This is a genomic window from Duganella kummerowiae (assembly GCF_053572355.1).
Window position 1 is genome coordinate 1 of the sequence record NZ_JBKFEH010000015.1, and the last position, 57,457, is coordinate 57,457.

47 protein-coding genes (1 of these 47 cut by a window edge) are annotated in these 57,457 nt (G+C 63.9%); 18 read left to right on the forward strand and 29 right to left on the reverse strand.

Going from position 1 to position 57,457, the window contains the following annotated elements; all coding sequences use genetic code 11:
* The first annotated feature begins 184 nt into the window (after nt 1–184).
* Nucleotides 185–1,117 (forward strand): DHH family phosphoesterase, encoded by a 933-nt coding sequence (locus ACLB1G_RS19630; RefSeq protein ID WP_491628926.1) that lies wholly within the window; start codon nt 185–187, stop codon nt 1,115–1,117.
* Nucleotides 1,118–1,203: 86 nt separating this feature from the next.
* Here ACLB1G_RS19630 and ACLB1G_RS19635 read toward each other — a convergent pair whose 3' ends face one another.
* Entirely contained in the window at nt 1,204–2,460 is a 1,257-nt protein-coding gene (locus tag ACLB1G_RS19635) for a nitronate monooxygenase (RefSeq protein WP_491628927.1), read from the reverse strand.
* Nucleotides 2,461–2,595: 135 nt separating this feature from the next.
* Nucleotides 2,596–3,081, reverse strand: coding sequence for a YajQ family cyclic di-GMP-binding protein (locus tag ACLB1G_RS19640; protein WP_491628928.1), 486 nt, complete (start codon nt 3,079–3,081; stop codon nt 2,596–2,598).
* Nucleotides 3,082–3,236: 155 nt separating this feature from the next.
* Here ACLB1G_RS19640 and murB point away from each other — a divergent pair, with 155 nt between their 5' ends.
* Nucleotides 3,237–4,253 carry a UDP-N-acetylmuramate dehydrogenase gene (gene murB / locus ACLB1G_RS19645; protein WP_491628929.1) on the forward strand — a complete coding sequence of 339 codons (1,017 nt, stop codon included), beginning with the start codon at nt 3,237–3,239 and terminating at the stop codon, nt 4,251–4,253.
* Nucleotides 4,254–4,301: 48 nt separating this feature from the next.
* Here murB and ppnP read toward each other — a convergent pair whose 3' ends face one another.
* The 14 genes from ppnP to ACLB1G_RS19715 form a co-directional block, all read right to left on the reverse strand.
* Nucleotides 4,302–4,616: a pyrimidine/purine nucleoside phosphorylase gene (ppnP, locus tag ACLB1G_RS19650; RefSeq protein WP_491628930.1), complete on the reverse strand. Its 315-nt coding sequence runs from the start codon at nt 4,614–4,616 to the stop codon at nt 4,302–4,304.
* Nucleotides 4,617–4,626: 10 nt separating this feature from the next.
* Entirely contained in the window at nt 4,627–5,670 is a 1,044-nt protein-coding gene (locus ACLB1G_RS19655; protein WP_491628931.1) for a diguanylate cyclase domain-containing protein, read from the reverse strand.
* Nucleotides 5,671–5,711: 41 nt separating this feature from the next.
* Entirely contained in the window at nt 5,712–6,752 is a 1,041-nt protein-coding gene (gene cheB, locus ACLB1G_RS19660; RefSeq protein WP_491628932.1) for a chemotaxis-specific protein-glutamate methyltransferase CheB, read from the reverse strand.
* Nucleotides 6,749–9,067, reverse strand: a complete 2,319-nt coding sequence (locus tag ACLB1G_RS19665) for a hybrid sensor histidine kinase/response regulator (RefSeq protein WP_491628933.1) — start codon at nt 9,065–9,067, stop codon at nt 6,749–6,751. The genes cheB and ACLB1G_RS19665 overlap by 4 nt, the downstream gene beginning before the upstream one ends.
* On the reverse strand, nt 9,064–9,735 hold the full coding sequence (locus ACLB1G_RS19670; protein ID WP_491628934.1) for a chemotaxis protein CheW: 672 nt from the start codon (nt 9,733–9,735) through the stop codon (nt 9,064–9,066). Before ACLB1G_RS19670 ends, ACLB1G_RS19665 begins: the two co-directional genes overlap by 4 nt.
* A complete protein-coding gene (locus ACLB1G_RS19675; protein WP_491628935.1) occupies nt 9,732–11,186 on the reverse strand; it encodes a CheR family methyltransferase in 1,455 nt (484 codons plus the stop codon). The genes ACLB1G_RS19670 and ACLB1G_RS19675 overlap by 4 nt, the downstream gene beginning before the upstream one ends.
* Entirely contained in the window at nt 11,183–11,653 is a 471-nt protein-coding gene (locus ACLB1G_RS19680) for a chemotaxis protein CheW (RefSeq protein WP_491628936.1), read from the reverse strand. Before ACLB1G_RS19680 ends, ACLB1G_RS19675 begins: the two co-directional genes overlap by 4 nt.
* A gap of 3 nt (nt 11,654–11,656) precedes the next feature.
* On the reverse strand, nt 11,657–13,471 hold the full coding sequence (locus ACLB1G_RS19685; protein WP_491628937.1) for a methyl-accepting chemotaxis protein: 1,815 nt from the start codon (nt 13,469–13,471) through the stop codon (nt 11,657–11,659).
* Nucleotides 13,472–13,553: 82 nt separating this feature from the next.
* Nucleotides 13,554–15,371, reverse strand: coding sequence for a methyl-accepting chemotaxis protein (locus ACLB1G_RS19690; RefSeq protein WP_491628938.1), 1,818 nt, complete (start codon nt 15,369–15,371; stop codon nt 13,554–13,556).
* A 142-nt stretch (nt 15,372–15,513) separates the two neighbouring features.
* Complete coding sequence (locus ACLB1G_RS19695; protein WP_491628939.1) at nt 15,514–16,746, reverse strand: argininosuccinate synthase; 1,233 nt, start codon at nt 16,744–16,746, stop codon at nt 15,514–15,516.
* Between the two features lie 26 nt (nt 16,747–16,772).
* Nucleotides 16,773–17,699, reverse strand: coding sequence for an ornithine carbamoyltransferase (gene argF, locus ACLB1G_RS19700; protein WP_491628940.1), 927 nt, complete (start codon nt 17,697–17,699; stop codon nt 16,773–16,775).
* Between the two features lie 96 nt (nt 17,700–17,795).
* Nucleotides 17,796–20,624: an ATP-binding protein gene (locus ACLB1G_RS19705; protein ID WP_491628941.1), complete on the reverse strand. Its 2,829-nt coding sequence runs from the start codon at nt 20,622–20,624 to the stop codon at nt 17,796–17,798.
* A 49-nt stretch (nt 20,625–20,673) separates the two neighbouring features.
* Entirely contained in the window at nt 20,674–21,612 is a 939-nt protein-coding gene (gene rsgA / locus ACLB1G_RS19710) for a ribosome small subunit-dependent GTPase A (protein WP_491628942.1), read from the reverse strand.
* Nucleotides 21,609–22,874 (reverse strand): M48 family metallopeptidase, encoded by a 1,266-nt coding sequence (locus ACLB1G_RS19715; protein ID WP_491628943.1) that lies wholly within the window; start codon nt 22,872–22,874, stop codon nt 21,609–21,611. The genes rsgA and ACLB1G_RS19715 overlap by 4 nt, the downstream gene beginning before the upstream one ends.
* A 47-nt stretch (nt 22,875–22,921) precedes the next feature.
* Between ACLB1G_RS19715 and orn the strand changes: the two genes are divergently transcribed.
* Together orn and ACLB1G_RS19725 are read left to right on the forward strand one after the other, a co-directional pair.
* Nucleotides 22,922–23,518: an oligoribonuclease gene (gene orn / locus ACLB1G_RS19720; RefSeq protein ID WP_491628944.1), complete on the forward strand. Its 597-nt coding sequence runs from the start codon at nt 22,922–22,924 to the stop codon at nt 23,516–23,518.
* Between the two features lie 243 nt (nt 23,519–23,761).
* Nucleotides 23,762–24,649, forward strand: a complete 888-nt coding sequence (locus ACLB1G_RS19725) for an alpha/beta hydrolase (RefSeq protein ID WP_491628945.1) — start codon at nt 23,762–23,764, stop codon at nt 24,647–24,649.
* Here the strand turns inward: ACLB1G_RS19725 and ACLB1G_RS19730 are convergent.
* Together ACLB1G_RS19730 and ACLB1G_RS19735 are read right to left on the reverse strand one after the other, a co-directional pair.
* On the reverse strand, nt 24,639–25,970 hold the full coding sequence (locus tag ACLB1G_RS19730) for an Nramp family divalent metal transporter (RefSeq protein ID WP_491629212.1): 1,332 nt from the start codon (nt 25,968–25,970) through the stop codon (nt 24,639–24,641). The two genes, ACLB1G_RS19725 and ACLB1G_RS19730, sit on opposite strands and share 11 nt — an antisense overlap.
* 113 nt (nt 25,971–26,083) lie before the next feature.
* Complete coding sequence (locus ACLB1G_RS19735; RefSeq protein ID WP_491628946.1) at nt 26,084–26,782, reverse strand: UPF0149 family protein; 699 nt, start codon at nt 26,780–26,782, stop codon at nt 26,084–26,086.
* Nucleotides 26,783–26,836: 54 nt separating this feature from the next.
* Here ACLB1G_RS19735 and ACLB1G_RS19740 point away from each other — a divergent pair, with 54 nt between their 5' ends.
* Together ACLB1G_RS19740 and ACLB1G_RS19745 are read left to right on the forward strand one after the other, a co-directional pair.
* Nucleotides 26,837–27,829 carry a serine/threonine protein kinase gene (locus tag ACLB1G_RS19740; protein ID WP_491628947.1) on the forward strand — a complete coding sequence of 331 codons (993 nt, stop codon included), beginning with the start codon at nt 26,837–26,839 and terminating at the stop codon, nt 27,827–27,829.
* A 114-nt stretch (nt 27,830–27,943) separates the two neighbouring features.
* On the forward strand, nt 27,944–28,480 hold the full coding sequence (locus ACLB1G_RS19745) for a hypothetical protein (protein WP_491628948.1): 537 nt from the start codon (nt 27,944–27,946) through the stop codon (nt 28,478–28,480).
* Nucleotides 28,481–28,486: 6 nt separating this feature from the next.
* Here the strand turns inward: ACLB1G_RS19745 and ACLB1G_RS19750 are convergent, their stop codons facing one another.
* Genes ACLB1G_RS19750 through ACLB1G_RS19760 form a run of 3 tightly spaced genes read right to left on the reverse strand, consistent with a single transcriptional unit; the run spans nt 28,487 to nt 30,712 of the window.
* Entirely contained in the window at nt 28,487–29,497 is a 1,011-nt protein-coding gene (locus ACLB1G_RS19750) for a Fic family protein (protein ID WP_491628949.1), read from the reverse strand.
* A gap of 2 nt (nt 29,498–29,499) precedes the next feature.
* On the reverse strand, nt 29,500–30,141 hold the full coding sequence (locus tag ACLB1G_RS19755; protein WP_491628950.1) for a hypothetical protein: 642 nt from the start codon (nt 30,139–30,141) through the stop codon (nt 29,500–29,502).
* Between the two features lie 10 nt (nt 30,142–30,151).
* Entirely contained in the window at nt 30,152–30,712 is a 561-nt protein-coding gene (locus ACLB1G_RS19760) for a hypothetical protein (RefSeq protein WP_491628951.1), read from the reverse strand.
* Between the two features lie 413 nt (nt 30,713–31,125).
* Here ACLB1G_RS19760 and ACLB1G_RS19765 point away from each other — a divergent pair, with 413 nt between their 5' ends.
* Nucleotides 31,126–33,513, forward strand: a complete 2,388-nt coding sequence (locus ACLB1G_RS19765; RefSeq protein ID WP_491628952.1) for a hypothetical protein — start codon at nt 31,126–31,128, stop codon at nt 33,511–33,513.
* Between the two features lie 240 nt (nt 33,514–33,753).
* Here ACLB1G_RS19765 and ACLB1G_RS19770 read toward each other — a convergent pair whose 3' ends face one another.
* The 3 genes from ACLB1G_RS19770 to ACLB1G_RS19780 form a co-directional block, all read right to left on the reverse strand.
* The gene (locus ACLB1G_RS19770) at nt 33,754–34,578 is read right to left on the reverse strand and encodes a hypothetical protein (RefSeq protein WP_491628953.1); all 825 of its coding nucleotides are present in this window, start codon (nt 34,576–34,578) and stop codon (nt 33,754–33,756) included.
* Nucleotides 34,579–34,815: 237 nt separating this feature from the next.
* Nucleotides 34,816–35,184 (reverse strand): DUF8785 domain-containing protein, encoded by a 369-nt coding sequence (locus tag ACLB1G_RS19775; RefSeq protein ID WP_491628954.1) that lies wholly within the window; start codon nt 35,182–35,184, stop codon nt 34,816–34,818.
* A 33-nt stretch (nt 35,185–35,217) separates the two neighbouring features.
* Nucleotides 35,218–36,273 carry a DUF475 domain-containing protein gene (locus ACLB1G_RS19780; protein WP_491628955.1) on the reverse strand — a complete coding sequence of 352 codons (1,056 nt, stop codon included), beginning with the start codon at nt 36,271–36,273 and terminating at the stop codon, nt 35,218–35,220.
* A 104-nt stretch (nt 36,274–36,377) separates the two neighbouring features.
* Here ACLB1G_RS19780 and ACLB1G_RS19785 point away from each other — a divergent pair, with 104 nt between their 5' ends.
* From ACLB1G_RS19785 to ACLB1G_RS19820, 8 genes are all read left to right on the forward strand, one after another.
* A complete protein-coding gene (locus ACLB1G_RS19785; RefSeq protein WP_491628956.1) occupies nt 36,378–36,800 on the forward strand; it encodes a divergent PAP2 family protein in 423 nt (140 codons plus the stop codon).
* Nucleotides 36,801–37,040: 240 nt separating this feature from the next.
* Nucleotides 37,041–38,237 carry an efflux RND transporter periplasmic adaptor subunit gene (locus ACLB1G_RS19790; protein WP_491628957.1) on the forward strand — a complete coding sequence of 399 codons (1,197 nt, stop codon included), beginning with the start codon at nt 37,041–37,043 and terminating at the stop codon, nt 38,235–38,237.
* Between the two features lie 3 nt (nt 38,238–38,240).
* A complete protein-coding gene (locus tag ACLB1G_RS19795; RefSeq protein ID WP_491628958.1) occupies nt 38,241–41,483 on the forward strand; it encodes an efflux RND transporter permease subunit in 3,243 nt (1,080 codons plus the stop codon).
* 244 nt (nt 41,484–41,727) lie between these two features.
* A complete protein-coding gene (locus ACLB1G_RS19800) occupies nt 41,728–43,149 on the forward strand; it encodes an OmpP1/FadL family transporter (protein WP_491628959.1) in 1,422 nt (473 codons plus the stop codon).
* Between the two features lie 174 nt (nt 43,150–43,323).
* Nucleotides 43,324–46,101 carry a type I restriction endonuclease subunit R gene (locus ACLB1G_RS19805; protein WP_491628960.1) on the forward strand — a complete coding sequence of 926 codons (2,778 nt, stop codon included), beginning with the start codon at nt 43,324–43,326 and terminating at the stop codon, nt 46,099–46,101.
* Nucleotides 46,101–47,663, forward strand: a complete 1,563-nt coding sequence (locus ACLB1G_RS19810) for a restriction endonuclease subunit S (RefSeq protein ID WP_491628961.1) — start codon at nt 46,101–46,103, stop codon at nt 47,661–47,663. Before ACLB1G_RS19805 ends, ACLB1G_RS19810 begins: the two co-directional genes overlap by 1 nt.
* A complete protein-coding gene (locus ACLB1G_RS19815; protein WP_491628962.1) occupies nt 47,660–49,648 on the forward strand; it encodes an RNA/DNA-binding domain-containing protein in 1,989 nt (662 codons plus the stop codon). Before ACLB1G_RS19810 ends, ACLB1G_RS19815 begins: the two co-directional genes overlap by 4 nt.
* Nucleotides 49,645–51,105, forward strand: coding sequence for a class I SAM-dependent DNA methyltransferase (locus ACLB1G_RS19820; protein ID WP_491628963.1), 1,461 nt, complete (start codon nt 49,645–49,647; stop codon nt 51,103–51,105). Before ACLB1G_RS19815 ends, ACLB1G_RS19820 begins: the two co-directional genes overlap by 4 nt.
* A 28-nt stretch (nt 51,106–51,133) precedes the next feature.
* Here ACLB1G_RS19820 and ACLB1G_RS19825 read toward each other — a convergent pair whose 3' ends face one another.
* Nucleotides 51,134–51,847 carry a DUF6624 domain-containing protein gene (locus ACLB1G_RS19825; protein WP_491629213.1) on the reverse strand — a complete coding sequence of 238 codons (714 nt, stop codon included), beginning with the start codon at nt 51,845–51,847 and terminating at the stop codon, nt 51,134–51,136.
* A 161-nt stretch (nt 51,848–52,008) separates the two neighbouring features.
* Between ACLB1G_RS19825 and ACLB1G_RS19830 the strand changes: the two genes are divergently transcribed.
* The 3 genes from ACLB1G_RS19830 to ACLB1G_RS19840 all read left to right on the forward strand — a co-directional run bounded on the left by ACLB1G_RS19830 (nt 52,009) and on the right by ACLB1G_RS19840 (nt 55,218).
* Entirely contained in the window at nt 52,009–53,337 is a 1,329-nt protein-coding gene (locus ACLB1G_RS19830; RefSeq protein WP_491628964.1) for a sensor histidine kinase, read from the forward strand.
* The gene (locus ACLB1G_RS19835; RefSeq protein WP_491629214.1) at nt 53,337–54,071 is read left to right on the forward strand and encodes a LytR/AlgR family response regulator transcription factor; all 735 of its coding nucleotides are present in this window, start codon (nt 53,337–53,339) and stop codon (nt 54,069–54,071) included. The genes ACLB1G_RS19830 and ACLB1G_RS19835 overlap by 1 nt, the downstream gene beginning before the upstream one ends.
* Before the next feature lie 151 nt (nt 54,072–54,222).
* The gene (locus ACLB1G_RS19840) at nt 54,223–55,218 is read left to right on the forward strand and encodes a S41 family peptidase (RefSeq protein ID WP_491628965.1); all 996 of its coding nucleotides are present in this window, start codon (nt 54,223–54,225) and stop codon (nt 55,216–55,218) included.
* A gap of 62 nt (nt 55,219–55,280) precedes the next feature.
* On the opposite strand, the gene ACLB1G_RS19845 is transcribed toward ACLB1G_RS19840, so the two are convergent.
* The 4 genes from ACLB1G_RS19845 to ACLB1G_RS19860 all read right to left on the reverse strand — a co-directional run.
* Nucleotides 55,281–55,544 carry a hypothetical protein gene (locus tag ACLB1G_RS19845; RefSeq protein ID WP_491628966.1) on the reverse strand — a complete coding sequence of 88 codons (264 nt, stop codon included), beginning with the start codon at nt 55,542–55,544 and terminating at the stop codon, nt 55,281–55,283.
* 56 nt (nt 55,545–55,600) lie between these two features.
* The gene (locus ACLB1G_RS19850; protein WP_491628967.1) at nt 55,601–56,557 is read right to left on the reverse strand and encodes an NAD(P)H-hydrate dehydratase; all 957 of its coding nucleotides are present in this window, start codon (nt 56,555–56,557) and stop codon (nt 55,601–55,603) included.
* Nucleotides 56,558–56,563: 6 nt separating this feature from the next.
* Nucleotides 56,564–57,328: a histidine phosphatase family protein gene (locus ACLB1G_RS19855; protein ID WP_491628968.1), complete on the reverse strand. Its 765-nt coding sequence runs from the start codon at nt 57,326–57,328 to the stop codon at nt 56,564–56,566.
* A 98-nt stretch (nt 57,329–57,426) separates the two neighbouring features.
* Nucleotides 57,427–57,457: the 3' portion of an L-cystine transporter gene (locus tag ACLB1G_RS19860; RefSeq protein ID WP_491628969.1), read on the reverse strand. Its footprint extends 1,370 nt past the window's final position; 31 of the gene's 1,401 nt are visible here — the last part of the coding sequence; the start codon falls outside the window, past its right edge; its stop codon occupies nt 57,427–57,429.

Sequence of the window (57,457 nt, forward strand, 5' to 3'; positions counted from 1 at the left end):
GAACAGGACCGTGAAACGACTCTGCGCCGATGATAGTGCTGCAACCAGTGTGAAAGTAGGTTATCGTCAGGCTAGTTATTAGAGAAAACCCCAATCAGCCTGAACGCGCTCAAGATCGCGCTCAGTGCATATTGGGGTTTTTTTGCGTTATCATGGACCGCTCCACAACCCCAAGGGCGTATTCATGGCTGAGCAAAAATTCCGTCTGGTAACGCGTAGCGATTTCGACGGTCTGGTGTGCGCGGTGCTGCTCAAGCACCTGGACCTGATCGAGGACATCCTGTTCGTCCATCCCAAGGACATGCAGGACGGTAAAATCGCTATCAGCGACCGCGACATCACCACCAATCTTCCCTATGTGCCCGGCGTGCATCTGGCTTTCGACCACCACCTGTCCGAAACCATACGCAACACCGGCGAACGTCCCAACCATGTGATCGATCCCGATGCCCCATCGGCCGCGCGCGTGGTGTACGACTACTATGGCGGCCTGGACGCCTTCCCGGCATCCTGGAACGACATGATGGCGGCCGTCGACAAGGGCGACGCGGCGCGCTTCAACGAACAGGAAGTACTCAACCCCGAAGGCTGGGACTTGCTGAACTTCCTGATGGACGCCCGCACCGGCCTGGGGCGCTTCCGCGACTTCCGCATCTCCAACTACAACCTGATGATGGACTTGATCGACTATTGCAAGACCAATACCATAGCTCAAATCATGGAACTGCCCGATGTGAAGGAACGCAAGGACCTGTACTTCGAGCACGCGGAAAAATGCAAGGAGCAGATCCGCCGCTGCGCCACCGTGCACAAGAACCTGGTGGTGCTGGACCTGCGTAAGGAAGACGTGATCTACGCCGGCAACCGCTTCATCATCTACGCCCTGTTCCCAGAGACGAATATCTCCATCCACGTGCTGTGGGGAGTGAAAAACCAGAACACGGTGTTCGCCACCGGAAAATCCATCCTCAATCGCACATCGAAAACCAATATCGGCGCCCTGATGCTGGAATACGGCGGCGGCGGACACGAGAACGCCGGCACCTGCCAGGTCGACAACGAGTTGGCAGAGGAAGTACTGGCAGCCTTGATAGGCCGCATCACCTCGGAGGGCTGATAAAAAAGGCCCGGTGCGTACCGGGCCTTGGTGGGCTTTTCAACATGACCATGGCGTCGTTGCAGCGCCCGCTTGGTCCATCCTGATTAGAATTCTTTTTCAGGCAGGGCTATCTGATTGTCCACGCTGAACTGGTAGTCCTTGAACACATGTTCGGCCGTCAGCAGCTGGTACTCTCCATCGGGCTTGCGGTGGGAAGTGTCCTTGAGCTTGTAGGTATAGTGGCCGCAGGTCCAGCAATTGAAGTTGCGCATGTGGGTGCACAAGCAGGTCTTGTCCATCACCGACACGGTTTTCAGCTCGGGATGGGCCGCCACTTCGCGGTTGTACGAGTTGATGTAGGCGCAGTTGCCGGTCGCATCCAGCAGGTAGCCGTAGGACTCGCAGCCGGGGCGGGTGCCTGCGCCGATGGCGGGCGTGTTCTTCAGCATGCGCATCGGATAGCCGGTGGGCGACACGCCGTTGACGATGATGTCCTTTTCCGAGGCCTTGAAGTATTCCTGCTTGACCTTGTCCGGCAGGCCACACTCCTTGGTGACGGTGAAGCGGGTCGCCACTTGCACGCCAGCAGCGCCCGCCTCCAGGAAGTTGACCGCGTCGCTGCCCGTGAAGATGCCGCCGGCCGCAATCAGCGGAATGTCCAGCTGCTCTTCCTTCAGGTAGGCCAGCAGTTCCTTGGTGATAGTCATCAGGTCATACTCGGCCCAGTCCTCCAGGCCGAAGCCCAGGTGGCCGCCGGCCAGCGGGCCTTCGACGATGATGTAGTCGGGCAAGCGGTTCAGCTTGGCGTTCTTGCGCAGGAAGATCTGCAGCGCGCGCACGGAGGATACGATGATGCCCAGCTTGGCCTCGCGGAAGCGCGGATGGTCAGCCATCAAGGCGAACGAGCCGAAGTGCAGGCCGGCCGACAGGGTGATGCCGTCGATGCCGGCGTCCAGCGCCGCGTTCAAGCGGGTGCGCAGGGTCTCGCGCGGGCCGTTCATGGTCAGCTTTTCCATGCAGTTCACGAAGATCAGGCCCGGCCCCTTCTTCTGCTCCATGGTGCGGCCTATGTGCAGGCGCTGGGCTTCGGCCAGGCGCTCCAGGTCGAACTGCACCACGGACTTGTCCGAGTTGTTGATGTTGTACTTGTAGAGCCGGGTCTTATCCTTGACGAAGGTGGTGTCGAAGCGGCGGTCCGACACGTCTTCCACCATGGCGTCCGAGATATGGCCGATGCCCCCCAGGCGGGCCGCTTCCAGCGCCAGTTCCGAGGTCGAGATATCGACCCCCATTCCGCCTATCATGATGGGCACGTATTCGTTGTTGCCAAATCGCAGACGGAAATCATCAACACGTTTCATTGCTATCCTTAGACTACCGGGGTTGATCGCTGGGCGGAGCGCCCAGGCAAGGGTTGCGGTCGCGTGGCAGTGCCTGGAGCGGGCTGGCCAGCCGATTGTACTCCAGGTCTGCTACAGCATCGTGACGGGCGGACCTCAGTCGCGGAAGTTGTTGAATTCCAGCGGCATGTCGGGCACGTCCTTGCGCAGCAGGGCCATGGCGGCCTGCAGGTCGTCGCGCTTGGCGCCGCTCACGCGCACGGCCTCGCCCTGTATGCTGGCCTGCACCTTCATCTTGCTATCCTTGATGACGCGAACGATCTTCTTGGCGGCGTCGGACTCGATGCCGTTCTTGATCTTGACCGGCTGCTTGAGCTTGTCGCCACCGATCTTCTTGATGTCGCCATCTTCCAGGAAGCGCACGTCGACCTTGCGCTTGGCCAGCTTGTTGGTGAGCACATCGCGTACCTGCTGCAACTGGAATTCGGAATCGGCGTAGATGGTCAGTTCATTGTCCTTCTGCTCGACGCGCGCATCGCTGCCCTTGAAGTCGAAACGGGTGGAGATTTCCTTGTTGGATTGCTCGACAGCGTTTTTCACTTCGATCATATCGGCTTCGGAGACTACATCAAACGACGGCATGGCTATTCCTTTTTCGTGTGGCCTGCAGCGCAAGTTGCTATGGCTGCATCATAAAGACTGACATTTTAACGGACAACGGCCCGTTCGCCCCCATTAAGCGTCTGGTTTTTTACTCGATACCCTCTATAATCGACCAAATTTATCAGTTATTTCCCATGTCCGACGCCATCCTGCACCAGTTCCCGCTCCAGACCCTGAACACCTTCGGCATCGCGGCCCGGGCCCGGGCCTACCTGCGGGTGGAGACGCTGGCACAGCTGCGTGCGGCGCTGGCCGATCCGGCCTTGGCGGCCCTGCCGCGTCTGGTGCTGGGCGGCGGCAGCAACGTGCTGCTGACCGGCGACTATGAGGGCCTGGTGCTGCACATCGCGCTGGCCGGCCGCGAACTGCTGGCCAGCGACGCGACCCACCACTACGTGCGCGCCGCCGCCGGCGAACACTGGGACGGTTTCGTGCAATGGACCCTGGCGCAAGACCGGCCCGGACTGGAAAACCTGTCCCTGATCCCGGGCACGGTGGGCGCCGCGCCCATCCAGAATATCGGCGCCTACGGACTGGAAATCAAGGACGTGTTCCACAGCCTGACGGCGCTGGACCCGTCCACCGGCGAGCTGCTCGCCATGGACCGCGCCGCCTGCCGCTTCGGCTACCGCGACAGCGTGTTCAAGCAGCAAGCCGAGCGCGGCCTGATCATCGTCGACGTCACCTTCGCGCTGCCGCGCGCCTGGCAGCCCAACCTGCGCTACGCCGAGCTGGCCGACGCGCTGGCCGGGCAGCCGGCCCCCAGCCCGCGTGCCATCGCCGACGCCGTGACCGCCATCCGCCGCCGCAAGTTGCCGGACCCGGCCGTGATTGGCAACGCCGGCAGCTTCTTCAAGAATCCGGTGGTCACGCAGGCGCAATGCGCGGCCCTGCTGGAACGCTATCCCGATCTGGTGCACCACCGCCAGCCTGACGGCACGGAAAAGCTGGCGGCCGGATGGTTGATCGACCAGTGTGGCTGGAAGGGGCGCAGCCTGGGGCCGGCCGGCGTGTATGAAAAGCAGGCGCTGGTCCTGGTGAACCGCGGCGGGGCAAGTGGGGCAGATGTGGTGAAGCTGGCGCGGGCGATACAGGCCGATGTGCAGGCCCGCTATGGGGTGGAACTGGAAGCGGAGCCGGTGTTTGTCTGACCCGGCCCCGGGGCGTCAATGCGGGATTAACGCGATATCAGGCGGGGATCAGCCGAAGTGGCAGACGTAGTCCAGCGTTTCCACGGTCTCGATGTCGAAGTGGGTGTTGGCGCCGACCTTGAATTCCTGGCCCGCGCCGTAAGTGTTCCATTCGGTGGCGCCGGCCAGGCGCACCTTGCACACGCCGCCCACGATTTCCATGGTTTCCGGGGCGCCGGTGTTGAAGGTCAGGCTGGACGGGAAGATCACGCCCACGGTTTTCTTGCTGCCGTCGGCCAGGATCACGCTGTGCGAGACGCACTTGCCGTCAAAATAGATATTCGATTTCTTCACCACGCTGACGTGGTCGATCTGTGCACTCATGTTGTCTTTCTCAAGGGGATGCGGAATCGCCCGGCAGGTCGGCCGCGCTGAGGATGCGGTTGCGGCCGGCGCGCTTGGCGGCGTACAAAGCCTGGTCTGCTTGTTCCAGCAGGCGTTCGACGCTGGAAGCGGGCGAGGGCACCACGGTCGCCACGCCTATCGACATGGTAACCACGTTGCCGCTCGGCGCCTGCGGATTGTCTATGCCCAGCTGTTCCAGGTGGCGGCGGCATGACTCGGCCACGATCAGTGCGCCGGCCAGGTCGGTTTCAGGCAGGATGATGGCAAATTCCTCGCCGCCGTAGCGCGCGGCCAGGTCGGCCGGGCGCTTCAAGTGTTCGGTCAGTACGGCGGCCACCTTTTTCAGGCACAAATCGCCCGCCAGGTGGCCGTAGCTGTCGTTATAGGATTTGAAATAGTCCACGTCGCACAGCATCAGCGACAGCGGGGCGCGCTCGCGCTGCGCGCGCTGCCACTCCAGCTGCAGGGTTTCGTCATAGCGGCGGCGGTTGGCAATACCGGTGAGGGCGTCCAGCGCGGCCAGCTTTTGCAGCTCGATATTGGCCACGGCCAGGTTCTTCTGGCTCTCGCGCAGGAAGCGGAAGGCCTGGTCGCGCTGCAGCCGGCTGATGTGGGCGCCCGAGTGGTAGCGCACGCGCGCCAGCAGTTCCAGCTTGTCCGGCAGCTTGACCATGTAGTCGTTGGCGCCGGTGGCGAAGCTGTGCGCCTTGAGCTTGGGGTCTTCCTTGGCCGACAGCACGATCACCGGCACGCTGCGCAGGCTTTCCTCGTCGCGGTATAGCTTGATCAGGCCAAAGCCGTCTATGCTGGGCATGACCAGATCCTGCAGGATCACGGTGGGTTGCAGCTGCTGGGCCGTGGTGACGGCCATGGCGGCGTCTGTCACGTAGTGGAATTCGATGTCGGCCTGGTCGCTCAGCATGCGGCGCACCGCCTCCACGATGATCAGCTGGTCGTCCACCAGCAGCACCCGCACCTTGAAGGCGGTCAGCGTGGTTTCCTGGTCTGGCGGCAGTGCATTTACATCGGACATCGGTATTCTCTTGGTTGTAAGGCCAGGTGCGGCCGGCTAGGCTAGGTGCGCCCGCCCAGCGTGGTGCGTAGCACGGGGCCGATTTTGCTCAATGGTAACACCATCTGGGCGGCATCGAGCTCAGCCGCAGCACGCGGCATGCCGTACACGGCGCTGCTGGCCTGGTCCTGGGCGATGGTGGTGTGGCCGGCGCGGCGCATGGCCAGCAGGCCTTCCGCACCATCACGCCCCATGCCGGTCAGCAGTACGCCGATGGCTTCGCCCCGCCAGTGCTGGGCCACGCAGTGGAAAAACACATCCACCGAGGGCCGGTAGGCATAATCCTTGGGTGAAACATCGTAACCCAAGCGATAATTTTGATCCAGCGTTAAGTGGTCGTTACTCTTGGCAATCAGCACCGCGCCGCCCTGCAATTCGTCGCCGTCGTCGATGGCGCGCACCGGCATGGCCAGCTGTTCTCCCAGCCAGCGCGCGAAATTGTCGGCGAAGTGCTGATCGATGTGCTGCACCACCACGATGGCGCAGCTGGGCGGCGGGGTCCATCCGGCCAGCAGCTTGGAAATGGCTACCGGGCCGCCGGTGGAGGCGCCTATGGCCAGCAGCGAGCGTACCGCCACCTCGGCGGCCGGCTGGGCGGCGCCGTTGCCTTGGGCGCCGGCATTTTTCGGCGCCATGGCCTGGTTGCCGCCGCTGTGGCGTATCAGCTTGTCCATGGTGCGTATCTTGGCCAGCAGCTCGGCATCGCCGCCCGGCTGGCCCTGCAGCACCGGGGTCGCGGTCACGTCCAGCGCGCCGGCGCCCAGGGCGCGGAATACCTGGTTGACATTGTCCTGCGGCCGGCCGGTCACCACCAGGATGGCGCACGGGCTTTGCTCCATGATCTGGCGGGTGGCCTCGACCCCATCGAGTTCGGGCATGTTGAGGTCCATCAGGATCAGGTCGGGCCGGTGCTCGGCGCACATGCGCACGGCTTCCAGCCCGGTGCGGGCTATCCACAGCACCTGGTGCTCGGCGGTGCTGGCCACCACGCGCCGCAGCGCCTCGGCTGCCATGGCGACATCGTTGGCGATGGCGATTTTCATCTGCGGGCGTCTCCTATCAGGTCGGCCACGGCGTCCAGCAGGGTCTCGTCGTGGAAACTGCCTTTGGTCAAATAATAGTCCGCACCGGCCGACAGGCCGCGGGCGCGGTCCTCGGGGCGGTCTTTATAGGAGACTATCATGACCGGCAGTTTGTGCAGGTGAATATCTTTCTTGATGAGGCTGACCAGCTCGATGCCGTCCAGGCGCGGCATGTCGACGTCGGTGATGACCAGGTCGTAATCGCCGCTGCGCACCACGTTCCAGCCATCCATGCCGTCGATGGCGATGTCGACCTGGAAGCCTCGTCCCTGCAGCAGCTTGCGCTCCATCTCGCGCACGGTGAGCGAATCGTCCACCACCAGGATGCGCTTCATCTTGCGGCGCTCGGCCAGGTCGGCCTGGGCCAGCTGCTGCAGGCCGCCCTCGTGCAGCAGCTTGTCGATCGACAGCAGCAGGTCGGGCACGTCCAGGATCAGCACCGGCTCACCATCGTCCAGCAGGGCGGCGGCCAGGATGTCGCGCATCTTGCCGAACACCGGGTCGATGGCCTGCACCGCCAGGCTTTGTTCGCCGCGGATGGCGTCCACCACCAGCGCGTAGCGGCGCGCGCCATTGCCGATCACCAGCACCGGCAGCTCGGCGGCGCGCGATTCGCGCTGGCCCAGCTCCAGCACCTGGGCCGCGGAAACCAACCCCAGGTGCTCGCCGCCATGCTCGAAGAACTGCTTGTTTTCCAGCGTGTGGATGGCCTCGCGCGCCACCTCCAGCACCCGCTCGACCTTGACGATGGGCAGGGCGTAGGCCTCGCCCTGGATCTCGCACACCAGGCAGCGCATGATGGACTGGGTCAGCGGCAGGGTGATCGACGTATGGAAGCCGCGCCCGAACTCCGACTCCAGCCTGACGCTGCCGTTCAGGGCGCGGATGGTGTCCTGCACGATGTCCAGGCCGACCCCGCGCCCGGAGATGTCGGTGATGCCATCCTTCAGGCTGAAGGAGGGCAGGAACAGGAATTCCAGCAGCTCGGCCTGCGACATGGCGGCCGCCATGGCCTCGCTGGTCATCTTGCGCTCGACCACGCGGCGGCGGATCTTGTCCAGGTCCACGCCACGACCGTCGTCGTGGATCTCGATGCTCAGCATGCCGGCCCGGTGGCGCGCCTCCAGCACCACGGTGCCGCCGGCCGGTTTGCCGGCCGCCAGCCGCTCGGCGGCCGTTTCCATGCCGTGGTCGACGGCGTTGCGCAGCATGTGGTTGAGCGGGCTTTCCATGCGCGCCAGGATGTCGCGGTCGACCAGGGTGTCCTCGCCCAGGATCTGCAGCTGCACATCCTTGCCCAGGCTGCGGGCCAGGTCGCGCACCATGCGCGGGAAGGCTTGCACGCCGTCGCGGAACGGCCGCATGCGCAGCGCCAGCACCTCGTCCACCATGTTCTGCGACCCGCTCAGCACGCGCCGTTCATAGCCTTCCATGCCGGCGATGTGCTCCAGCACGAACTGCTTGAGCGGATGGGTCTTTTGCAGCGCCAGCAGGGATTTTTCCTTGAGCGCGTTGTCGCTGCCGTTGGAGATCGCTTCATGCAGCTCCTCCACCAGGGCGAACAGGGCGCCCTGGCTGCGCTTGAAGCGCTGCAGGTCCTGGATCACGGCATGCAGCTGGTGGGCATGGATGCGCGCTTCGCTGGCCAGCGCCAGCAGGCGGTCGAAGTTCTGTGCACCCTTGGCCGGCGCGGCGCGCACCGCCGGTGGCGCCGGCGGCGGTGGCGGCGGCTCGGGCGCGGCCAGCGGCAGTTCGCCGGGCGGGAATACGGACGGTAATACGGGCGCAGCCGGCTGCGGCGCCGGAGCGGGGGGCGGTGGCGGGGCCAGCCCGGCCTCGGCCTGCAGGTCGACCGGTTCGGGCAGGAAGGCGATGGTGGCGATGGATTCCATGGCGGCGCGCACCTGGCCGGCGTGGGCGGCCTGCCAGGCAGCCGCGCCGGCGTCGTCCAGGCGCGACATCTGCAGGATCAGGTCGACCCCGGCCAGCAGCACGTCGACCCGGTTGGGCGTGAGCTTCAGCTTGCCGTGCTGGGCCGCGATGAAGGCGTCCTCCATGCCGTGCGCCAGCTGCACCACGGTGTCCAGGCCGACGATGGCGGCCGCGCCCTTGATCGAGTGGGCGGCCCGCATCATGGCTTCCACCGCCCTGGCGTCGCCCTGGTGGCGCTCCATGGCCAGCAGGCCCTCGGTCAGGACCTGGGTCTGGCTGTCGGCCTCCATGCGGAACAGGTCGCGCATGGAGAATTGGCTCAAGTCGCCGTTCTGCTGGCTCATCGTAGGATTCTCTCCAGTTGGTAGCCGACCAGCGCTGCGTCCAGCAGGCCGATGCGCATGTCGCCGTCGCTGATCACGCCGGTCAGGAAGCGTGACAAGCCCTTGTTCATGGTGGCGGCCGGCGCCTTCACCTCGCTGGCGGCGTAGCGCACGATGCCGTGCAGGTCCTGCACCGGCAGGGCGTAGGCCTGCCCTTCCCACTGCATCAGCAGCAGGCGCGGGAAAATGTGGCGGCCGTTGGCCGCCACCGCATCGCCGGCCTCGATGTCCAGTAGCGCCGCCAGCGACATGCAGGGGTACAGGGTGCCGCCCACGTTGACGATGCCGGCCAGGCCGCGCGCATTGCGGTGCGGCAGGCGATGTGGCCTGGCCTCGGGCGCCACCGAGACGAAGATGCTAGTCGGTAGCGACAGCCATTCGCGCCCCACCCGGAACACCAGCCCCGAATGGGGGCGCAGCTCGCCGGCGCCGGCCGGTGCGCGGAAGTGGGCCGCCCAGTCCTTGCGGTAGCTCTCGTCGACGGGCCGCTGCATGAAGGTTTGCGCGGCCGCCGCGTACACTTCGCAGTTGCGGCAGTGGATGACGCGCTGCAGTTGTTCGCAGCTCTGGTCGCCCATCACGCCGATACGGTTCCAGCAGTCGATGGCGGTGTGGTCGGGGTGGCTCATGATGTGCGGATTCCGTTAGCCTGGCGGCGTTGATAGATGCGGGCCGCGCGCGCCTTGAGGGTGGCGGCGCTGGCGCTGTCGCCGCCGGCTTCGGCCAGCAGCGCCAGGTGGCACAAGGCGTCATAGTGGTCCGGCTGCAGGTAGATGCAGCGCCGCAGGTGCTCGCCGGACTCGGCGCTCTTGCCGCCCAGTTCGCTTACCAGGCCGAGGATGAAATAGGCCTCGGCCGTATCCGGCGCCTGCTCCAGCTGGGCGCGGCACAGGGCCTCGGCCTCGCTGAGCCGTCCGCTGTCGGCCAGGCGGCGCGCCTCGGCGATGCGGTCCTGGCCGGCGGCGCCGCCGGGTGGCGGGATAACGGCGCTGGACGGGGCTGCGGCGGATGGCGCCGGACCGCGCGCCAGCTGCACGCGGGCGGCGCCCGGCGCCGGCGGCGCCACGGACGAGGCGTAGGTGGGGGCGGCCGGGCCACGAACGGCCGACGTTGCGCCCGGCCCGGCCATACGCGCCCCGGTCATACGCGGCCCGGATTGGCGCGGGGTGAACGATCCTGGCTCAGCCAGGCCCGGCCCGCCTACGTGCGGCGCGGCGGCTGCAGGGCTGATGGACGGCGAGGCCAAGCCCTGGCGGCGCACGCGCGGCGCCGCCAGGGAAGGCAGCGCGCGCACCTCCGTCGCCTGGCCGGCCGCGTCGTCCTTCCGCAGCCCGAAGGCCTGGGCATACGGCAGCGGCGAGAAGCCGTTCTGGCAGAACGCGTGCACTTCCGCGTACCCGGAGAACAGCACGCCGTCGTCGGCCAGCAGGATGCGCAGCCTGGCGATGGCGGCGGCGGTGGTCGGCTTGTCGAAGTAGATCAGCAGGTTGCGGCAAAAGATCACGTCGTAGCTACCTTCGCGCCCCGCTGTGTCCAGCTCCAGCAGGTTGGCCCGCTGGAAGCGCACCTGCTGGCGGATGGCGTCCTTGATGCGGTAATCGCCGCCGCCGGCAGGCTCGAAGTAGTGCTCGCGGAAGCGCAGGTCGCGGCTGCGGAAGGCGTTGCGGCCGTAGACCCCGGCCTGCGCCCGCGCCAGGCAGCCGGGGCTGATGTCATAGGCATCCACCACGAAGGATGCGGGTGCGAAGCCGGCGTCGTCCAGGGCCATGGCGATGGTGTACGGTTCCTCGCCGCCGGCGCAGGGCACGGACAGGATGCGTGCCGGACGCAGGCCGCCGCCGCGGGCGCGCAGGATGTCGGCCATGGCGGTGAAAGCCAGCGGATCGCGGAAGAACCAGGATTCCGGCACCACCACCAGTTCCACCAGGGCCGTCATCTCATCCGGCGTCATGCGCGCCAGGTAGGCGTCCTGGCTGGGGGCCCCGGTACGCTCCATGCGGCTCCGGACGGCCCGCTCGGCGGCCTGGCGCGACAGGTTCAAGCCGGTGGCCGCACGCAGCAGCTGCTGGGCGGCGCTCATCCCGCGTCTCCCTCCAGAGGTGGCGGCGCCTGGAACAGCAGGGCGCGCAGCCCGGCTGGCAGCAACTGCTCCAGCCCGACCAGCTGCACCATGCCAGCGTCGTCGCTGGCCACCGGGCCCAGGAAGGGCGCGGCCAGAACGCCGGCATCGGCCAGCTTGTCGTCGCGTACTTCGCGTACCCCGGCCACCCGCTCGGCCAGCAGGCCGAGGGGATGGGAACGGCCGTCCGGCGCGCGGTAGGCTACCAACACGATGCGGGTGTCGAAGTGCGGCGCGCTGGGCGGCAGGCCGGACAGGCGCGCCAGGTCGATCACCGGCACCGGGGCGCCGTGCAGGTCCATCAGCCCGGCCACCTCGGGGGGCGCCAGCGGCAGCTGCTTCAATTCCACCAGCGGCAGCACGCGCAGCACGTCATGCAGTCGCAAGCCGTAGCGGTCCTGGCCGATGTGGAAAATCAACTGCTTCATGCCCTACACCGCCACCGCGAAGCTGGCCACGCTGGCTTGCAGGTCGCCGGCCGCGTACTGCAACTGGTGCACCGCCTCGCTGGTGGCCTTGAGCGAGTCCACGGTCTGCTGGGTGGCGTCGTTCAGCTGCATCATGGTGGCCGTGATCTGCTCGGCGCCCACGGCCTGCGACTGCATGCCCTGCAGCACGGCGTCGAACTGCGGCGCCAGCTTCTGCACCTGGTCCATGACGCCGCTCAGCTGGTCGGTGACCTGGCGCACCTCGGTCACGCTGCGCCGTATCTCCTCGGAGAACTTGTCCATGCCCATCACGCTGGCCGACACCGCCGACTGCATTTCCTTGAGCATCTGCTCGATGTCCCAGGTCGAGACCGAGGTCTGGTCGGCCAGGCGGCGGATCTCGGTGGCCACCACCGAGAAGCCGCGCCCGGCCTCGCCTGCCTTCTCGGCCTCGATGGCGGCATTCAGCGACAGGATGTTGGTCTGGTCGGCCACCTTGGTGATGGTGGTCAGCACGCTGTTGATATTGCTGGCTTTTTCCGACAGCGCGGCCAGCTTGGCGTTGATGGCGTCGGTGGCCGACACCATGCGCTGCATGGTGTCGTCCATGCGGTGCAGGTTGGCCTGGGCGTCGGCCGTGGCGCTGGTGGTGTAGTCGGCCACCGACGTGGCATCTTCCATGGTTTTCAGCAGTTGCTGGGTGTTGGCCGAGATTTCCTTGGTGGTGCTGAGGATTTCCACGCTGGTCTGGGCCGTCTCCACCCCGGTGGCCTCCTGCTGCTTGGCGGAGGCGGCGATCTCGGTGGCCGAGGTGGTGACCTGGATGCCGGCCTTCTGCACGTTGTTGATCAGGGTGCGCAGGTTGCCGAACATGGTGCCCAGGCCGGCCGCCAGGCGGCCGATGGCGTCCTCGCCGGACACGGTGATCTTGCCGGTCAGGTCGCCTGAGGCGGCCTGGCTGACCACGCCCAGCAGCGAGTCGACCTTGGACTTGAGCAGGTTGCTGGCGGCCAGCTCGCGCTCCTGGCTGTCCTGGATCGCTTGCGCCATGCGGTTGAATTCCCGGGTGACCTGGCCCAGCTCGTCGCCGGACAGTACCGCCACCCGCGTACCTTGTTCGCCGGCCGCCAGGCGGCTCACGCCCTCGGTCAGGCTGGTCAACGGCGCCATCAGCGCGCGCCCCAGCAGGTAGGACACGCCCAGCGACAGCGCCACGCACAGGCCGCCGCCCACGGTCAGCACCAGGGTCATGTTGCGGTGCAGGTCGGAGGACAGGCTGGCGCGCTGCAGCTGCAGCCGGTTTTCCTCGTCGCTGGCCTCCTGCAGGGTCTTGTACACGGCCTTGATGGCCGGACTGCCGGCGGTGAACTGCGGGGTGCGGCCGATGGTGTCGGCGGCGCCGGGCTGGTTGCCCAGCTGCTCGCGGTAGGCCATCTGCTTTTCGATGACTTCGCTGGTCCAGCTGGCGATCAGGGCGCCCAGCTTTTGCAGGCGCTCCACCTGGGCCGGATTGTCGCGGGTCAGGTCCTGCAGCTGCTTGACCGAGGTCGGAAGGTCCTTGAGCTCGTCCAGGGCGCGCGCCTTGCGGTCCTCGGTGCCGGTCAGGTAATAGCCGCGCGCCTCGGTCTGCACCTGCAGCAGGTCGTTGCGCAGCGCATCGATGGCCAGCTGCACTTCCATGGTGTGCTTGTCCAGCGCATTGGCCTCCGACAGGCGCGAAAAATTATTCGACGCCACCGCCAGCAGGATCAGGATCAGGATGGCGATCGCGCCCGAGCCCAGGTACAGCTTCTTCTTGATGCTCAAATCTTTCAACATGATTTCTCCAGGTTGCCGTCAAGCATGACGGCGCAGGCTGCATTGTGGCACGCGGCGCGCCACAAGCGAAGTCCCGCAAGCGTCAGGCGGCGTTGACGGCGAAGGTGGCCACGCTCGATTGCAGGCCGCCGGCCGCATACTGCAGCTGCATCACCGCCTCGCTGGTGGACTTGAGCGATTCCACGGTCTGCTGGTTGGTGTCGTTCAGCTGCATCATGGTGGAGGTGATCTGCTCGGCGCCCACGGCCTGCGACTGCATGCCCTGCAGGACGGCCTCGAACTGCGGCGCCAGTTTCTGTACCTGCTCCATCACGGCGGACAGCTGCGCCGTCACTTCGCGCACCTCGCTCACGCTGCGCCGTATCTCCTCGGAGAACTTGTCCATGCCCATCACGCTGGCCGATACCGCCGACTGCATTTCCTTGAGCATCTGCTCGATGTCCCAGGTCGAGACCGAGGTCTGGTCGGCCAGGCGCCGGATCTCTGTGGCCACCACCGAGAAGCCGCGTCCGGCCTCGCCTGCCTTCTCGGCCTCGATGGCGGCGTTCAGCGACAGGATGTTGGTCTGGTCGGCCACCTTGGTGATGGTGGTCAGCACGCTGTTGATGTTGCTGGCCTTGTCCGACAGGGCGGCCAGCTTGGCGTTGATGGTGTCGGTGGCCGCCACCATGGCTTGCATGGTGTCGTCCATGCGGTGCAGGTTGGCCTGGGCGTCGGCGGTGGCGCGGGTGGTGTAGTCGGCCACGCTGGTGGCTTCTTCCATGGATTTGAGCAGCTGCTGGGTGTTGGCCGAGATTTCCTTGGTGGTGCTGAGGATTTCCACGCTGGTCTGGGCCGTTTCCACCCCGGTGGCCTCCTGCTGCTTGGCCGAGGCGGCGATTTCGGTGGCCGAGGTGGTGACCTGGATGCCGGCCTTCTGCACGTTGTTGATCAGGGTGCGCAGGTTGTCCAGCATGGCGCGCAGGCCCAGCGCCAGCTGGCCGATGGCGTCCTCGCCGCTGACGGTGACCTTGCCGGTCAGGTCGCCGGAGGCGGCCTTGCTGACCACGCCCAGCAGCGCGTCGACCTTGGCGCGCAGCTGTTCGGTCAGGGCTCTTTCCTTTTGCGCGCTGTCCTGGATGGTCTGGGCCATGGTGTTGAAGGCGCCCGCCATGCGCCCCAGTTCATCGTCGGAACGGACGGTGGCGCGCGCCCCCGCATCGCCGCCGGTAATGCGGGCGGCAACGGCGGCCAGGTTGCGGATGGGCGTCAGCAGCGCGGCCGACATGGTGTAGCCGATCACGCTGGCGGCCAGCACCGCCAGGCAGCCGCCCACGATCAGCATCAAATTCATTGCCTGCTGCAGCTCGGTGCTGGTCTTGCTGCGCACTGCCAGCAGGCGCTGTTCCTCGGCCGAGATCTGATCCAGCAGGACGCGGATCTGGCCCATGGTGCGCGAGCTGTTGAGGATGTCGGCCGGGGTGGCGGCCTGCTGGGGCGAGCCGGGCTGCCGGTTGAGCGCGCGCCGCTTGGCCAGCTCCGGATGGATCACATTGGCCAGCCATTGCCGTATCAGGGGATCGAGACGCTGCAGGCGTTCCTGCTGGCCGGGATTGTCCCGGGTCAGGCTGCGCAGGTGCTCCAGGTAGGCGAAGGCGGCCTGCTCCTCCTCGGCGATGGGCTTGGTCAGGGTTTCGTCGCCGGTGAACACGAACCCGCGCGTCGAGCTTTGCACCTGCAGCAGCGAGGTTTCTATCTTGTTCGTTTCGAGTAGCACTTCCAGCGTGTGGCGGTCCCACCCGTTGGCGTCCGAGAGCTTGCTGAAGTTGGTGTAGGCCAGCACCAGGAGGATGAGCAGGATGGCCACGATGGCGCCGAGGCCACCCGCCAGTTTCGTCTTGATACCCAGGTCTTTGAGCATGTTCTCCCCGCGGATGACGTGTACTGAACGCAATGTATCATTTTGCGCCAGCGGAGGGGAGGACGACACGGAACGGGCCGCTCTGGAGCGGCCCGTGATGCGCCCGGCGCGGGCCGGACGTTGTATTTACGACGCGCCGGCCTTATTGGCCGCGCTTGAGGCGGGCGTTGGCGGCGATGCGCATGCGCAGCGCGTTCAGCTTGATGAAGCCGCCGGCGTCGGCCTGGTTGTAGGCGCCGCCGTCTTCGTCGAAGGTGGCGATGTTCATGTCGAACAGCGAATCGGTCTTGGAGTCGCGCGACACCACGATCACATTGCCCTTGTACAGCTTGACGCGCACCCAGCCGTTCACGGTCTGCTGGGTATGGTCGATCAGGGTTTGCAGCGCAACGCGTTCCGGCGCCCACCAGTAGCCGTTGTAGATCAGCGAGGCGTAGCGCGGCATCAGGTCATCCTTCAGGTGCGCCACTTCGCGGTCCAGGGTGATCGATTCGATGGCGCGGTGGCCCTTGAGCATGATGGTGCCGCCCGGGGTTTCGTAGCAGCCGCGCGACTTCATGCCGACGTAGCGGTTCTCCACCAGGTCCAGGCGGCCGATGCCGTGCTTGCCGCCCAGGCGGTTCAGTTCCGTCAGCACGGCGGCCGGCGACAGGCGCACGCCGTTGATGGCCACGATGTCGCCCTTTTCGTATTCCAGGTCCACGTACTCGGCCTGGTCGGGCGCTTTCTCGGGGCTGACGGTCCAGCGCCACATCGATTCCTCGGCTTCGGCGCTGGGGTTTTCCAGGTGGCGGCCTTCGAAGGAGATGTGCAGCAGGTTGGCGTCCATCGAGTACGGCGCGCCGCCGTTCTTGTGTTTCATGTCGATGGCGATGCCGGCGTCTTCCGCGTACTTCAGCAGTTTTTCGCGCGACAGCAGGTCCCACTCGCGCCACGGGGCGATCACTTTCACACCCGGTTTCAGCGCGTAGGCGCCCAGTTCGAAGCGCACCTGGTCGTTGCCCTTGCCGGTGGCGCCGTGCGAGATGGCGTCGGCGCCGGTCTCGTTGGCGATCTCGATCAGGCGCTTGGCGATCAGCGGACGGGCGATCGAGGTGCCCAGCAGGTATTCACCCTCGTACACGGTATTGGCGCGGAACATGGGGAACACGAAGTCGCGCACGAATTCTTCGCGCACGTCGTCGATGTAGATGTTTTCCGGCTTGATGCCGAACTTGAGCGCCTTGGCACGTGCCGGTTCCAGTTCCTCGCCCTGGCCCAGGTCGGCCGTGAAAGTGACGATTTCGCACTGGTAGTTATCCTGCAGCCATTTCAGGATCACGGAGGTGTCCAGGCCGCCAGAGTAGGCGAGGACTACTTTTTTGATGTCGCTCATGCTAGTTCCAATGTGTGTTGAGGTGTTTATTCTTTATCGAGGCGGCCGAGCAGCAGGTACTCGATCAGCGCCTTCTGCACGTGCAGGCGGTTCTCGGCCTCGTCCCAGACCACCGACTGCGGGCCATCGATGACCTCGGCCGAGACTTCCTCGCCGCGGTGGGCCGGCAGGCAGTGCATGAACAGGGCGTCGGGTGCGGCGCGCGCCATCTTGGCGCTGTCCACGATCCAGCCGTCGAAGGCTTTCAGGCGCGCCGCGTTTTCTTCTTCGTAGCCCATGCTGGTCCAGACGTCGGTGTTGACCAGGTGCGCGCCGGCGCAGGCGTCGGACGGGTTGGCGAAGAAGGTGTAGCGGTCGGTCGAGACCAGCGACATGTCCATGTCGTAGCCCTTGGGGGTGGACACGTTCAGATGGAAGCCGAACACCTCGGCCGCCTGCAGCCAGGAGTACAGCATGTTGTTGGCGTCGCCCACCCAGGCCACGGTCTTGCCGGTGATGGGACCGCGGTGCTCGTAGTAGGTGAAGATGTCGGCCAGCACCTGGCAGGGATGGTGCTCGTTGGTCAGGCCGTTGATCACCGGCACCCGCGAATAGGCGGCGAAGCGCTCGATGATCTCCTGGCCGAAGGTGCGCACCATGATGATGTCGCACATGCGGCTCATGACCTGACCGGCGTCCTCGATCGGTTCGCCGCGTCCCAGCTGCGAGTCGCGCGTGTTCAGGTAGATGGCGGCGCCGCCCAGCTGGTGCATGCCGGCCTCGAAGGAGAGGCGGGTACGGGTGGAGTTTTTCTCGAACACCATGACCAGGGTGCGGTCCACCAGCGGGTGGTAGATCTCGTAATTCTTGAATTTTCGCTTGATCAGGTGCGCGCGCTCAATTACGTACTCGTATTCGTCCAGCGTGAAGTCGGAAAACTGCAAATAGTGTTTGATCGGTTTTTGGGTAGACATAATTGCAACTGATGAAAGCGCAGGGCTGAGCCGATCAATTATAAATGGAATTCGGCTTGACAGGCCAATAACGGCAGATTCTGCCGCCTGGGCGCTTCAGTGATAGATCTGGCTGGCCGGGACCTCGTGGCGCGGCGCCGACAGCGGCAGCTCCAGGGTGAAGCGGGTGCCCTGCGGGCCGCTGTCGACGCTGATCTGCCCGCCCAGCAGGGCAGTCACGATGTTGTAGCTGATCGACAGTCCCAGTCCGCTGCCGCCCTGGCCCAGCTTGGTGGTGAAGAAGGGATCGAAGATGCGCGACAGGTGTTCGGGCGCGATGCCGCGGCCGTTGTCGGTGAACACTACGCGGATGCGCTCCGGTCCGGCCGGCTCCGCCGTCAGCCGCATGCGGCCGGCGCTATCGCGGTCGAAGGCGTGCAGCAGGGCGTTGTTGATGAAGTTGGCCAGCACCTGGCCGAAGGGGCCGGGGTAGCCGTCCAGCAGCAGGCTGTCGGGCAGTTCGGCATCGATCTGGTGGCCGCCGGCGCGCACCCGGTTCATCATGGTGGCGATCACTTCGTGCGCCACCTGGCGCAGGTTGTACACGCGGCGCTGCTCGGTGGTGCGGTCCATGGCAACCTGCTTGAAGCTGTTGACCAGTTCGGCTGCGCTGTGCAGGCCGCGCATCACCAGCCCCGAGGCGGTGGCGGCGTCCTCCACATAGGCTGCCAGCTCCGAGCGGCGCAGGCCGGGGCCGTTCAGGCGCGCCTGCAGGGCCTCGGTCTTTTCCAGCAGGGTGCTGGCGATCAGCAGGCTGTTGCCGATCGGGGTGTTCAGTTCGTGCGCCACGCCCGCCATCAGCGCGCCCAGTGCGGCCAGCTTTTCCTGCGCCACCAGCTGGGTTTGGGCATCCTTGAGCTGGCGGTAGGCGTCGGCGTTGTCGAGCGCAATGGCGCCGTAGGCGCACAGGGTGCGGAAGATCAGCCGTTCGCGCTCGCCATAGGCCTGCAGGCGCATGGATTGCACCGTCATCACGCCCAGCGCGCGCTCGCCGGCCAGCAGCGGCACGAACAGGGCGCTCATGCTGGGCAGCGATTGCGGCGTGATGGGGCGCACCGTGTCGCCGGGCGCATGTTCGACCACGATCTCGCGCCGCTGGCTCAGGCAGCGCGCCGCATGCGCGTGCGGATGGTCGAGTGCGATGGTGTTGGCCGCCAGCGGCTTGCCGTCCTCCACGCCGAAGGCGCGCACCAGCGGGCCGCCCCGGTTGTCGCACAGGTAGATGGCAAAGGTGTCGGCCGGCAGCAGCGCATGCACATGGCGGTCCAGCGTGCCGAACACGGCGGCGGCGTCCAGGTGCGCGGTGATTTCCTGGCCGATGGCCGACAGGTGCTGCAAGGTGTCGCTGGTCTGCTGCAGCACGGCGGCGCGGCGCGCCTCGGCGGCCGCCAGTTCGCGGTGGTGCTGGCCCTCGGCGCGCGCCCGTTCGCTGCGATGGTGCACTTGCATGGCGACGGCGCGGCTGGTGGCTTCCTGGCTGTGGGTGGCGGCCCGGGCGGCGGCCGCGCGGCGGGCGGTGGCGTAGGCCAGCGCATGGTCGCCCAGGCGCGCATATTCCTGGGCCAGGGCGTCGAACAGCTCGGGCGGCGCCGTGTAGTCCTTGATGGTGGCGGCCACCGCCAGCGCCTGCTGCAGGTAGTGCAGGGTGGCGCTGTGGGCCGTCATGGCGGGCGGCGGCGGCAGCGGGTGGCGGTCGTGCACCAGGGCCAGCACCCGCAGGGCGGCGACGTGGAGCACGGCGCTGGCCTGGGCGGCCAGGTGCGCCGCCAGGGTGGCGGCCTGCAGCGCCTGGTGCGGCCGGTCCAGCAGGCACAGGGCGTGGGCCCGGCCGCGCTGGGCCACGGCCTGCAGGTCGGACTGGCGCAGGGCGTCGGCGCGCTCCTGCAGGCGCAGGAAGGCGTCCAGCGCGCGCTGGTGAAGGCCGCGGTCGAGCGACAGGTCGCCCAGGCAGTACAGCGCCATGGCGTAGGCGCGCCCGCCCGGCAGCGGCGCCAGGATGGCCAGCGCTTCCTGCAGCAATTCCTCGGCGGCGTCGTGGCGGCCCAGGCGGCGCTGGGCGTCGGCGGTCTGGGTCAGGCTCACGCCGAGCGTTGGCGGCCAGCCGGCGCGGCGCGCCAGCAGCAGGGCCGACTGCATCCATTCCAGTGCGGCGTCGTGCGCGTTGAGCATGGCGAAGCTTTCGCCCATGTTGGTGGCGACGGTGACGGCGGCGCGCAGCTGTCCGGTCTCCAGCGCCGCCTCGTGCGCCGCCAGGTAGTGGCCGGCGGCGCTGCTGATGTCGCCGCCCAGGGAGGCGGCCAGGGCCAGGAAGTCGTTGATCCACACCGTCACGCCGGGATGCCGCCCGGCGCCGGTGCCGAACCGGTTGCCCCACTGCGCGCTGGCCGTCGCCGGATCGCGCAGCACGGCGAAACGCGCCTGCACCGCCTCGGCAATGGTGGCGCGCTGTCCGTCGCCGCCCTCGCGGGCGATGGCGGCCATGGCGCGCAGTTCTCGGTCGCAGCCTTCGTGGTCGCCGCGGTCGATGGCGATCCAGGCCAGCAGCCAGTGGGCGTCGGCGCAGCCGCTATGAACACCCTGGCCGCACAGGACGTCGAACGCGTCGGTGGCCAGCTGTGCGGCGCGTTCCAGCTGGCCGGCCAGCCAGGCCGCCGTGGCGTGCACCAGCTGCAGGCGCGCCGCCATGCGCAGCCGGCGTTCGTCGCTGAAGCCGGCGGCCGTCAGCAGCTGTCCGGCTTCGTCGGCCAGCCGGCAGGCGCGCGCCGTGTCGCGCTGGCGCAGATGCCAGGCCAAAGGCAGGAGCACCGACAGCCGGGCCGGTCCGCGCAGCGGCGCCAGCGCCGCTTCCCATTGTGCTACTTCGGAGTTGACTGCAAATAATTCCATCCTGGTTTCCGGTTCAAGTGCAGCCGCTTGAAGGTCTATGGTTTGTGGCTCAATACAGTGTTTGCGATGACTCGTGCAGCAGCTGGGCGTACAGTTGCTGGCGCATGGGCGCTATCTTGCCTTCCTCGACCGCCTGCAGCACGGCGCACTGCGGCTCGCTCAGATGGCGGCAGTTGTAGAAGCGGCAGTGGCCCAGATAGGGCGCGAATTCCACGAAAGCGCGCTCCAGCATGCCTTCGCTCAGGTGGTACAGGCCGAATTCCTGGAAGCCGGGCGAATCGATGATGCAGGAGCCCGGCCCCATGCCCGGCAGGCGGTACAGCCGGGTGAAGGTGGTGGTGTGCTTGCCGGTGTCCAGCGCGGCGGAGATTTCGCGGGTGGCGATGTCGGCCTCCGGCACCAGCAGGTTGATCAGGGAGGACTTGCCCATGCCGGACTGGCCGATCAGGATGGACGACTTCCCGGCCAGCAGCGGCGCCAGCGTGGCCACGGCCTGCTCCGGCGCGGCCTTGGCCGACACTTCATGCACCGCATAGCCCAGCGCCGCGTAAGGGGCGACGCGGGCCCGGGTCTTGTCCAGCGAGTCGGCCACATCCACCTTGTTGAGGATCAGGTGGGCCTGGATGCCGGCCGCCTCGGCCGCCACCAGGGCGCGCGAGACCAGGTCGTCGGCGAAGCCCGGCTCGGTGGCGACCACGATGAACAGCTGGTCCAGGTTGGCGGCCAGCAGCTTGGACTTGTACTGGTCGGAGCGGTACAGCAGGGTCTTGCGCTCGGCGATGTCGTCGACCACGGCCTGGTCGGGCGAGGTCAGGGTCAGTTGCACGATGTCGCCCACCGCCACATTGGTCTTCTTGCCGCGCGTGACGCATTGCAGCTTGCGGCCGTCGTCGGCCTGGGCCAGGTAGTGGCGGCCGTGGGCGGCAATCACCACGGCGCTCAGTTGTTCCGCGCTGGCGCTGCGGGCCGGGGCAGGGCGGCGGCTCATTGCAGCGCCAGGTTGAGGTGGCGGATGCGCACGCTGGCCGGCGGATGCGTATCGTAAAAGGCCGAGTGCAGCGGGTCCGGCGTCAGGGTGGCGGCGTTATCCTCGTACATCTTGACCAGGGCCGAGACCAGGTCGCGCGCATCGGTGTGGCGGGCGGCGAAGGCGTCGGCCTCGAATTCGTGCTTGCGCGAGCTGAGCGAGGCCAGCGGCCCGAACAGGAAGGTGAACACGGGCAGGACCAGCATGAACAGCAGCAGGGCCATGGCGTCCGGGGCCTGGCCCGGCAGCATGGGGTTGACGCCCAGGCCGGTATAGAACCAGGTCTGGGTCTTGAGGTAGCCCAGCAGCGCCAAAAAGCCCAGCGACAGGGCGAACATGACGGCGATGCGCTTGACGATGTGCTTGAGCTTGAAGTGGCCCAGTTCGTGCGCCAGCACTGCCTCGATCTCGTGCGGCGCCAGGCGCGACAGCAGGGTGTCGAAAAACACGATGCGCTTGTTGGCGCCAAAGCCGGAGAAATAGGCGTTGCCGTGCGCGCTGCGTTTGGAGCCGTCCATGACGAACAATCCCTTGGAGGCGAAGCCCACGCGCGCCATCAGGCCTTCGATGCGGTCCTTGAGCGACATATCCTCCAGTGGCGAGAACTTGTTGAACAGGGGCGCGATCACGGTCGGGTACAGCACCATCATCAGCAGCTGGAAGCCGCTCCACACCAGCCAGGCGTACAGCCACCACAGGGCGCCGGCCTTATCCATCAGGGCCAGCACCACCCATACCAGCGGCAGGCCGATGGCGGCGCCCAGCGCCGTGCCCTTGGCGATGTCGGCAAAGAACAGGCCGCGGCTCATCTTGTTGAAGCCGTAGCGCTGCTCCAGGTGGAATTGTTTATAGTAGTCGAACGGCAGGTCGACCGCGCCGGAAATGACGGCGTAAGCCGCCAGCAGGGCCAGCTGGTAGGCCATGCCGGGGCCGGTCTGGCCGTAGATGGCGACCGACAGCGCGTCCAGTCCGCCCAGCAGGGTGAGGCCGACCAGCAGTCCGGTATTGGCCAGCAGGGCGACCAAGCCCAGCTTGACGCGCGCCACCGTATAGTCAGCCGCCTTCTGGTGGGCGGACAGCGGGATTTTTTCAGCGAATTCGAGCGGGACGGCGTTGCGGTGGCGCAGTACGTGGCGGATCTGGCGCGACGCCAGCCAGAAACGCACGACCAGCGTCATGAGGATGAAAGCAACAAACAAAATCGAAAACGCGTATGAATACATTCTATGCCTGTGAGAAAATGGCGGATTGATTAGGCCAAGAGAGAATTATGTCACAAGCGAACGACTTCCCCACCGATCCCGCCGCAGCGCCCATCACCCCGCGCCAGAACGAGATGAACCTGGTCTGGGTCGATATGGAAATGACCGGCCTGGAGCCGGACACCGACCGTATTATCGAAGTTGCCATGATCGTCACCGACATGCACCTGAACGTGCTGGCTGAAGGCCCGGTGCTGGTCATCCACCAGAGCGATGAAACCCTGGACAAGATGGATGCCTGGAACAAGGGTACCCATGGCCGTTCCGGCCTGATCGACAAGGTCAAGGCCTCGACCGTGACCGAAGCCGAGGCCGAGGAAGCCTTCATCGCCTTCATGAAGCAATGGGTACCGAAAGGCAAGGCGCCCATGTGCGGCAACACCATCGGCCAGGACCGCCGTTTCATGGTGCGCTACATGCCCAAGCTGGAGGCGTATTTCCATTATCGCAACATCGACGTGTCCACGCTGAAGGAACTGTGCAAGCGCTGGAAACCCGAGGTGGTGGGCGGCTTCAAGAAGCACCAGATGCACACGGCGCTGGCCGACATCGTCGAGTCCATCGAGGAGCTGAAGTACTACCGCGAGCACTTCATCAAGCTCTGACAGCCCGCTTCAACACGGCCATGGCGTCGTTGCGGCGCCTTGCCGTGCGTGTGCACTGTCTTCGGCGCCGCGCCTCGCCCTGACCGTGTTGAAACGGGCAGGCAGCCCGCGCCAACACTGGCATGGCGTCGTTGCGGCGCCTGGCCCGGCCCGGGTTGACACGGGCTGGGGGGAACCCAGCCGTGCGGCACGGCGGCTGTAGGTCGATTTACACTTGTCCTGAACAAACGGACTGAATCGACCATGCGAATTTCCCTGATCACCCTGGCGGCCGTGCCGCTGCTGCTGGGCCTGGCGGCGTGCTCGCCGCTGGGCACCCTCAATGCGCTGTCGCCGCGCGGCGATACCGAAGTCTCCGCTGGCCTGTCCTATGGCCCGGCGGCGCGCCACCGGCTCGATGTCTACCGCCCGCCGCAGGCGCAAGGGCAGGCGCCGGTCGTCGTGTTCTTCTACGGCGGCACCTGGCGCAAGGGCGAGCGCGGCGACTACGCCTTTGTCGGCCGCGCGCTGGCCTCGCGCGGCATCGTGGCTGTGATTGCCGATTACCGCCTGTATCCCGAAGTCAGCTATCCCGATTTCCTCGACGATGGCGCCATGGCCGTGGCCTGGACCCGGCGCGAAATCGCCCGCTATGGCGGCGATCCGCAGCGCCTTTATCTGATGGGGCACAGCTCGGGCGCCTACAACGCTGCCATGCTGGCGCTGGATGGCCGCTGGCTGGCGCGCCAGGGCCTGTCGCCGCGCATGCTGAGCGGCTGGATAGGCCTGGCCGGCCCCTACGATTTCCTGCCCATCGAGAACCCGGACGTCAAGCCGGTATTTCACCATCCCGACACGCCGCCCGATTCGCAGCCCATCCACCACGCGCACGTGGGCGCGCCGCCGGCGCTGCTGATCGCCGCCCGCGGCGACAAGCTGGTGGAACCGTCGCGCAACACGGGCCAGCTGGCCAGGCTGCTGCGCGCGCAGCAGGTGCCGGTGCAGGAGCATTACTACGACAGCGTCAGCCACGTGACCCTGGTGGTGTCGCTGGCCGCCCCGGCGCGCTGGCTGGCGCCCACCCTGGATGAAACGGTGCGTTTCATCCAGACCCCGGCCGCCAGCCAGCAGCCGCCAGCCGCTAACCGGTAAACGCCTGCCAGACCAGCCAGATATTGGCGGCCGAGATCACGGCAAACAGGAACCAGCCCGCCAGCGCGGTCCACCAGGCGTTGACGAACACGCCCATGATGGCGCGCTTGCCGGTCAGGCTGACCAGCGGATACATGGCGAAGGGCAGCTGCAGGCTGAGCACCACCTGGCTCAGCACCAGCAGCTTGCCCACCGAGTGCTCGCCCAGCGTCAGCACGCCTATCATGGCCGGCACCAGGGCCAGCGCACGGGTCAGGAAGCGGCGCTGCCAGCACGGTATCTTCAGCTTCAAAAAGCCTTCCATGATGACCTGGCCGGCAATGGTGCCTGTGAAGGTGGAGCTTTGGCCGGAGGCGAACAGGGCCAGTCCGAACAGGATGCCGGCCAGCGCGGTGCCGGCAATCGGGTCGAGCAAATGGTAGGCGTCATCGATGTCCAGCACGCGGGTATTGCCGGGCTGGTGGAAGGCGGCCGCCGCCAGCACCAGGATCGCGCCGTTCACCAGCAGCGCCAGCAGCAGGGAGACGATGGTGTCGATGCGCGACAGGCCTATCGCCTCGCGCTTGTGCTGCTCATCGCGCCGCACCACGCGGGTCTGCACCACGGACGAATGCAGATACAGGTTGTGCGGCATGACGGTGGCGCCCAGGATGCCGATCGCCAGGTACAGCGGCTCGCGGCTGGAGAGGGCGGATACCGAGGGCACCAGGCCGGCCGCCACCGCGTGCCAGTCCGGTTTGATGAAGACCAGCTCGGCAAACAGGCAGACGCCCACCGTGATGATCAGCCCCAGCACGATGGCCTCGATCTGGCGGAAGCCCTTGCCCTTGAGGCCTAGCACGATCAGGGTGTCGAGCGCGGTCAGGGCCACGCCCACCGGCAGCGACACGCCCAGCAGCAGCTTGAAGGCCAGCGCGCATCCCAGCACCTCGGCCAGGTCGCAGGCGATGATGGAGATTTCCGCGAAGCCCCACAACGTCTTTGCGGCGGCCGGCGAATACTGCTCGCGGCAGTGCACGGCCAGGTCCTTGCCGGTGACGATGCCCAGCCGCATGCTCAAGCACTGCAGCACGATGGCCGCCAGGCTGGACAGCACCACCACGAACAGCAGCTGGTAGCCGAACTGCGATCCGCCCTGGATGGCCGTGGCCCAGTTGCCCGGATCCATGTAGCCGACCGAGACCAGCAGGCCAGGGCCGGCAAAACGCAGTATCTTTTTCCACAGCGGCAGGCCGGGTGGAACGGTGACGCTGCCCGCCACTTCGGACGGGCAGAACGGGGCGGTGGCGGTGGTGGGCAGCTTGAAGGGCAGGGCGAACATAGGCATTCCAAAAATTATTGCCTAGATTCTACGTGGGATGCCCGCCTCCTGCATGCCTCCCTCGCCATAGCGCGGCGCTCACGGGTGCGCCGTCGCCAAACGCTGGCTGCCGATTATTCAGCCTTGGGCTCGGCGCCGTGGCATTTCTTGTACTTCTTGCCGCTGCCGCAGGGGCAGTCGTCGTTGCGGCCAACCTTGGGTTCCTCGCGGGTCACAGTGCTGACCGGCGATTTGCGGCGCGGCACCCACCACTTGTAGATGGCGGGCAGGTTGGCTTCCAGCTCCAGGCCCAGCTTGTGTGCCAGCACCGGGTCCTCCACCAGCGGCAGTTCCTCTTGTTCGATCTCGTCGGCGCCCAGCAGGTAGATCGGGCGCATCAGGTCGGCGACTTCGGAATCCCAGATCGCGTCCCAGGAACCGGGACGCAATTCCATGCCTTCCCAGAAGCCCCAGCACCAGGCTTCGGCGTTGATCAGGGTCTGGCCCTCGTGTTCGTGCTCGACGAACAGGGGTTCGAATTCCTTGGGCGCCACCTCGAAGGTCACCAGCACCTCGTTCATGAAGCGCATGATGAGGTTGACGATGCGCTCCTCTTCCTTGGGATTCTTGAACTGCGGCGCCTGCTTGCCGTCCTGGCCCCAGACGCGCGGCAGCCACTCGGCCGGGGTGATGGGCTCGGGGCCGATGGCGATGGCGGTCAGGTACCCGTGCAGGGTATCCATGGTCATGGCGTCTTCCGGGCTGCGCTCGGACAGCAGGAAACTGTCGAGGTCGTCGAATTCTTTGTCGCTCAAGGGCTGGTCGAGTTGCATATCTTGCTCTGTTCTGTCTAAGGTTGAAGGCGACAGTATACGCCGTCCCGTACAATGCAGGCTATGACTACTCCCCATCCCTATTCCGAACTCGGGCCGGACTGCGTGCTGGACGCCCTGGCCAGCATAGGCCTGTACGGCGACGGCCGCCTGCTGGCCCTGAACAGCTACGAGAACCGCGTCTACCAGGTCGGCATCGAAGACGGTGCGCCGCTGGTGGCCAAGTTCTACCGGCCAGGACGCTGGAGCGACGCCGCCATCCTGGAGGAGCACGCCTTCACGGCCGAGCTGGCCGAACAGGAAATCCCGGTGGTGCCGCCGCTGGCGCTGGGCGGCAGCACCCTGCATCACTTCGCCAGTTTCCGCTTTGCCGTGTTCCCGCGCCACGGCGGCCGCGCCCCCGAACTGGGCGATCCGGCCGTGCTGGAATGGACCGGCCGCTTCATCGCCCGCATCCACGAGGTCGGCGCCCGCAAGCCCTTCCTGGAACGGCCCAGCCTGGACATCGCCAGCTTCGGCGCCGAGCCGCGCGCCTATTTGCTGGACAACGGCTTTATCCCGCCTGAATTGCAGGCAGCCTACCGCAGCGTGCTGGACCAGGCGCTGGACGGCGTCCAGCGCTGCTATGAGCGGGCCGGGGAATTGCCCCAGCTGCGCCTGCACGGCGATTGCCACGGCGGCAACGTGCTGTGGACCGACGCCGGACCGCACTTCGTGGACTTCGACGACAGCCGCATGGGCCCGGCCATCCAGGACTTGTGGATGATGCTGTCCGGCGAGCGCGCCGAGCAGGTGCGCCAGCTGGGCGACATCCTGGCCGGCTACGAGGATTTCCGCGAGTTCGAACCGCGCCAGCTGTACCTGGTGGAAGCGCTGCGCACCCTGCGCCTGATCCATTATTCGGCCTGGCTGGCGCGGCGCTGGGATGATCCCGCCTTCCCGGTGGCTTTCCCTTGGTTCAACACGCAGCGCTACTGGCAGGACCGCATCCTGGAACTGCGCGAGCAGATCGCGCTGATGGATGAGCCGCCGCTGTGGCCGGTGTAAAAGCATTATTGGATGCGAACCCTGATCCGTCAGAAGGGAACGTAGTATGACATTCCGATGTCCAAGGAGTAGTGTTATGAAAATCTAATATAAATCTACCTTCGCGGGGAAATTATGTCTGTCGCAATTTATTTCTTTACAGCGGTTCTTGGCTTTGTTCAATTAAGCGACGCTGCTGCAGCGGACTCGCTTGCTGAGCGCAATGGACTGATTGTTAGTCCCCCGGACATGGATATCAAAAACAAGATTTTTGTAGCTAATGATGAGCGCGATCTTGCATCTACTATAAATTTTGCAGTGCCTTCTGTAGTAAATTTCGTTAAAACCATAAGACGAGTCTCGATTAAATCGAAAGATTCCGATGTTGATAAACTCTTTCCGAATTCAATGGAGACCCCGCATTTGCCGCCAGTACGCAATGATGCTCCAGGGCGGTATGTTGTGCATTATATTTATTGCTGGAAACATCCTGATGTGGATCATCTGAGTTTCATGGTTGAATGGGCAGATGTTACTTCTAATCTTCGTTATGTGACATCCTATGTCATGAAGATAAATAATAAAATATGGGTCTACGAGAAAAATGGAGATAAAACTCCATGGTTTTGGAGGGAGTACCCTCCCGCGAAAATACGAAGTTGTCCAAGCTAGTATGATTTATTTTTTTAAAGCCCGTAATAGGCCGTTTTCTAAGGTATATATTTTTCCTCTGGATGCCAGTCTTGTCCAATAGTATAACTCAGACAGGCTAATCTCTTCCCAATTGATGGTGTAATCAATTTCTTTTAGGTAATTGGAAATTAGTAGTATTGCGATTCTTCTGTTCCCATTTAAGAATGGATGAATTGTAAGAAAATCGCAAAAAAATTTTGCGGAGAAGTTGACTGGGTTATTGGCTTTTGCTGCGTTTGTATTTTCTATCACTGAGATGAGTTTACTTAAAGCTGGGAATATATGATTGAAGTCTACAAAATCTGCCTCTCGCTTTAGATTTACTCTTCTAAAAACGCCGTAATGTTTTGGAAGATTTGGACATAGCGCACTATGTGTTAGAAGAAGGTCTTTGACACTAAAGCTTGCAAGGCTTGGTTTGCAGTAGTTTGGAGATGGTAGCGTTTCAAGTTCCCTTCGTATGACGTCTACTTGAGCGGCATCGTAATTTCCAAGATATCCTTTTTCCCACGGGATTAGCCATAATTTCTGATGCTGCTTGTATTGCCTCGGTAAAATTCCGTTACTTCTATATGTTAGTAAACATATGAATTTGTTGTCGCGGTTAATTTCGGTTTCTGTCATAACGATCATCCCATGGTATCCCGGGAGTATCAGTCTGTAGTTGTTGTTTATTTTCTCGCTGATTATAAAGCTGTATGAACTTTTTCTTTGCGCAATCAAGAACGAATGAGGTGTGTTGCGCCATGCGGCTTTATGGAGGTCTGCCAAGCATACTTCGAATCCTAGCTGCCGAGCAATTTTAAACGCTTGCTGTTGAGATGGGCCACCCATTGGAATGGGTGCTTGCGATAGTAAATCTGCCAAGCTAACTCCTCTGCCGCAAAAGCGTAATATGTGGGCCAGGCAGGAAAGCCAGGTCAAGTGCACTCCACGAAATTCAATTTCCACTAGATCGCGGATGCCTTTTGGAAAACCCGGCGTCTGCATCTTCATTTTTATTTCCTTCCTGCTGCGGCAGCTGCTCCAGCTTGCTTTTGCGCATAGGCTTCGGTTCCGAATACTGTTACCCCAGCTTCATAGATTTTTCCCACGGCATTCGCGATACTTGTACTATAGCCTCCAGCTATGAGCGCTGCTGTTACTTCTTGTCCCAACTGTGCATCGGCTAGCTCTTTTGAATACCCGAGTGTTCCCCAGCGAGTATCATGATTGGTACAAGATGGTCTGAGATCGACTTTGCCAAAAAAATCTGGTACGAAAGCATCGGTTTTTTCTCCGCCGCAGCCGCTACCAACAAGTCGACCATCTGGTCGCAGCCCTGTTTCCGGATCAACGCCTGTATCAAAAAAACTACCGGGTGCGCCCGTAAAAAATTTTCCTGCATTGGTGTAGACTTCGCTAACTTCTTTTATGAAATCCTGAGGCGAGCTTAATAGTGCCTCAAATGTAAGCTCAACTGCTGCGTTGATTTCAGTTGTTATTTCTGGTGTCCAGTCTCCAGTAAGGCCGCTGGGGTTCGCCCAGTTCGGATCCCAACCGCTACTTCCAGAAGATATTCCAGAATCTTGTTCTGCATATATTAGATCAACTTGTGCGTCGACGAGTTGTTCGATGCCGATTAACGTAATCAAAGACATGATATACTCATCAATTGGTTAAGCAATTTATTGAAATTTCCGTAATTCTATTTTCATAGTAAAGTTGTGTTTTTTCTGAATTCGAGTTTTTTGAGCTGAAAAAATATATTGTCGCAATTATTTTTTCAGTGTTGGAGAAGATGGTAGTGATTTTTCCTAACCCGGTTCCCTCCTTTAACGAGATGTTGAAGATATCGATGTTGTCTCTCGATATCTCATTTATTTCAATATTGTTTTTATTTTTTTCTTTTATAAAATAAAACTGTGCCTTTATATTAATTTTGTCTTGATGAAATTTTTCAGGATCGGATTGCTCAATCTTTATATCTGCATTTTGGTATTTATTTTCTATATCAAAGTGGATTCGATAACCATCTAATAAACTCACTTTAGTTATCCCATGTTGAGTTTGAACGATTCTAAAAGGCGGGCCGGGCGGAAGTCTCTCGGGAAAGGTGGTATTGCTGTAATTATCTCGGATACAGTTTGTGGTTTCGGCCAGGTTTGCCGCAAGAACAAGCTGCTGCAATATGCATCCAAATAGCCCGATAGCAAAAAGGGATGTTTTCATAATTAAATGTGTCCTGAAAATAATTCTCAAGGTGATTGCGGTGTTATCTCTTCATTAGAAGACTTTATTATTCGACTACTAATTTAAAACGGTTTGATCTATATCAAATCGAATTTATCAAAGTTTTAAAATTTTGAACTGTGAATAGGTATGGCGCCTCGAAAAACCTACTTTTTGATCTTCGATGACCTTGTAAGTCCTTGATTCATCAGAGGGTGCTTTTCAGAAACCGAGGTTTTTCGAGGTTCCCGGTAGTCTTAAAGGGAGCTGTGGCGGCGTTTCCATCGTGAAGGAGGAGAAGTAGGGGGTAATTTCCCTTCTACTCCTCGTTCATGTGGATGATGTGCTGGCTGATAATTTGGATTCCCCAAATTCCCGGATGCTCCAGGCATACGTCCACAGCGAGAACTCCCATGCAAGCAAACCTGGCCCAGCGCGACACCCCCGCCACCCTGACCGTAGCCTACTCGGCCGACGCCGTGCCGCAGCTGGACGTGCCGGAAGACGAAGCCACTGCCGTCCCCGCCAAACCGGAGCGCGCCGCCATGGAGATGAAGGCCATCCAGGAAGCCATCGCCCGCGTGGAAGCCGAGGCCAAGGCGGCTTGCGCGGCCGAGAGCCGGGCCCACGCCGAAGCGCGCGCCCGCGCCCTGGCAGAGGACCGCGCCGCCATGGACGCGGCCGCCGCTGCCGCCGCCCTGCAGCAGGCCCAGGTGGCGGAGCAGGCCATTGCCGCCAACCGTGAACGGCTGGAATCGCTGCGCGCCGCCGCCCAGGCCAGCGTGGCGCGCCTGGACGCCGTCAAGCAGGAAACCGCCGAACTGCGCGCCCGAGTGGAAACCGATACCCAGGTGCGCCTGGCTGCCGAGCAGCGCGCCAGGGCCGAGGAGGAAAATCGCCGGCGCGCCAGCGAGCAGATGGCTGCCGAGTCAGAGCTGGCGGAGCGCGCCGCCCGCGCCGCCGAGGAACTGGAAGCGGAAACCGAACAAGCCCGCATGCAGGCCGCCGAGCGCGTGGCCGCCGTGCAGGCCGCGAAGGAAGAGGTAGTCGGCATCGCCTCGGCCGACGCCCGCATGGCAACCATGGCGCGCGAGCGCGAACGCCAGGCCTATGCCGCGCGCCTGACCGCGCAAAAGCTGGCCGAGGCCGAAGCCGAGGCGCTGGAGCTGACCAAGCAGCGCGAGCGCGCCGACCAGGTGGCGCTGGAAGCGGCCCTGAAGCGCGCCGCCGCCGAGGTACGCGCGCTGGAGGAGGCGCGCGCGCTGGCCCACCTGGAGCAGGAGCGCGAACAGATCGCCCTGGCCCAGGCCGAATCGGAGCGCAGCGCGGCGCAGTCGCTGCACTTGCGCCTGCAGACCGAGAAGGAAATCCGCGACGCTGCCATCCACCGCGAGCGCCAGGAGGCGGTGGCCGCCGCCGCCGCCCAGGCCCGGCGCGAAGCGGACGCCCGCATCCTGGCGGCCACCGAGGCGCGCATCGAAGCCGACCGCCAGCTGCGCGCCGTGGCCCTGGCCCGGGTCCAGGCCGAGGAGGAGGCGGAATTGCAGACCCACGCCAGGACGGAGGCCGAGCACGCGGCGCTGGAACAAGCCAGGCTGCGCCAGGCGGCCGACCTGGCGGCCGCCGAGGCGGCCCGCGCCGACAGCGAGCAGCAGCAGGAAGCAGCCCGCCTGGCCGATGAGCGCGCCGCCCTGGCGCGCGCCTCTGCCGAGCAGGCCGCCAGCCGCAACGCGGCCGAGCAGCAGGAAGTGGCGGCGCTGGCGCGCCAGGCGGAAGTGGAGCGGCAGGCGGCCGACCTGGCGCGGCACAAGGCCGAACAGGCCGAAGCGCTGCTGCGGGCCGAGCAGGCACGCGTGGCCGCCGAACAGCAAGCCATCGCGGCGCTCAAGGAAAAGCTGGAACTGGAGCAGGCCGCCGCCGAAGCGGCCCGCATCCGTACCGCGGCCGAGCAGTCGCAGGCAGCGGCCCTGCGCCAGCAGCAGGAGCAGGAGCAGCGCCTGGCCGCCGCTGCGGCCAGGGAAGCCGAGCTGGCCAGCCAGCTGGCGGCCCAGCTGGCGCACGACGCTGAGCAAAAGGAAATCGCCAACCAGGCGCTGGCCGCGCAAGCCCGCCTGGCGGTCGAACTGGGTGCGGTGCAGGCCGAGCGCGCCCGCGCCGAGCAGGAAAAGGCCGTGGCCGCCGAGGCGCTGCTGCAGGCCGAGCAGGAATTCGTCGCCGCCGAGCGCGAATCGCTGGCGCTGATCGAGCAAAAACGCGAACAGCAGCGCCTGGCCTCGGCGTCCGAAGCGCGGGCGGCCAAGGCCATTGCCGGCCGCCTGGATGCGGAGGCGCACGCCGCCGAGCAGGCCCGTGTCCGCGCGGACGCCGAACAGGCCGCCGCCGACGCCGCCGAACAGCGCGCCCTGGCCGAACAGCAGGCCGCCCAGGCCATGGTGGACAAGGCCGCCGCCCAGCAATCCCTGATGGAAGCAGCCCAGGCCCACGCCGCCATGCAGCGCAAGGTGGCCGCAACCACGGCCGAGATGACGGCAGCCAAGACCCGTCTGCTGGAACTGGAAACCCGGCGCCACGCGGCGGCGCAGAAGGCCCTGGCAGCGCTGCAGGCCAAGGTGCGTGTGGAAGAGGCGGCTTGCGAGAAGGATGATGCCCAGGCCGAGCTGGCCTCGCGCGCGGCCGCCAAGGCGCGTCTGGAGCGCGAACAGTCGGCCTCGATTGCGCGGGACGTGATCGACCGCCTGACCATCAAGGCAGCGGAACCCGTCGCCGGGGCTCCGGCGGCCGGTGTCTGGCGCGCGCGGTAAGGATGGCAGCCGCGTCCCGGCTCAGCTCGGCTCAGCTCAGCATGGGCTGCCGCCTGCGCGGCAGCGACGTGGGCAACGTGAAGGGCAGCATTTCTCGCTGCCACTGGGGCTCCAGCGTCGCAGGCAATCCGGCGCGGCCTGATTCCATCGCAACCGCCTGCGCGGCTGCAGCGACGGCGGTTGCCGCGAAAGCGGTGACGTGCCGCAGCGGCAGGCCGTACCGGGCGTGATCGCCCGGACCTAGAAGGTATAGCCGAGGCCGACCAGCAGCAGGTCGGCGTCGCGGTGGTAATCGCTGACCACCCGGTTCCACATCAATTCCCCCACCACATGCTTGGTGAAGTGGTAGCGCGTGCCTATGGTCACCAGGCCCGCCTTGTGCGAGCGCTGGCCCTCGGCCACCGGCACCGTGGCGTTGAAATACGGTCCCGCCCCCATGCCCAGCTCGACCTTGGTGTTGAGCGAACGGATCAGCCACAGCTGGGCCGCCACGCCATTGCGCTGGGTTTGCGCGGTATTGCCCTCGTTGAGGGCGGTCAGGGTCAGGTCCACGTATTTGCCCACCGCGCGCCGGTATTCCAGCCCGCCGGTACGGAAGCGTTCCGAATAAAAGCTGTTGCTGATGCCCTGGCCGGCCAGCACCGTCAACGCCTCGTCCGTGCTGGGGCCTTGCAGGTGCAGCTTGGCGCCCGGCACGCCGTCGAAGCGGTAGCCGGCGCCCACCATCAGCGAGGTGGTGCTGTCCTTGTTGTCCTTGTGGCCGGGCAGGATGCGGTTCAGCTGGGCCTGGGCGTACCAGCGGTTGTCGAAGTGCCAGGTGGCTTGCAGGCTGTAGATGCCGGCCCAGCCATGGTCGTTGGTGTATTTGTCGCCCGGCAGGGAGGCGGTGTCGAAATAGAAATATTGTCCAACGCCGACGCCCAAGGTCAGGCCGCGCTGCTTGTCGTGCGTGCGCAGCCAGAACTGGGGCGCGAAGCCGTCGCGGTGGTGGTCGTCGGGATGGCCTTCGTTCAGGTAGGTCAGGCTCAGGCCGACATAATCGCCCACCGGGTGGGTGTAGCTCAAGGCTGCGCTGAAGGTTTTTTCCTTGTCAGGATTGCTTACGCTCAGTAAGCCGCCGAGGGCGGAAACGTCTTGGGCCAGGGCGGTGCCGCATGAGAGCATGGCGGCGATAAAGAGTTGGGAGCGACGCATGATGAATTTCCGGAAAATAAATGCCCGTCGCTCTGGGCAAAAATAACGAGTTTACCGGAAACCATGGAAAGCCGCCCCGCGTTAGCGTGTGGGCAATGTTGATGCAGATCAAGGTTGTATGCTGACCTTGCTGACGTAGTACTCGGTTTCGCCGAAGCACTGGCTGGGCACGCCCTTGTGCTGCTCATAGCTGAGGATGACCTTCTTGCCGGTGGCCTCGAACAGTTGCTTGGCGATGACGTCATCGCGCACGCTGAACTCGAACTTTTCGGGGATTGCGCCCGGCATGGAGGTCAGCAGGATTTCGCCCTCCCAGGTCTTGCAGACCCAGCCGCGCTTGGAGAATTTCTGCAGGAAGCCGGCCCGTTCGCCCTCGGAATAGGAAACGTGCAGCACGATCCAGGTATAGGCCACGAACAGGAGCACGGCGGCGATGAGCAGGCCGAACAGGTAGGCAAGGGCGCGGTTGCGGGTCATAAAGGCAAAAGAGGGACAATATTTTCAATCTTATCACGCCGGGCGGCTGCGAACCGACGACCATAGCGACAGCAAAATGAAGGCCAGCCCGGACAGCCCGGTAATCCATTCCGGGATGTGGTAGCGCACGCTGGCCAGCATGATGATGGCCAGCACGCCGATGGCGTAGTGGGCGCCGTGCTCCAGGTAGACGTATTCATCCAGCGTGCCCTTGTGCACCAGGAACACGGTCAGCGAACGCACGAACATGGCGCCGATGGCCAGGCCCAGCATGATGATGACCACATCGCTGGTGATGGCGAAGGCGCCGATCACGCCGTCAAAGCTGAACGAGGCGTCCAGCACCTCCAGGTACAGGAAGCCGCCCAGGCTGCCGCGCGCCACCTTGGCCACGGCGCCGCCCACGCCGGCCTCGGTGAGGTCGTCACCCTCGTCGTCGTCCGGCGGGTCTTCCTCCAGCAGGGTGCTGAGCCAGCCCACCGCCAGGTAGACGATGACGCCCACCACGCCGGCCGCCAGCACTTTATATTGCTCCGCCTGCTCCACCAGGGCCACGCAGGCGAACACCGCGCCCAGCGCCAGCAGGATGGCCAGGCTTTCCGTGCCGTGCTGGTTGACCTTTTTTTCCAGCCAGCCCAGCCAGTGCAAATGCTTGTCGTCGTCGAACAGGAAGTTCAGGAAGACCAGCAGCAGGAAGGCGCCGCCGAATGCCGCCACCTCGGCGTGGGCGCCGGTCAGGTGGCGCGCGTACTCGGCCGGATTGGCAGTGGCCATGTGCCATACGTCCAGCAAGCCCTGGCCGGTGGCCACCGAGACGATCAGCAGCGGAAACAGCAGGCGCATGCCGAACACCGCCACCAGGATGCCGACCGTCAGGAACAGCTTTTGCCAGAAATCGTCCCAGTGGCGCAGCACCGAGGCGTTGACCACCGCGTTGTCGAAGGAGAGCGAGACTTCCATCACGCCCAGCACGGCGGCGATCCACAGTGCCGAGGCCAGGCCGGCGCCGCCGCCGTGGCTATAGCCCCACCAGCCGGCCAGTGCCAGGAGTATGAGCGAGACGAGGAAGGAAACGCGGAAATGCTGCATGCTTGTCTTTGTGTAAAGTTGGTGGCTGCGATTGTAGCCGACCCTACCGCCGCATGGTGCCCATCTGCCATAATTGCGCCACTTTTCATAAGGAAATACCCAAGATGGACATCGCCTATCTCGTCACCCCCTTGCTGACCTGGATCACCGTCGGCCCCATCAAGTTCCTGATCAACAGCGCCAAGGCGCGCAAGTGGGCCTTCAACCTGGTGGGCAACGGCGGCTTCCCCAGCAACCACAGCGCGGTGGTGTCCAGTATGGCCACCCTGATCGCGCTGCGCGAGGGCATAGGCCACCCGGCCTTCGGTGTGGCGGTGGCGCTGTGCTTCATCGTGGTGATCGACGCCAACAGCCTGCGCCAGCACGTGGGCAAGCAGGCCGCCGCCATCAACCGCCTGGCCGAGGGCGACCAGAAGCACCGCTGGCTGCGCGAGCGCATGGGGCATACGGTGGTCGAGATCTGCGGCGGCCTGGCCACCGGCATCGCCATCGGCCACCTGGTGTTCCACCTGTTCGCGCGCGCTTGAACAGGCGTCCGCCGTCCGGCGGCGGACAACTGATTGTCCGCTGCGTCCGTCCGCGATGCAGCGCACCCGGACAGTAGTTCATTCCTGAACTACGCCGTCTATCCGCGATTTCAGCAATTCAGCCACGAAAACCAGCAATCCATTCCACCGCTGATTGACACTCCGTCAAGCGCTGCGGATACTCGCGGCCATAGTAAAACCCAAAAATCCAGCACTACGACCACTACCCGGAGATTCTCTATGTTGCGCAAAACCGTACTTGCCCTCGCCATCGCTACCGCATTGGTCGCTTGCGGCAAGTCAGTGAAAGAGCCTGAAAAAGGGAGCGCCAGCGCCAGCGCCACCGCCCAGGCGGACAAGGACGGCAAGGACGGTAAAAAGCAGGAACCGCTCGTCACCCTGAAAGTGGCTCCCGAAGACACCCTGACGGTGGAAAGCAACGCCCTGGCATCCGGTCCCGTCATCACCGGCTCGATCCAGCCGGAGCGCCGCGCCGACCTGCGCGCCGAGGTGGCCGCCGTGGTCGTGCAGGTGCTGAAAGAGAATGGCGAGCAGGTCAGGAAGGGCGATGTGCTGCTGCGCCTGGACGAAACTTCGATCCGCGACAGCGTCAACTCGGCCGACGAGGCCGCGCGCGCCGCGGCCCAGACCCTGGAGCAGGCCGAGCGCATGTTCGAGCGCCAGAAAACCCTGCGCAGCTCCGGCATGATCTCGACCCAGGCCCTGGAAGACACTGAAATCCGCCGCAACAATGCCCAGAGCGAGCTGGTGGCCGCGCGCGCCCGGGTGGCCTCGGCGCGCCAGCAGCTGGGCCGCACCGTGGTGCGGGCCCCGTTTGACGGCATCGTCAGCGAGCGCAAGGTATCCAATGGCGACACGGCCCAGGTCGGCAAGGAACTGGTCAAGGTGATCGACCCCACCAGCATGCGCTTCGAAGGCACGGTCTCGGCCGACAAGATCGGCGTGGTCAAGGTCGGCCAGCCGGTGCTGTTCCGCGTGAACGGCTATCCTGGCCAGAATTTCAACGGCAAGGTCAAGCGCGTCGATCCGGCCGCCAACGCCATCACGCGCCAGGTCGAGGTGCTGGTGTCGTTTGCCGACCAGAACCAGCCGCGCGTGGCCGGCCTGTACGCCGAAGGCCGGGTCGAGGCGGAAACCAGCAATGCCCTCATGGTGCCGCCCTCGGCCGTGGTCCAGGCCGGCGACAGCGCTTATGTGTGGCGCGTCAAGGGCGGGGTGCTGAGCAAGGCGCCCCTGACCCTGGGCACGCGCGACGAGCGCACCGGCCTGCGCCAGGTGGTCAGCGGCCTGTCCGCCGGCGACATCCTGCTGCGTTCGCCCAGCTCGGCCGTGCGCGACGGCCAGCCGGTCCAGCTGGTCAGCACCAGGACCGTCGCGTCGGCCAGCACCGCGCCCGCCGTCAGCAAAGGAAACTAAGCCATGTTCCTGTCCAATTTCAGTATCAAGCGGCCGGTCGCCACGATCGTGCTGATCATCGCCATGATGGCGCTGGGCCTGATGGCCCTGAAAAAGCTGCGCGTCAACCAGAACCCGGACGTGGAAGTGCCCTTCATCGTGGTGTCCATCCCGTATCCGGGCGCATCGCCGGAAACCGTGGAGCGCGAGATCGTCAACCGGCTGGAAAAATCGCTGCAGTCCATCACTGGCGTGACCGAGCTCAACAGCACGGCTTCCGAAGGTTCGGCGTCCATCTTCATGAAGTTCACCTTCAGCCGCAACCTGATCGAAGCGTCCGACGATATCCGTAACGCCATCGCCTCGGTGCGCTACAAGCTGCCCACCGAGATGCGCGAGCCTATCCTGCAGCGCATCGACCCGGCGGCCCAGCCCATCATGCAGCTGTCGCTGTCGTCCACCAGCCAGAGCCATTCCGCGATTTCGCGCCTGGCCGAGGACAAGCTGGCCGACCGCTTCCGCGCCATCGACGGCGTGGCCACGGTGACGGTGGACGGTTCGCTCAAGCGCGAACTGTCGGTGCTGCTCAAGGCCGAGAAGCTGCGCGAATACAACGTCTCGGTCAACGACGTCACCAACGCCCTGCGCATGCAGAATACCAACGCCCCGGTGGGCAAGCTGCGCGGCGACCTGGATGAGAAAAGCATACGCCTGGTGGGCCGCATCGAGCGTCCCGAGGACTTCCAGCAGGTGGTGGTCAAGCGCAATGGCGACGACCTGATACGGCTGTCGCAGGTGGCCACCATCCAGGACGGCTTTGCCGAGACCAACAGCCTGTCGATGCGCTCCAACCAGCCCAACGTCGGTATTTCCATCACCCGTTCGCGCGATGCGTCCACCGTGACCGTCTCCAAGCGCGTGCACGAAGCCCTGAAGGAAATCAAGGCCGACCTGCCGCCCGGCACCTCGCTGGAAATCACGGACGACGGCGGCGAGGATGCCCAGAACAGCTTGAACAATGTGATCGAGGCCCTGGTGCTGGGCGCCGGCCTGACCATCTTCGTGGTGTACGCCTTCCTCAACTCGTGGCGTTCGACCCTGATCACGGCGCTGTCGCTGCCGACCTCCGTGATCGCCGCCTTCATTGGCGTGTGGCTGTGCGGCTTCACCCTGAACTTCATGACCCTGCTGGGCCTGTCGCTGGCCATCGGCGTGCTGATCGACGACGCCATCGTGGTGCGCGAAAACATCGTGCGCCACATGCAGATGGGCGCCGACCGCCGCACCGCCGCCATCAATGGCACGGCCGAGATCGGCCTGGCCGTGGCCGCCACCACCTTCTCCATCATGGCCGTGTTCATCCCGGTGGCCTTCATGCCCGGCATTACCGGGGAATGGTTCCGTCCGTTCGCGCTGACCGTGACCTGCTCGGTGGCCGTGTCGCTGTTCATCTCGTTCACGCTGGACCCCATGCTGTCGGCCTTCTGGGGCGATCCGCCGGACCACCACACGGCGCCGCGCAAGGGCTTCGAGAAAGTGCTGCAGCGCTTTAACGAATGGTTCGACCGCCAGGCCGACCGCTACGGCAACGTGATTGCCTGGGCCTTGCACCACCGCCGTTCCATGGCCGTGATTGCCGTGCTCAGCTTCGTGGCCGCCATCGCCCTGCAGGCCAAGTTCGGCGGCGCCAGCTTCGTGCCGGCCAGCGACTTCGGCACCATCGCCATCGACGTGCGGGTGCCGGCCTCCAGCAGCCTGGAATACTCGCGCCTGAAGATGTCGCGCGCCGCCGAGGTGGCCCATTCGCTGCCGGAAACCAAGGAAACCAACACCTACGTCAACCTGTCGGGCGGCCGCGTGTACGTCAAGATCGGCAAGAAGACGGAACGCAAGCGCTCCGCCTCGGAAGTGGCCAAGGATTTGCGTGAGCGCCTGAAAACCCTGGTGGGCGCCGAGTACACGGTGTTGGACGACCTCAACAATGGTGGCGGCAAGCCGGTGCAGATACAGTTCACCGGCCCGGATTCGCGCAAGCTGATGGAACTGACCAACCGCTACATGGAAGAGCTGAAGAAAGTGCCGGGCGCGGTGGACGTCACCTTGTCCGAGCAGGACCCCAAGGACGAGCTGCAGATCGAGCTCAACCGTGGCCTGGCCAACTCCATGGGCATAGGCGCGGGCGACGCCGCCACCGCGCTGCGCGTGGCCTTTGCCGGCATCGAGGTGGGCGACTGGGTCGATCCCACCGGCGAGACCCGCGACGTGGCCGTGCGCCTGGCCCCGGAAGACCGCACCAAGGCCGAGAACATCGAGCGCCTGCCGATCGCCGTGTCCGGCACCAGCAAGATGGTGCCGCTGGACCAGATCGCCACCATCACCATGGGCAAGGGTCCGTCCAGCATCAAGCACAAGGATGGCAAACGGGTGATTTCCGTGTCGGCCAACGTACAGGGCCGCTCGCCGGGCGAGGTGACCTCGGACGCCATGAAGCTGGCCAAGAACATCGACTTCCCGCCGGGCTACGGCCTGGCCCTGGGCGGCTCCGGCAAGGACATGCAGGAAGTGTTCAGCGAAATGGGCATCGCCCTGGTGTCGGGCATCGGCCTGATGTATTTGATCCTGGTGATGCAGTTCGGCTCCTTCACGGCGCCGGGCGGGGTGATGCTGTCGCTGCCGCTGTCCCTGATCGGCGTGGTGGTGGCGCTGCTGCTGACCGGCGGCACCATCAACCTGATGAGCCTGATCGGGGTGATCATGCTGATGGGCCTGGTGGCCAAGAACGCCATCCTGCTGCTGGACGCTGCCCGCAAGCGTGAGGAGGAAGGCTACGGCCGCGAGGAAGCGCTGATGTACGCCGGCCGCATGCGCTTGCGTCCCATCCTGATGACCACCTTCGCCCTGATCGCCGGCATGCTGCCGGTGGCCCTGGGCCTGGGCGAGGGCGGCGAGTTCTACCGTCCGATGGCGGTGGCCATCATCGGCGGCACCATCACCTCGACCATGCTGACCCTGCTGATGGTCCCGACCTTCTACGACAGCATCGAGATCGCGGCCGACCGCGCCAAGGCCAAGTACCAGCGCCGCGCCGAGCGCTGGAGCACGGCGCCGGCCCTGATCGTGACCGTCATCGAGGCGCTGCTGACCCTGGTGTTCGTGCGTGCCGTGTTCCGCGCCATCGTGTGGGTGTTGCGCAAGATCACCGGGCGCGGCCAGCCGCAGCCGGCCAAGGAAGCGCTGCAGCCTGAACCGCAGCGATATACCGCATAACATATACCTTTGTGGTAACAAAAAGGGCCTGCTGGCCCTTTTTGTTTTTCCAAACGGCAATCCATAATGCAGAGCATTTGCTCGGTTTCAAGTCCTGAATTAGAATTCACCCTCTACGACGGCCGTTTTACTCCTGGTGTAAGCTGCTGGCCACCCTGTACCTGCCGCCGGACCCCCTGCGCGCAGCTGGAGGACTTATAACAAACCGGACGCACCGCGGCCACTGAATAAAGCGAGACATATCATGAAAAAAGCATATCTTCCCCTGATCATTGCCGCTGCCCTGGGCGCCCTGGCGACCGGCGCTCAGGCGTCCGGCTACCGCTTCGGCTCGCAGAGCGTGTCCGGCCAGGGCACGGCTGACGCCAATGCGGCCGAAGCCAACGACCCGTCGGTGATCTTCTACAACCCGGCCGGCCTGTCGCGCCTGGGCGGCACCCAGGTCAGCGGCGGTGTCACCGTGGTAGTGCCGCACTCGACCTTCACCGACACCGGCTCGACCCGCTTCACCGGCACCGCCGTGGGCGGCACCGCCGCCGACGGCTACGCGCCGGACGCCGTGGCCGCGCCCTCGGTGTACTTCAGCAAGCAGCTGAACGACCAGTGGACCGCCGGCCTCGGCATGTTCGTGCCCTACGGCGCCAAGCTGGACTACGGCAACAGCTGGACCGGCCGCTATGCGCTGTCCAACATCAAGCTGGAAGCCATCACCCTGAACCCTTCGGTGGCGTTCAAGCTGAACCAGCAGCACGCCTTCGGTTTCGGCATCGACTTCGAATACATGAAAGCTGAACTGGGCCAGGCGGTGGATATCCCCGGCACGGTGCGCTACCTGAACTCGGCCGCCGGCGCGGCCACTGGCGCTGCCCTGGTCAAGCAGATCGCGGCACTGGGCGGCAATCCCGCGCTGCTGAGCACGGCGGGCGACGGCCATGGCGAGAACGATGGCAAGGACTGGGGCTACGGCTTCAACCTGGGCTATATGTTCACCCTGGACGAGGCCACCCGCTTCGGCCTGGCCTACCGCTCGTCGATCGCGCACAAGCTGAAGGGCGATACCGTGTGGGACTTCTCCAGCGTGACCAGCGACGCCGTGGTCAACAAGGTGATTGCCGCCGCTTCGCGCCGCGTGAACTCGGCCGCGCTGGTGCGCCTGCGCACGCCGGAAACCCTGTCGGCCAACGTGTTCCACCAGTTCGATGACAAGTGGGCCGGCATGGCCGACGTGACCTGGACCCGCAACTCGCGCCTGGGCGACCTGCACATCGAATTCCCCGGCACCACCGAAGGTGACGAGGTGATACGCCAGCAATGGAAGAACACGGTGCGCGTCTCGCTGGGCGCCAACTACGCGTACAACGAGAAGACCACCCTGCGCGCCGGCCTGGCCTACGACCAGTCGCCGGTGCGCAGCGCCGAGCTGACCCACCCGGCACTGCCGGACAGCGACCGCATGCAGTATTCGATAGGCGCCAACTACAAGCTGTCGCCCAAGTCCTCGATCGACCTGGCCTATAGCTTCCTGGACTTCAAGGACGCGTCCATCAACTACACCAACAACTGCAACCCGGTGGCGACCGGCTGCACCGGCAACGGCGAAACCACGCGCGGCACGTACAAGACCCATCTGCAGCTGCTGGGCATTGCTTACAACTACAAGTTCTAAGCGTTTACCGCATCAACAGGAAAGGGCCGCGAGGCCCTTTTTTGTTGCGGTAAAATATTTAATGACTGTCTGCTATCGCGGTAAAGCTTACAATAGTTCCCTTAGCAAGCGCTTGAGCCTAGGTGCTGAGCAAAACGGGTCGACAGACCCGCACATTGAGAGGGAGCTACACGCATGACGCCGGAAACCAAGGCCCGCCAACAGATCGATGAGAGACTCGAGCACGCTGGCTGGGTGATTCAGGACATGAAACAGATCGATCTGTCCGCCGGGATGGGTGTGGCAATACGCGAATACACCACCGACAGCGGCCCGGCCGATTACGTGCTGTTCGTGGATCGCGTGGCGTGCGGCGTGATCGAGGCCAAGAAAAACAGCGCTGGCGAAAATCTCACCGTCACCGAAAGCCAGACCGAACGCTACGCCGCCGCCAACCTCAAATGGCGCAAGGACAACACGCCACTTCGCTTTTTGTTCGAGGCCACTGGCCAGGTCATTCGTTTCACTGATAATGCGGATCCGGCACCACGTTCGCGCGAACTGTTCCATTTCTTCCAGCCAGCCCAACTCAAGGAGTGGCTGGACCAGCCCGACACCCTGCGGCGGCGCCTTGCAGAGCAGATGCCTGCGCTGCCGGAGCAAAATCTGCGCGATTGCCAGGTCGGCGCCGTCACCGGGTTGGAAAAATCGCTGGCGCAAAACAAGCCCCGCGCCTTGATCCACATGGCAACCGGCGCAGGCAAGACTTTCACCGCCATCACCGCCGTTTATCGCCTGCTGAAGTTCGGCGGCGCCAAGCGCATTCTGTTCCTGGTCGATACGCGCAACCTGGGCAAGCAGGCGCACCAGGAATTCATGGCCTACACGCCGCCGGACGATGCGCGCAAATTCACTGAATTGTACAACGTGCAGCGGCTGGCATCTTCGAGTATCGACCCGTCCGCAGAGGTTTGCATCAGCACCATCCAACGCATGTACTCCATCCTCAGTTGCGAGCCCATGGATGACGCCGCGGAGGACGTGTCGCTCAACGAGGTGCAGCAAACGGCCAAGCAGGAAAAGCTGGTACGCTACAACCGGGCGATTCCTGTCGAGGAATTTGACTTCATCGTGATCGACGAGTGCCATCGCAGCATCTACAACCTGTGGAAGCAGGTGCTCGACTATTTCGATGCCTATCTCATTGGCCTCACCGCGACGCCGGACAAACGCACCTTCGGTTTCTTCAACGAGAACATCGTCGCTGAATACAGCTACGAAGACTCGGTGGCCGATGGCGTCAACGTCGGCTATGACGTGTACGAGATCGTCACCGAAATCAGCCAGAAAGGCGCTGAGCTGAAGGCAAAGGAATGGGTGGACCATCGGGACCGTTCCACCCGCAAGAAGCGCTGGGCCGAGACTGAGGAAGACACCGTCTACTCCGCCAGACAACTTGACAAATCGGTGGTCAATCCGAGCCAGATCCGCCAGGTGATCCGAGCCATGAAAACAGCGGTGGAAACGCAGATCTTCCCCGCGCGTAAGGAGACGCCCAAGACCCTCATCTTCGCCAAGACCGACAGCCATGCCGACGACATCATCAACATCGTGCGCGAGGTCTATGGTCAGGGTAACGCTTTTTGTCGCAAGGTTACCTACAGCGAAAAGGAAGCCGATGGCGTGCTGGCCAGCTTTCGCAATGACTTCCATCCACGCATCGCGGTCACCGTGGACATGATTGCTACCGGCACCGATGTAAAGCCGCTCGAAGTGCTGCTCTTCATGCGCGATGTGCGCAGCAAGGGCTACTACGAACAGATGAAAGGCCGTGGAGTACGCAGCCTGGACTCTGAAAGCCTGCAGCGCGTCAGCGGCAGTGCCGACGGCGCCAAGACCCGCTTTGTACTGATCGACGCGGTGGGCGTGGAAAAATCCTGCAAGACGGAAAGCCGCCCGCTGGAAAGGAATCCCGGCGTGGCGTTGAAAGATCTGCTGCAGGGTGTGGCCTTGGGGCACCGCGACGACGACACTGTGTTGTCGTTGGCCAATCGCCTCGTGCGCCTGAACATGCAGCTTGACGACAAGGCCAAGGCTCGCATCGAAAAGCGTAGTGGCGGGGTTCCGCTGGGCGAACTGGCCAAGTCACTGATCCGCGCGCTGGACCCGGACGCCATCGTGCAAACCGCGCTAGCGACCGCTAAAGCCAAGGGCATCACGCGCAGCGAAGATAGCTTGCTTCCCGAAGAAATCGAGTCTGCCCGGAAGACCCGGGTGATGTCAGCCTGCGCGCCTTTCGACAAACCGGAACTGCGCGACGAAATCGAAAACGCCCGCCGCGAGCGTGAGCAGATCATCGACCACATCAACTTGGATCAGGTGACGTTCAGCGGCTTCTCCGAGCAGGCCGAGGCGCAAGCGCAAAAGAACATCCAGAGCTTTGCTGATTACCTTATAGCGCACAAGGATGAAATCGCGGCGCTCGGCTTTTTCTACGGCCAGCCCTACCAGCGCCGCGCGCTGACCTTCGACATGATCGAAGAGTTGCATGAGCGGCTGAGCCGCCCGCCGCTGATGCTCACCAGCGAGCGGCTGTGGAGCGCCTATGCTACGGTGCAGGCCAGTCAGGTGAAAGGCGCGGAAAGGAAGCGTCAGCTTACCGATCTGGTGTCCCTCGTGCGCTTCGCACTCGGGCTGGACGGTGAACTTCGACCCTTTGCCGACGAAGTGGACCGGCGTTTCCAAGCCTGGATCTGGCGCCACAACGCGCAGCGCGGAACTTCCTTCACCCCCGAGCAGACTGAATGGCTGCGGCTGATGAAGGAGCACATCGCCAGCTCGTGCAGCATCAGCCGCAAGGATTTTGATTTCGCTGAACTGGCCAATAAAGGTGGGCTGCAAAAGGCTTGGGCTCTGTTTAGCCAAGAGTTGGATATGCTGATGAATGAGATGAATGAGGAGTTGGTTGCGTAATGGCCTTTACGATGTCCGTTGCCGAAGTAATCGCGGCAGATACGACCGGATTGTTGGGGAAGCATGATTCATGGGAGCGCGCTCGCTTGGCAGAAGTGGCAGAAATCCTGAACGGCGCCCCATTTGATTCATCACTCTTTAGCTCAACGCTTGGCACTCCGCTTGTTCGCATTCGAGATGTGCTTCCCGGCGAGACCAAGACCTTTTACATGGGCGCATATGAGCAAGCGTATTTGGTTAACCAGGGCGATCTGTTAATTGGCATGGATGGCGATTTCAACTGTGGTTACTGGGGGACACAGCCTGCTGTATTGAACCAGCGAGTGTGCAAGGTCACACCTAACGATTCGTTCTATGACAAGCGATTTCTTGCGTATCTGTTGCCTGGGTATCTGGCAGCAATCAATGCTAACACGCCATCAGTCACTGTAAAGCATTTATCGTCGAAAACCATCGGTGACATACCTCTGCCTCTTCCACCCCGTGCGGAACAAACTCGCATCGTCGCTAAGCTTGAAGAACTGCTGTCAGACCTCGATGCCGGCGTGGTGGAGCTTAAAGTAGCGCGGAAGAAGTTGCAGCAATACCGTCAATCTCTCCTTAAGGCTGCAGTGGACGGAGTGCTCACGGCCTCATGGCGCCAAGCACAGCGGGCTTCGAATCCGCATCTTGGGACCGGCGCGGAACTGTTGGAGCGAATCCTCGGCGAGCGCCGCGCTCGTTGGGAGGAAAAGCAACTTGCCAAGTTCGAGGAAAAAGGCAAAATCCCGCCCAAGGATTGGCAAAAGAAGTATCCTGAACCCTTCGTTCCGGACACTACGGGGCTTCCTTCATTGCCAGAGGGGTGGGTTTGGGCGGCAATCGATCAGCTTACAATTGAGCAGCGGTATGGCTCTTCTGCGAAGGCAAACGAGGATTGCTCGGGAATTGCCGTGCTGCGAATGGGTAACATTAAAGATGGGCGACTTGATCTTAATAATCTGAAGTATCTACCTCAGGACCATGAGGAATTTCCAGGCCTCTTCTTAGAGGCCGGAGATCTACTTTTTAACCGCACGAATAGCCCTGAATTGGTAGGGAAGACTGCTGTCTACCGCTCCGAACTGACCCCCTGTTCATATGCCTCCTATCTGATTGCAGTAAGGTTTGCAAAGGGTTTCATTCCTGAAATCGCCTCTGCGTATATCAATTCAGTGTATGGGCGGCATTGGATTAAGTCGGTAGTGGTGCAGCAAGTAGGTCAGGCCAACGTGAATGGCAGCAAGCTGGCTGCTCTCGCGGTGCCTCTGCCACCCTTAGCCGAACAGATCGAGCTTATGGAGACTTTGGCAGAGCAGACAGAAAGCGCAATCGAACAAGAAAAGAATATCGAAAGATCGCTAAAACAATCCGGCGCCCAGCGCCAAAACATCCTGCGTGCCGCCTTCGCCGGCGAACTCGTGTCGCAAGACCCGAACGATGAACCAGCCAGCGTGCTGCTCGAACGCATCCGCAGTGAACGCGCCGCGCAGGCCGCCACAAAGAAGCCGCGCGGGAGGAAGAAAGATGAGGCAGCAGCATGACTGGCTTGGTTGACGCCCCGTGGAGCGAGGGTGACTTCGCCGGCCTGGCCGAGTCCTGTGACCTCGAGTGCAAGGCTGCACAGGGGCGCGATGGGCGAGGCGAGCTCCCGGAGGATTTCTGGAAGAGCTATAGCGCCATGGCCAATACCGACGGCGGCGTTATCCTGCTCGGCGTGCAGGAAAAGCCGCGCGGGCAGTTCAGTGCGCTGGGTCTGGCTGATGTGGAGCGGGTGCGCAAGGCGTTGTGGGACAACCTGCACAACCGTAAGCAGATCAGTCTCAACCTGCTGAATGAAACTGACGTCCAGCCGATCCAGGTCACCGGCAAGACGCTGCTGTATGTCCGGGTGCCACGCGCTGCCCGTCAGCAGCGGCCTGTGCATTTGGGCAGCAATCCATTCGGCGGCACCTGGCTGCGCCGCTTTGAAGGCGACTATGCCGCCGACGATGAAGCGGTGCGCCGTATGCTGGCTGAGCGTGTCGAAGATACGCGCGACGAACGCGTGCTCAAGGGCTATGACTTTAGCGACTTGGACATGGAGACCGTGGCCGCCTATCGTAATCGCTTTGCGGCGGTGAAGCCGGGGCACGTGTGGACAGATCTGCCCATCCCTGAATTTCTTGAGCGCGTAGGAGCCTGGGGCAAGAACCGCGAAGAAGGCTACAGCGGGCTGCGTCTGGCGGGCCTGCTGATGCTCGGCCGCGCCGAGGTGATACGCGACGCGTTGCCGCATTACATGGTGGACTTTCAAGAAAGGCCCGAAGCCAAAACCGAGCGGCGCTGGATCGACCGCTTGGTGCCGGACGGTAGCTGGTCAGGCAATCTATATGATTTTTTCCGCCGCGTGTACCAGAAGCTGACGGCCGATCTGAAAGTCCCGTTTCAGTTGCAGGATGGGCAGCGGGTGGAAGACACTCCTGTGCATGAGGCGCTGCGCGAAGCGCTGGCCAACACGCTGATCCATGCGGACTACTCGGGGCGCGTGTCGGTGCTGGTGGTCAAGCGTCCGGACATGTACGGCTTTCGCAATCCTGGGCGGATGCGCATTCCGCCGGAAATTGCCATTCATGGCGGCAACAGCGATTGCCGCAACCGCCGCTTGCAGACCATGTTCCAGCTGGTGGGCTACGGTGATCACGCCGGTTCGGGCCTGCCCAAGATTTATTCCAACTGGGCAGGCCAGCACTGGCGTCGGCCTGTGCTATACGAAATGCCAGAGCCTGAGCAGACGCTAATGGAGTTACGCATGAGCAGCTTGGTACCGGCGCAAGCCGTTGCCGAGCTGACAGAGGTGCTGGGAGCGCGTTTTGTCGCGTTGCCGGAGACCGCGCGTCTGGCCCTCATCACGGCCCAGGTAGAGGGGCTGGTCAGCCACGACCGGCTCAAGCAGATAAGTACCGACCATCCCGCCGACCTGACCAAGATGCTGCGCGGCCTTGTGCGTGACGGTTTTCTGGTGCCGGACGGCGCGGGCCGGGGAATGGTTTATTTTCTCCCTTGGCAACGGCGGTCGGCGGCGACGGTCTTTGACTTGGCGGATCGGGCCGATTTGGCGAGTAACGCCGACGTCATATCACCGGAGCTAGCCACCGTACCACCGGAGCTAGCCGCCGTACCACCGGAGCTAGCCGCCGTACCACCGGAGCAGGGGCCGCCTGCCGCTGCGCCCGCTGGGCCTTATCTCGACTGGGCAGCGCTCCCTGAAGCGATGCAGACCCAACTGATCGAGCAGGGGCGCATGGTATCCGGCCAAGCACGAGTAGCTCCCGTTGTTCTTAGGGAAACCATCCTGGCGCTCTGTGCAGACCGCCTGCTGGGGCTGCGTGTGCTGGCACAGGCGCTGCAGCGCGACCCGGACGATCTGCGCAAACGAACACTCACTCCCATGGTCAAGGAAGGCGCTCTGCGCACCGCTTATCCTTCCATGACGGACCCAAGGCAAGCATATACGGCTGCTGCCAATTTTGTGGAATACAAGGAATGAATACCTCTACTCTCATCCAGAAGGTCTGGAATTTTTGTCACACGCTGCGCGATGACGGCGTGGGCTATGGCGACTACCTGGAGCAGCTTACCTACCTGCTGTTCCTGAAGATGGCACATGAATATGCTCAGGAGCCGTACAACCGCGACACGCACATTCCCAAGGGTTATGACTGGGCCGCCCTGCGTGCCAAGACCGGTGAGCCGCTGGAAGCGCACTATCTTGCCACCCTGCACAAGCTCGGTTCCGAGCCGGGAATGCTGGGCGCGATCTTCTTCAAAGCGCAGAACAAGATCCAGGACCCAGCCAAGCTCTCACGCCTGGTGCAGATGATCGACGAACAGAGCTGGGTGGGCATGGATGCAGACACCAAAGGCGATTTGTATGAAGGGCTACTGCAAAAAAACGCGGAGGACACCAAGAGTGGCGCCGGCCAGTACTTCACGCCGCGTGCCGTGATTCAGACCATGGTGGAATGTGTGCGGCCAGAGCCGGGCAAGACCATTGCCGACCCGGCCTGTGGTACGGGCGGCTTCTTCCTCGGCGCCTACAATTGGCTGACCCGGCCAGACACAACGCTGAACAAAACGCAAAAAGCTTTCTTGCGCGATGCGACCTTCCATGGCAACGAAATTGTGCCCAGCACACGCCGCTTATGCCTGATGAACCTGTTTCTGCACAATATAGGCGAACTGGACGGCCAACCTTCAGTGGATCGCTCTGATGCCCTGATCGCGGAACCCAAACGCAAAGTGGATTACGTGCTGGCCAACCCACCGTTTGGTAAGAAGAGCAGTATGACGATCACCAACGAGGAGGGCGTGGAAGACCGTGACACCCTGACCTATGAACGTCAGGACTTCTGGGAAACTACCTCGAACAAGCAGCTCAACTTCCTGCAACACATCGTCAGCATGCTTAAGGTGGACGGTAAAGCCGCCGTGGTGTTGCCAGATAACGTACTGTTTGAGGGTGGCGCTGGCGAGAAGATTCGCCGGAAATTGTTGGAGACCTGCGACGTGCACACTATCTTGCGCCTGCCCACCGGTATTTTCTATGCACAGGGTGTGAAGGCCAACGTGGTGTTCTTCGACAATGCGCCCAAGGATGGCCGTGTGCATACCCAAGGCGTGTGGTTTTATGACCTGCGCACCAACATGCACTTCACGCTGAAGACGCGTACCCTGAAGCCCAGTGATTTGCAAGACTTTATCACCTGCTACCGACCGCAAAACCGGCACGAGCGGCATGAAACCGAACGCTTCAAATACTACCGCTACGAGGACCTGATCGCCCGCGACAAGGCCAGCCTGGACATCTTCTGGTTGAAAGACAAAAGCCTGGATAATCTCGATGACCTGCCTGCACCCGATGTGCTGCAGCAAGAAATCATCGAGCATCTCGAAGCGGCCTTGGCTTCATTTCGAGACGTGGCAATCGGATTGAGGGGAAACTGACTTCCACACAGTGTGAGTATGCATGCCGCTAACGCTGGCCCCTGCGTACATAACGCATCATGCAGACATAATCGGCCAGCGGCATGATGCCGAGCTCGCGCCTGTGCTGGTCCACTTCGCGCACGCTTTGCTCGTCGGGCAGGCCGAAATGATCGGTGGCCCAGGCCTCGGGCGTGAATTGGGTGCCGTAGCGCTGCGGCTTGCCTTGCTTGACCAGGACCCGGTCGACAAAGCGCGACAAGGACATTCCGCTTAGCTCGCCCGCGGCATGGCTGGCCTCCATGGCCGGCAGCAGCGCCGCCTGGAAGCGGGGCTGGCGGTCGGCATGCTGGGCCAGCAGCCAGGCCTGTTCGACGCCGGCTTCACCCACCTGGGCTACAGTCGGAAGGCCCTGGGCGTTGACCAGCTTGAACAGCCAGGCCACGTTGTCGGCATCCACCTGAAGCACCCGCTGGCGCACCAGCGCGTTGGCGGGAGTGGCGAGAAAGGCAACCCGCGCTTCCTGGTCGCGCTGGTAGCGTTCCGCCAGTTCGGCACGCAAGGCCGGATCGCTGAATGAGCGGGCGGCGTCACGCCGGGCCATGGCCGCAGCCGATTCCTCCGGATGCGCCTGGTTCCAGGCAATGGCGCCCGGGCAGGGCATATTCTCCAGCGCTTGCTGCTCCACAGGCTCAGCAACAGCAGCCGAGGCCAAAAGCGCGCGCGACAATGCGGACAATACGGTGCCGCGATATCCACGCACGTAACTCAATTTCCACTCCTTCGCTGATCAATCGCTTCTGCCGGCAGTGTTCATCCCGCCCACGCCGCTTTCCTCCGCGATAGCCGGGCATTCGTCGCATGGGCGAAAACAAGCCGATCGGAGCCGCTAGAATGGCGGGCAAGTTCAACACGAGAAACCCAATGAACTCTCCCGTATTTGTACCATTTAACGCGCCTCCCGTGCCTGAAATCCAGCACGACCGCCGCCTGGTGCGCCGCTACCTGCTGCAGTCGGCGCTGCGCTTCAATGCCGGTTCGCTGCTGTTCCTGTCGCTGGCGATCGCCTTGATACCGCTGTGGCTGAACCCGGTGCCGGCCGCGCCCGGCCACTTCGAATCGCGCAAGAGCCTGGCCATCATGGTCGGCGTCGCGCTGGCGGTGATGGCCTGGCTGGCGCTGGTGTCAAGCAGCATCGCCCGCCACTACCTTGCCCGGCTGAGCGAGGAGGGCAAGGCGCTGTCTGCCGAGTACATGGCGTCCTCGGTGGCGCGCCGCATCGATGCGCCCTTCAATCCCTATACCACCTTCGACTTGTGCACCGAATCCTTGTCGGGACTGGCGCTCGGCACGGCGCTCGGCTATTCCGGCCCGCCGGCCTTCTTCCACGACCCGTTCAGGGGCAGGATCGTGCTGGGCCGCTGGCGTCCGCTGAAGCTGGGACGCCATGTCGAACTGCGGGTATCGACCGACCTGGGGGCCAGCTGCCACATCGAGCTGCGCTGCCGTCCGGGCCTGACCTGGTTCGCGATCCCGCAGGGCGAGGCGCTCAAGACCGCCGAGCTGGTGTGCGCCCAGCTGGGCCAGCATCTCGACCGCCATGCCAACGCCCTCGATGCGGCCAGGCGCGAACGCGAGCTGGAACGCACCTCGCTGCAGGCGCGCCTGTCGGCCCTGCAGGCCCAGGTCGAGCCGCATTTCCTGTTCAATACCCTGGCCAACCTGAAATACCTGATCCGCACCGACCAGCAAGCCGCGCAGGACATGCTGGACCACCTGGTCGGCTACCTGCAGAACGCGCTGCCGGATATGCGCTCGGTGTCTTCCATCCTGGGGCGGGAAGTGGATCTGGTCAGCGACTACCTGGCGGTGATGCGCATCCGCATGGGAACGCGGCTGCGCTATGCGGTCGAGGTGGACGATGCATTGCGCGGCTTGCCGTTCCCGCCGGCCATGCTGATCTCGCTGGTGGAAAACGCCGTCAAGCACGGCCTGGAACGGGCCAGCCGGCCGGGCCTGATCACCATCGGCGCCAGCTGCGCGCAAAAGGGAGAAGGCAGGCTGCTGAGCGTGTCCGTGGTCGACGACGGCGTCGGCCTGACCGAACAGGCCGGACAGGGCACGGGACTGGCGAATATCGCGGAGCGCCTGCAACTGCTGTATGGACGCGACGCCAGCCTGCTGGTGGCGCCCGCCGGCGGGCAAGGCGTGCGCGCCGTGCTGACCGTGCCGGTGGCCGGAGGGCAGGCTTGATGCAGACCGCCCTGATCGTGGAAGACGAGCCGCTGCTGCGGGCGGAACTGGCCGACCAGCTGCGCGTCCTGTGGCCGGAGCTGAAGATCGCCGGCCAGGCCGAGAACGGTATCGATGCGGTGGCCGCCATCGACGCGCTGACACCGGACATCGTGTTCCTGGACATCCAGATGCCCGGCCTGGACGGCATGGAAGTGGCGCGCCACATACCCGAGTCCTGCCAGGTGGTGTTCGTCACGGCCTACGCGGACTATGCGCTGGCGGCCTTTGATGCCGGCGCATCGGACTACCTGGTCAAGCCTGTCACCACCGCGCGCCTGCTGCAGACCATACGCCGCCTGAAGTCGCGCGCCGCCGCCAGCCCGCCGCCCGCCGTGTGGGAGCAGCTGTTCGAGCAGGACAAGGCGCCGGTCTACCTCAAGTGGATCAAGGCGTCCAGCGGCAATTCGGTGCGGCTGGTGATGGTCAGCGAAGTGCTGTACTTCCAGTCGGACGAAAAATACACCCGGGTGGTGACGGAGAAGGGCGATGCGCTGATACGCCTGCCGTTGAAATCGCTGCTCGAACAGCTGGACCCTCAGCTGTTTGCGCAAATCCACCGCAGCACCATCGTCAGCCTGCAGGCCGTCGACCGCATCGAACGCAGCGGGGGCGGCCTGGAGGTGATCCTGAAGGGCCGGACGGAGCGCCTGGCCGTCAGCGAAGGGTTCAGCAAGCAGTTTCGCCAGATGTAAGCGGGCGCCTTGCCCGCATAACTATCCTTTTATGGAGACAAATTCTATGTTGCGACACCTCGTTCCCGCCGTAATCGTTACCCTCGGCATGCTCGCCGCCCCCGCCGCAGCTGCCCAGGATCAGGGGCCAAGCGCGCCAGTGCGGCAGGCCGTGCCCCTGAGCGCCGCGGACAAGGCCGCCGCTGTCGAGCTGCTGGCCCAGCGCCTGTCCGGGAACTACATCCTGGCCGACGAAGGCGGCAAGATGGCCGCCGCCATCCGCGATCACAGCCGCAAGGGCGACTACGACCAGGCCGTCACGGATGCGGAGTTTGCCGGCCTGCTGATGGCCCATATCCAGGCTGCGCACCCGGACAAGCACCTGAGTATCCGCTACATCCCCAATGCGCCGCCGGACCGCCCGCGTCCTTCCGCCAGCCAGCCCATGCCGCCCGAGATGCGGCAGCGCATGACGGAAATGGGGCAATACCTGAATTTTTCCTTTGACAAGGTGGAGCGCCTGCCCGGCAACATCATGTACCTCAAGCTCGATGGCTTCTTTGAGGCGGAAGCCGGCAAGGCCGCGGCCACCGCCGCGATGAACCTGGCTGCGCATGGCAATGCGATGATCATCGATCTGCGCGAGAACCATGGCGGCGATCCGCGCATGGTGGCGCATGTGGCCAGCTACCTGCTGGGCGACAAGAAGGTGCACCTGTCAGACATCTACTTCCGGGCCGATAATGAAACCAATTCCTTCTGGAGCGATCCCGCCGTGCCGGGCGCGCGCTTCGGCGCCGACAAGCCCGTATATGTGCTGACCAGCGGCGAAACGTTCTCCGCAGCGGAAGATTTCAGCTATAACCTGCAGGCCATTAAGCGCATCACCGTGGTGGGGGAAACCACCGGCGGCGGCGCCCATCCGATCCAGCCTTTCCGCGTCGGCCAGAACCTGGTCGCCATCATCCCGGTAGGACGCTCGATCAACCCGGTCACCAAAGGCGATTGGGAGGGGAGCGGCGTGAAACCCGATGTCGCCATCGCTGCGGATAAGGCGCTGACCAAGGCCAACGCACTTGCGCTGCGCCAGGTGCTGCCAAAAATCAGCCTCCCCCAGGAACGTTCCATGCTGGAGAAAAAGCTCACCGAGCTGGAAGCGGCCTTGTAGCGCCTATAAAAAAACCCGACAGCCGGCGACGGCTGTCGGGTTTATCCATCCGCCAGACCGGCTTACTTGGTGGTCGGGGGCGGCGGGGTGGTGTCGGCCGGCGGGGTGGTGGTGGCGCCAGGCGTCGCGTTGGGCGGCGTGGTGGCATCAGCCGGCGGGGTGGCCGGCGCCGGGGTAGGTGCCGGGGCCGGGGTGGGTTCCGGGGTGGTGGCAGCCGGCGGGGTGGCCGGTGCTACTTCCTCGTTCTTTTTGCAGCCGGCCAGCAGGGCGGCGGCAGCGGCGGTTGCCAGCAGCAGTTTCAGGGCAGGAGTCGTAGTACGCATCATGCTTTCCTTTCAGTGGATGAACGAATCAATGTAGACCGAACCGGCGGGCCGCGGGTTCAATCTCTTGCCAGCGCGCGTAGCAGGGCCGGTACTTCGGCACTGATTTCACGCGCCAGGTAACCGAGCGGACCATGCTTCAAGGCCAGCTGATCGCCAGCCATGGCATGCAGGGCCACGCCCCAGGCCGCGGCCTGTTCGATACTGGCGCCTCGCGCCGCCAGTCCGGCCACGATGCCGGCCAGGGCGTCGCCCGATCCGGAAATGGCCAATCCTGTATTGCCGCCCTGGTGGCGCCAGCGCCGCCCATCGGGCGCGGCGATCACGGTCAGGGCGCCTTTCAAAGCCACCACGGCGCCCCAGCGCTGTGCGGCCTCGGCCGCCGCCTGTTCGGGGCGGGCGGCAATGTCCTGTTTGTCTGCTCCGCTGAGTCCGGCCAGTTCGCCGGCATGCGGTGTCAGCAGCACCGGTCCGCCAAACAGCGGCGGCGTGGCCGCCTCCTGGTTGGCTGCTTCCGCTTGTGCTGCATTGCAGTGTAGTGCGTGTTCGCCATCGCTTGTGTGACTTACCACACGCATGGCGGCCGCATCCAGTATCAAGGCCTTGCCTGCGCAATCGGGCAACAGCGCCCGCACCAGCGCGGCGGTGGCATCTTCATCTTCCATGCCGGGGCCGATCAGGATGGCGTCCGCCTTGCGGCACAGTTGCGGCACGCCGCGCGGCGACGAGAGGTTGAGGCCGCCGTCGGCCGTTTCCTCCAATCCGATGACGCGGGCTTCCGGCAGCGCGGCGCCGACCACGGCCGCGATGCTGGCGGCCGTGACCACGCACAGTTTGCCCGCGCCAGCCCGTAAGGCGGCCGTGGCCGCCAGCAGCGCTGCGCCGGGCATTTCGCGCGAGCCGGCAATCACCAGCACCATGCCGCGCACTTCCTTGTCGGCGTCGAAGGATGGCATGGGCAGCGGCCACTCGCACAGCGCGCGCGTGGTGAGTTCGATAATGGCGTGGTCGGTCATGGCGGCCTACGACTTGGGCGCGGCGGGCCGGTCGGGCTGGGCCGTGACTGGGGTGCCGCTCTGTTCCAGCGGCGCCACCAGGTTGGCCTGGATCAGCACCAGCTTGCCGCGCTTGCCTGCGGCGGGATCGTAGCGGTATTCCGTGATGCCGCAGTTGGGTACGTCGCCGGCCCGGTCCAGCGCCAGGATGGCGTCTTCGTCCATGCGCTCCATCAGGTAGCGGAAGCAGTTGACGATCACCTGGTGGGCCACGATCAGCACCCGTTCGCCGCGGTATTCGCGGGTGATGGTGTCGAGCACGCTGCGCAGGCGCAGGATGACGTCGCACCAGCTTTCGCCGCCCGGCGGGCGGAAATAAAACTTGCCGACGTGGGCGCGCTGCTCGGACAGTTCCGGGTATTTATCCTGTATGCCCAGCGGGGTCAGGCGGTCGAGGATGCCAAATTCCTTTTCGCGCAGGCGCTCGTCGGCCACCACCGACAGCAGGCTGCCGCGCTCCAGTTTCCCGACCACGGCGCTGGCCGTGGCGCGCGCCCGCACATAGGGCGAATGCAGGATGACGTTGGGACGGCGGTCGGCGGGCAGGGCCGCAAACCAGTCAGCCATGGCCCCGGCCTGCTGCTGGCCGAGGTCGGACAGGGGCACGTCGACGTCGCGCGTGGCCAGGTCGATCAGCAGGCGCGATGCGGCCTCGGCTTCATCGCGCGCCACGTTGCCGGCGCTTTGTCCATGCCGTACCAGCCAGATCTGCTGCGGCCACTTTTGTTCCATTGCTGGCGCCCGTTGTTGACGATGGGGGCCATGCTAGTGGAATTCGGGGAGGGGCGGCGCGCCAATGAACGGCGCGCCGCAAAGGGAGGGACTACTGATCAGGCGGCCTTGCGGTCGCTGTCGATGGCG

Excerpts from the sequence above, each read along its gene's own strand:
- ACLB1G_RS19630 (WP_491628926.1), top strand. The coding sequence starts at position 185 with ATGGCTGAGCAAAAATTCCGTCTGGTAACGCGTAGCGATTTCGACGGT.
- ACLB1G_RS19635 (WP_491628927.1), bottom strand. The coding sequence starts at position 2,460 with ATGAAACGTGTTGATGATTTCCGTCTGCGATTTGGCAACAACGAATAC.
- ACLB1G_RS19640 (WP_491628928.1), bottom strand. The coding sequence starts at position 3,081 with ATGCCGTCGTTTGATGTAGTCTCCGAAGCCGATATGATCGAAGTGAAA.
- murB (WP_491628929.1), top strand. The coding sequence starts at position 3,237 with ATGTCCGACGCCATCCTGCACCAGTTCCCGCTCCAGACCCTGAACACC.
- ppnP (WP_491628930.1), bottom strand. The coding sequence starts at position 4,616 with ATGAGTGCACAGATCGACCACGTCAGCGTGGTGAAGAAATCGAATATC.
- ACLB1G_RS19655 (WP_491628931.1), bottom strand. The coding sequence starts at position 5,670 with ATGTCCGATGTAAATGCACTGCCGCCAGACCAGGAAACCACGCTGACC.
- cheB (WP_491628932.1), bottom strand. The coding sequence starts at position 6,752 with ATGAAAATCGCCATCGCCAACGATGTCGCCATGGCAGCCGAGGCGCTG.
- ACLB1G_RS19665 (WP_491628933.1), bottom strand. The coding sequence starts at position 9,067 with ATGAGCCAGCAGAACGGCGACTTGAGCCAATTCTCCATGCGCGACCTG.
- ACLB1G_RS19670 (WP_491628934.1), bottom strand. The coding sequence starts at position 9,735 with ATGAGCCACCCCGACCACACCGCCATCGACTGCTGGAACCGTATCGGC.
- ACLB1G_RS19675 (WP_491628935.1), bottom strand. The coding sequence starts at position 11,186 with ATGAGCGCCGCCCAGCAGCTGCTGCGTGCGGCCACCGGCTTGAACCTG.
- ACLB1G_RS19680 (WP_491628936.1), bottom strand. The coding sequence starts at position 11,653 with ATGAAGCAGTTGATTTTCCACATCGGCCAGGACCGCTACGGCTTGCGA.
- ACLB1G_RS19685 (WP_491628937.1), bottom strand. The coding sequence starts at position 13,471 with ATGTTGAAAGATTTGAGCATCAAGAAGAAGCTGTACCTGGGCTCGGGC.
- ACLB1G_RS19690 (WP_491628938.1), bottom strand. The coding sequence starts at position 15,371 with ATGCTCAAAGACCTGGGTATCAAGACGAAACTGGCGGGTGGCCTCGGC.
- ACLB1G_RS19695 (WP_491628939.1), bottom strand. The coding sequence starts at position 16,746 with ATGAGCGACATCAAAAAAGTAGTCCTCGCCTACTCTGGCGGCCTGGAC.
- argF (WP_491628940.1), bottom strand. The coding sequence starts at position 17,699 with ATGTCTACCCAAAAACCGATCAAACACTATTTGCAGTTTTCCGACTTC.
- ACLB1G_RS19705 (WP_491628941.1), bottom strand. The coding sequence starts at position 20,624 with ATGGAATTATTTGCAGTCAACTCCGAAGTAGCACAATGGGAAGCGGCG.
- rsgA (WP_491628942.1), bottom strand. The coding sequence starts at position 21,612 with ATGAGCCGCCGCCCTGCCCCGGCCCGCAGCGCCAGCGCGGAACAACTG.
- ACLB1G_RS19715 (WP_491628943.1), bottom strand. The coding sequence starts at position 22,874 with ATGTATTCATACGCGTTTTCGATTTTGTTTGTTGCTTTCATCCTCATG.
- orn (WP_491628944.1), top strand. The coding sequence starts at position 22,922 with ATGTCACAAGCGAACGACTTCCCCACCGATCCCGCCGCAGCGCCCATC.
- ACLB1G_RS19725 (WP_491628945.1), top strand. The coding sequence starts at position 23,762 with ATGCGAATTTCCCTGATCACCCTGGCGGCCGTGCCGCTGCTGCTGGGC.
- ACLB1G_RS19730 (WP_491629212.1), bottom strand. The coding sequence starts at position 25,970 with ATGTTCGCCCTGCCCTTCAAGCTGCCCACCACCGCCACCGCCCCGTTC.
- ACLB1G_RS19735 (WP_491628946.1), bottom strand. The coding sequence starts at position 26,782 with ATGCAACTCGACCAGCCCTTGAGCGACAAAGAATTCGACGACCTCGAC.
- ACLB1G_RS19740 (WP_491628947.1), top strand. The coding sequence starts at position 26,837 with ATGCAGGCTATGACTACTCCCCATCCCTATTCCGAACTCGGGCCGGAC.
- ACLB1G_RS19745 (WP_491628948.1), top strand. The coding sequence starts at position 27,944 with ATGTCTGTCGCAATTTATTTCTTTACAGCGGTTCTTGGCTTTGTTCAA.
- ACLB1G_RS19750 (WP_491628949.1), bottom strand. The coding sequence starts at position 29,497 with ATGAAGATGCAGACGCCGGGTTTTCCAAAAGGCATCCGCGATCTAGTG.
- ACLB1G_RS19755 (WP_491628950.1), bottom strand. The coding sequence starts at position 30,141 with ATGTCTTTGATTACGTTAATCGGCATCGAACAACTCGTCGACGCACAA.
- ACLB1G_RS19760 (WP_491628951.1), bottom strand. The coding sequence starts at position 30,712 with ATGAAAACATCCCTTTTTGCTATCGGGCTATTTGGATGCATATTGCAG.
- ACLB1G_RS19765 (WP_491628952.1), top strand. The coding sequence starts at position 31,126 with ATGCAAGCAAACCTGGCCCAGCGCGACACCCCCGCCACCCTGACCGTA.
- ACLB1G_RS19775 (WP_491628954.1), bottom strand. The coding sequence starts at position 35,184 with ATGACCCGCAACCGCGCCCTTGCCTACCTGTTCGGCCTGCTCATCGCC.
- ACLB1G_RS19780 (WP_491628955.1), bottom strand. The coding sequence starts at position 36,273 with ATGCAGCATTTCCGCGTTTCCTTCCTCGTCTCGCTCATACTCCTGGCA.
- ACLB1G_RS19785 (WP_491628956.1), top strand. The coding sequence starts at position 36,378 with ATGGACATCGCCTATCTCGTCACCCCCTTGCTGACCTGGATCACCGTC.
- ACLB1G_RS19790 (WP_491628957.1), top strand. The coding sequence starts at position 37,041 with ATGTTGCGCAAAACCGTACTTGCCCTCGCCATCGCTACCGCATTGGTC.
- ACLB1G_RS19795 (WP_491628958.1), top strand. The coding sequence starts at position 38,241 with ATGTTCCTGTCCAATTTCAGTATCAAGCGGCCGGTCGCCACGATCGTG.
- ACLB1G_RS19800 (WP_491628959.1), top strand. The coding sequence starts at position 41,728 with ATGAAAAAAGCATATCTTCCCCTGATCATTGCCGCTGCCCTGGGCGCC.
- ACLB1G_RS19805 (WP_491628960.1), top strand. The coding sequence starts at position 43,324 with ATGACGCCGGAAACCAAGGCCCGCCAACAGATCGATGAGAGACTCGAG.
- ACLB1G_RS19810 (WP_491628961.1), top strand. The coding sequence starts at position 46,101 with ATGGCCTTTACGATGTCCGTTGCCGAAGTAATCGCGGCAGATACGACC.
- ACLB1G_RS19815 (WP_491628962.1), top strand. The coding sequence starts at position 47,660 with ATGACTGGCTTGGTTGACGCCCCGTGGAGCGAGGGTGACTTCGCCGGC.
- ACLB1G_RS19820 (WP_491628963.1), top strand. The coding sequence starts at position 49,645 with ATGAATACCTCTACTCTCATCCAGAAGGTCTGGAATTTTTGTCACACG.
- ACLB1G_RS19830 (WP_491628964.1), top strand. The coding sequence starts at position 52,009 with ATGAACTCTCCCGTATTTGTACCATTTAACGCGCCTCCCGTGCCTGAA.
- ACLB1G_RS19835 (WP_491629214.1), top strand. The coding sequence starts at position 53,337 with ATGCAGACCGCCCTGATCGTGGAAGACGAGCCGCTGCTGCGGGCGGAA.
- ACLB1G_RS19845 (WP_491628966.1), bottom strand. The coding sequence starts at position 55,544 with ATGATGCGTACTACGACTCCTGCCCTGAAACTGCTGCTGGCAACCGCC.
- ACLB1G_RS19850 (WP_491628967.1), bottom strand. The coding sequence starts at position 56,557 with ATGACCGACCACGCCATTATCGAACTCACCACGCGCGCGCTGTGCGAG.
- ACLB1G_RS19855 (WP_491628968.1), bottom strand. The coding sequence starts at position 57,328 with ATGGAACAAAAGTGGCCGCAGCAGATCTGGCTGGTACGGCATGGACAA.